Raw genomic sequence first — 57671 nt, 5'->3', positions numbered from 1 at the left:
GGTTCGATGACTTTTCCTCAGGTTTTTGGGAATTGGCTAGCGACCACGATGATGAAGTACATGCAAGGCGCCAAATTCTCTGATCTGGGTCCATTTCGGGCGATCGTTTGGTCCAAACTTCTGGATTTGAAGATGGTGGATCAAAATTTCGGTTGGACGATCGAGATGCAAATCAAAGCTCACAAGGCTGGCCTACGCTACATCGAAGTGCCGGTGAACTACCGCAAGCGAATTGGAGTATCCAAGGTCAGCGGAACAGTCAAAGGGGTCTTTGGGGCGGGGTATAAGATTATTTTTACGATATTTAAGTATTGGTGAAACAGTTGGCAGTCACAGTATTCAGTGTTCAGATGAGGACAGTAAAAGTGATTTGCAATTAATTAAAAATTAAAATCAGCCACATGGAATTTCCATTTTATAAAAGCCATAATCTCCAATTTCTAATAATTATTTTTCCAATTCTTTTCCTCCTTTCAGCCTGCTCTTCCTCCACCCGCGAAGGAATCAATGATGAGCAATTCGCCAAGTATTGGTACCAAGGAAAAGCAGAAATCAATGTATTTGACTTGCAGCAAAGTCGCTATGGAGAAGTGCGTCCGGGTAAGGCAGTCATGATCTTTGTCACGGAGGATTTTTCCAAAACCAAACAAGTCAAATTAGACAATCCCGAGGATCGACCTTCTGATGCGCAGAAAGTTATGAAACTGAACATGACCCGGGAATTTGTGACTGGAGTTTATCCTTACTACACCATGCTCTCCGTCTTCACACCAGTCTATGAGGAGGTTCATTCGCCAAAGATTACCAGCTCGGTGACTGAGTGGTGCGGGCAGGCTTTTACCCAACTCAATTACAAAAATGGTAACTATCACGGAAAGCAGTTTTCCTACTTCGAATCAGAAGGTGACTCTGATCTGAAGATCAATGGAGTAGCTGAAGATGAGGTTTTCAATCTGATTCGGCTAAATCCGGAATTGGTTCCGATGGGAAATCAACGAATGATTCCCAGCCTGATTTTCCAGCGATTTGCACACATCCCCTTAAAAGCGGAGCAAGCTACCATTTCCAAAAAATCTGCAGGCTCAAATCAAGCTGAAATTGAGGTAGTGTATGATGAAATAGGAAGGAAACTTACCGTCCGCTATCAGGAATTCTTCCCATATGAAATCCTGAGCTTCACCGAAACTTGGACCAAAGCCAACGGCGATCAGGAAGTCACCACTGCCACCAGATCCTCCATGCAACTGATGGATTATTGGAATAAAAATGAGTCCATTTTTGAACCTTTGAGAAAGGACCTGGGACTTTGAGACCCATGATGAACTATGCAGTGCAGGTGATACTTGCATTGCTCATGTTGGCCTTAACCTACTTTCTTGGAAATCTTGTTCCGAGAACTGACTTTCAAACTACCCTGGGTATTTTTGTCCTCCTCTTTGGACTGATGATGTTGATTTTTTCACTTTCAGAGGAAAAGACTCCTTGGTTTTTTATTTTCATCGCAGGCCTTTTGATTCGCTTTTCTTTGTTTCTGGCGATTCCACAATGGTCGGATGACTATGCCAGGTTCCTTTGGGATGGGGAATTGATTCGAATGCAGGAAAATCCTTATGCGGAAACTCCACGGCAATTTTTGGAAAATCATCCTCTTGAATCCACTGAGATCCTTAATCAACTCTTTCCATTGCTCAATTCACCGGATTATTATTCGGTCTATCCACCATTGAATCAGGCTGTGTTTTGGTTGGCTGCCCAGGCCTCCGTTGGATTGATCGCGAATGGAATTATCAGCCTTCGCTTGCTTTTGATTTTGGGTGAAATAGCGGTTTTTATGTTATTGATGAGGATTTTCAAGGCATTCCAAAAGCCGATAAAACTGCTTTGGCTGTATTGGCTAAATCCACTCGTGATTTTGGAAATCACAGGAAATCTCCATTTCGAAGGGCTTGTTTTGATGCTTTTGCTGGCCGCTGTTTTTGCTTTCCAAAAGGGTCAAGAACCACTTTCCGGTGGTTTTTGGGGTTTTGCTGTGGGGATGAAACTGCTTCCCATGATTATGATTCCGACTTGGTTCTTTTTCTCCAAAACCCGCCGAAACATTCTCTTTTGGGCTGGGGCAATACTGGCATTACTTATCAGTTTGGGTTGGTTTTTTGTCAGTGCCGCAGGATCGAATTTTATGCAAAGCCTAAGCTTGTATCAAGGTAAGTTTGAGTTTAATGCCTCGATTTATTACCTGCTTCGGGAAGTTGGTTTTTGGGTTAAGGGATACAATACGATTGCAACCCTGACCAAGATTCTATCGCTTGCGACGCTTGCGGCCATTGTCTATTTTTCTTGGAAAAAGAAACCTCAAAATCTTGCCGAACTCGTTGATTTGTGGGTTTTAGTTTACCTGATTTATTTGATTTTGCAGCCGGTGGTTCATCCTTGGTACCTGATTCCTGCTTTTGGTTTGAGTCTGTTGACCGACCGAAACACATTTCTGATTTGGACTTTTGCCGTGATTTTCTCTTATCAGGCCTATGGAAATCCTGGTTTCAAGGAAAATCCACTGTTTCTTTTTGTGGAATATGCACTGGTTTTTGCGGTGATAGTTCTGGACTATTTTCTCCCTAAATTAAAACTGCCCAAGCACTCATGAAAAAAGTGAATATTCTATTCTTATTTGGCTTATTGATTATCAGTATTTCCTGTGCTTCAAGTCCTGAGAAGGAAGCTAAAGTACTCTTGGAAAAGTCAATGGACGCTCATGGGGGCTCGGAGGCTTGGAAAGACTTGAAAAGTCTAAAATTCCGAAAATGGACGCGATTGCTAAACGAAGATGGGACCACCGAAAGCGAATTGGACCAATGGCATGAGTTTCGGTTTCAGCCTTATTTCGAAGGCAAAATCACTTGGACCAAGGACAGCATCACGCATGTTTCGATTTGGGATGGGGCAAAGATGAGCTATTTCATGGGCGAAAATGAAGTTAAAAATGAGGATTTTTTAGCCTCAAAACGGAAAGATTTCGATGCGGCTTTTTATGCAGTGGCTCAGCCTTGGAAGCTGCTAGATGCTGGGACAAAACTTTCCTATGAAGGTCAGAAGACCTTGGAAAACGGCAATCGTGTGGAAGTGATTCGAGTAGATTATGGCCCCGAAGCTGATATTTGGTGGTATTACTTTGATCCGGTATCTTTTGAAATGGTAGGAAACGAAGTTCAGCTGAAAGATCACCGGAGTTTGGTGTATAACCTGAATTTTGAAGCGATCCAAGGCTTCAAACTTCATGGTATACGGGAGAGCTGGAGAGTCAATGAAAATGGAGAAAAGCTGTTTCTAAGGGCGGAATACCGGTATTCAGATTATCAAATACTCAAGTAAATTTTAATTAATAACACTCTAAAACTTTACAGACAAGAAATACAATTGAAATAATTCTCGCTGCGCACGAAGAACTATGCTTCGCGAAGTATTTCATTTTTATTTTTCTCTCCGCTGGAGAGTTTATTTCCATAGTATTTCCAATTATTTCAAAAAATCCATGAAACAAATAAGTAATACCGTTTCCTTGCTAATAGTTATTTTGATGTGTTTTTCCTGCGATCAGCGAACTGAAGCGGAGAAGATAGTCGATGCCTCTATCGAAGCACATGGAGGAAAGACCTATGAATCCACCAAGATTGAATTTGACTTTCGTAATATTCATTACACGATTTTCAAGACGCCAACTGCCTACGAATACATTCGGGAGTTCAGCGATTCTACAGGTACGGTAAAAGATGTCCTGAATAATTCAGGTTTCGTCCGTACAGTTAACGGAGCCAAAATCGATACGCTAACCGAGGAGCGGGTAGGAGCCTTTTCCCGATCCATTAATTCGGTCGCTTATTTTGCTTTTTTGCCCTATGGCCTCAATGATGCTGCTGCAGTGAAAACCTATCTTGGAGAGACCGAAATAAAAGGTGAAAAGTATCACTTGATTAAAGTGACTTTCGTTCCCGAGGGTGGTGGAGAACACTATGAAGATGAATTTCTGTACTGGATCGGAGTGGAGGATTTCTATCTGGATTATATGGCATACGATTACCATACCGATGGAGGTGGAGTGAGAATGCGTGAAGTGAAGGATGTCATGGAAGTAGGGGGGATTCGATTTCAAAACTACCTGAACCTCAAGCCTGCCGATAAAAATACTCCGGTCGAAACGATGCAGGATCTCTACATTTCCGGTAAATTGGAATTGCTATCCGAGATCAACCTGGAGAATATCCGAGTCGTGCCACTATCAAAATAAATAACAGCCCAATCTCTGCCATGAAGCCCATGTTTACTAAGTACCTGTTCAGTTCTGTGGGCTTGATCGTTTTGAGCTTTTTGGTTTGGTTTTTTATTCCCGCAGAAAACTTAATTGTCGCAGCAGAAAAGTGGAAAGGAGTGTGCTGGGTAGGTAGCCGGCAACCGCTCACGGGAGGTGAAGTTCAAGCTTTGCTGTCTACAGGTGCAAATGCGCTTTCTCAGACACCATTTGGATGGCAAGGTGCAAAAGATGCTCCTGAAATCAGCTGGGATATGAGCAACGAACGGCGTTGGTGGGGGGAGACTCCAGCTGGGATTGAGGCTACTTACGACTCTACAGCCAGCAAGGGTATCATGAATATGATGAAGCCGCACCTCTGGGTAAGGGGTTCTTGGGTAGGGGAAATCGAAATGAAAAACGAGGAAGATTGGAAAACGTGGTTTGAAAACTACCAAGCATTCATCCTTGATTACGCGAAGCTTGCCGAAAAAATAAATATGCCCATGCTATGCGTAGGTACGGAATTGGAGAAGACCTCACAGCGGGATAAGGAGTGGAGAGCGATCATTGCAGAAGTCAGGAAGGTGTATTCAGGGAAAATTACCTATGCAGCCAATTTTACTGAATTTGACAAAGTGAAATTTTGGGATGCTTTGGATTATATCGGAGTTCAGGCCTATTTTCCGCTGGCAAAAGACCACAATCCAGATTTGGAAGAATTAAAAGAATCCTGGGAGAGCCATTTACCCAAAATCGAAAAGGTGGTCAGAAAGTATAAAAAGCCTGTAATGTTCACAGAAATCGGCTATTGCAATACTGTTGATGCTGCTGTAGAGCCGTGGGTTTGGCCAAACGAAAGAAAAGAAATTGAATTTTCAGAAGAAGTTCAAGCACTCTGCTACGAAGCATTTTTTCAGACTGCTTGGCAAAAAAGCTGGATGGCAGGGGTGTTTTTTTGGAAATGGTACCCTGAGCGTCACGAGCGGGAGCCCGACTTCACTCCTCAAGGCAAGCAGGCCGAGGAAGTCATGCGAGCCTATTTTTTAGGGGATTGAAAATCACATGCTTCTGTGACTTTTGTCATCTTCGGTTACGATGGATTGGGTTAGTTTTATCTCATCATTGAGATTATTTCTACACCTTTTAATCAAATAAATCATGCAAAAGAACATGGGAAGTACCGATAAGATCATCAGATTGCTCATTGCAGCGGTTTTGGTGGTGCTATATGTGACCAATATTCTGACAGGAACACTTGGTGTGGTTGGATTGGTCGTGGCAGTAATATTTACCCTGACAAGTTTGGTGAGTTTTTGCCCTATTTATGCGGTATTTGGAATCAATACTTGCAAGGTGAAAACCACTTAAAAAATTGGATTAGATAATTGATAGTGCTTTCAAATTAAGGGAAAGACCGGGGGTGATTGCTTCCGGTTTTTTTTATGCTTTATGAATTTCAGCACGGACTTCTTTCAATTTTTTGTTAAATAGCTAAATCAAACCCAAAAAATGCAGGAATCACTATGAACCGTAGAAGAGAATTTTTAAAGTCCACCGGATTGGTAGGTTTAGGCCTATTTGGTGCAGGAAGTGCGATTGGATCTGAATTTCAAACGTTACCCATAGAGGCAAAATACGGGGCTTCTCGCCTCCAGACGTTCAATATGTGTGGTTTTGCTGCGCCCAAAATAGAAACCGTCAGGGTAGGAATAGTGGGGCTGGGACAGCGGGGTCCCGGTGCTGTGGATCGGCTCAGCAAAATTGAAGGGGTGGAGATCAAAGCGCTCTGCGATTTGCTTCCGGAGCGTGCTGAAAAAGCCAAAAAATCTCTGGAAAGTACCCCACATAGCCCGGAGCTTTATTCAGGCAGTGCTTATGCTTGGAAAAAAATGTGTGAGCGTCCCGATTTGGATCTCATTTATATTGCTACACCTTGGGAATGGCATGTGCCGATGGCGGTTTTTGCAATGGAATCCGGAAAACATACTGCTGTGGAAGTCCCTGCAGCCAGAACGCTAGAGGAGTGCTGGCAGCTGGTAGAGACTTCCGAGCGGACCAAAAAGCATTGCATGCAACTGGAGAATTGCTGTTACGATTTCTTTGAAATGATGACCTTAAAAATGGCCCGTGAGGGTTTTTTTGGTGAAGTCTTGCATGTAGAAGGGGCGTATATCCACGATTTGCTTTGGTTGAATTTTGACAAGGACAAGGGCTATCAGGGAATGTGGCGGCTGGAAGAGAACTTCCGTAACGGGAATCTCTATCCTACCCATGGACTTGGACCCATTTGTCAAATCCTGAATGTAAACCGGGGAGATCAGATGGATTACCTAACCTCCGTTTCCTCCAATGACTTTCAGATGAAAGCCAAAGCGCAGGAACTAGCTCAGGAGGATCCTTTTTGGAATTCCTATGCGGCAAAAAATTACCGGGGAAACATGAATACAACCGTAGTAAAGACCAAAAAGGGAAAAACCATCATGATTCAGCATGATGTGACCTCTCCGAGACCCTATTCCAGACTTCATGTCGTGAGTGGTACAGAGGGCTACGCCCAAAAGTATCCGGATCAAAAAGTCTCGAAAGGACACAGCTGGATGAAAGAAGAGGAAATCAAAGAACTCCAGGCCAAATACACTCCCGAGATTGTTCAGAAAGTGGGAGAATTGGCCAAGCAGATCGGCGGGCACGGTGGAATGGACTTCATGATGGATTGGCGACTGATCGACTGTCTGAGAAATGGACTTCCTCTGGATCAGGATGTCTACGATGCGGCACTCTGGAGCTGCATCACGCCCTTGAGCGAGTGGTCTGTAGCCAATCGCTCCAATTCGATAGATGTGCCTGACTTTACGGGAGGCCATTGGAAAACCAATGCTCCGGTACCGATAACTTTGGCTGGTGGTGGGACTACCAAAGTCCGTGTTTAATAAAAATCAGAGAAATTAACTTTTGGGGTGATTGACAAAGTACATGTGCATCACCCCTTTGTTTTTCGCAGGTATTTCACCCCGATGTTCACACTCGAAGTGATCTGCTACTGCCCTGTAGTGGTCCTCAGAAATATTAATCCGTCCGGCTTCTGAGTTGCTTTCCATTCGTGATGCGATATTCACGGTATCTCCCCAGATGTCATAGACAAACTTTTTGGATCCTACTACTCCGGCAACTACTGGACCGGAGTGGATTCCGATGCGGATGACGAAAGGTGACTCGCCTTTATCTATTTTTTCAGAATTGTACCGGTCTACTACTTCCAGGATTTTAAGTCCGGCTAGGACTATCCGTATGGCGTGGTCGTCGGATGGAGTAGGGATTCCTCCTGCTGCCATATAAGCATCTCCGATGGTTTTGATCTTTTCCAGACCAAATTCATCCATGATATCATCCAGGGCAGAGAAAAACTCATGGAGGTTCTTCACCAGCGTATCAGGGGTCATCGCCTCAGCTATGGTGGTGAACCCTTTTATATCAATAAACATGACCGAAACATGTTCATAAGGTCTAGCAGCCGCCTTACCATTTTTGATCAATTCGGCTGCGATCTCTTTAGGAAGGATATTCAATAGCAGGTTATCACTTTTTTGCTTTTCCTCTTCGAGCTGACGAGTTCGCTCCTTGACCAGATTTTCGAGGTTTTCATAAAGCAGGGCGTTGTCAATAATGCCTCCAATTTGTCCAGCGATCAATCTCATCAGGCTAATTTGTCCTTTTTGAAAAGCATTGCTAGTCTGACTATGGGTCAGGTAGATCATACCTGATATCTTGGATTGGCTGATGAAAGGGATACAGAGGATCGACCGTAAGTTTTTCCGCTGCACGATTTCATCTGTGTCGTAAGGCTTTGTGGTGATGGCGTCGGCGATGAGAACTGGTTCTTCGGAAGCTTTGGCATAATTGACAATTCCTTGGCTTACTTCGGGATATTCTCCAAGTTTGGTTTTTGGAAAGTGGGTATGGAGGCTGTGATTTGCCAGCGTAGATACTTCTACTATCCATTCTCCTTTCCTATTGATGATAAAATGGCCTTCCTGAGCTCCGGAGTTTTCCATTGCATAGGTGAGAAGTTTTTCGAGTAGAGATTCCAGTTTAATTTCGCTGATCAGTGCGTCCATCGTTTTGATCAGGGTGAGCGTATCTATGGATGCAAGCTCCATAGAACTGGAGGTTTTCAGATTTGAAAGCATCACTGCTGTAGGTTGTTTTCCGGATTGGGTGATATCGTTGGTAATGAGCTGCTGGACTTTGCCGGGTGACTGCAGTATGCCAGAGATTTTAATCGCCTGATTTCTGAAGATTTCGCTTTTTGGGTTGCCTTTTTCTGAAAGCAGCGTGCTGTAGATTTCATTGATCAAAACCAAATATCGAGGCTGATTCAATTGATCAAATCCTTTGATGGCTTCTTCAAAAAGTGCTTCGTTGATTGTGCCGCTAACCTGGCTGTCAAGACTGGCCGAGAGAAACTGCCATACGGGTAAGCCAAATTCAGGATTGAGCGCCATTCCTTTTTTGAAGTGGGCAAGGGTTTCTTTAAGGATTTTCTTGAGTTGCTTATTTAGAGTATCCGGATTGTCTTTTTTGCTAAGGAGAACGGCGGCATTCAGTCCCCGGCAGAGCTCGAAATATTGCAGGGAAACATCGAATGGCTGATTTTTAGAATATTTCTTAACCAATTCAAAATTCTCAAAGGCGACTTGATTCTCGCCAAACCATAAGGTGGTGATTCCCTTGAATCCATGGTAGGTGTAGAGGAAAACATTGTTTTTCTCTTCATTGGCTTTGAGGAATTCAGGTTCGTTATTCTTTGTCAGCCGTTCCAGATTGGCGGGGTAAGTTTTGGCATCCGCCACCAAAACCTCCAAGCTGTTTTGGACTACCTTCAACAGTTCCTCGTGACTGTAGTAATTGTACTGGCGGAAGAACCTCAGCAGCTCCTCGGATTCTTTCAGAAGACTTTTGAAGTCTTTCCCCGTATGGAAATTGATCACCAATTTGAAAAACAAATTCCAGCAGGCATATTCCATGTTTCCGTAGGCAATCCCATTTTGGTAGCCTTCATCGGCTATGGGGATGGATTTTACGGTATTTTCTACAAAGTGAGCGACAAAGGCTACGTGAATGAACTTCACAGTGGTCGCAAATTTTTTCAGATCATCATTTTCGACAAGTTTTCTGCACTCCTGTACGATCTGGTAGCCATCAGCAGGGTTTTTCATTGCAGAAGCCCGGATGATCCCATAGCTGGCAATGCCCACAGGAGATTCCGGAGCCAGTCCATGCCTCAGGGTCAACTTGAGCATCTGAAAAATCAGAATGGGATAGGTCTCAATATTTGCGAAATAATATGCAGGAAATGCTGCAGAAATTAGCTTGATGAGGGCTTTGATCTTGGGATCTTTTGCACGGGGTAATGTGCTCAATCTGGCGATTTTTCTGGTGGGAAGTTTGAATTGCATTTTGATTGCTTCCCAAATAATACCCAAGACTGAAGCTTTGTCCGGTATCTTTATTCCTACTTCTCTTAAGGCTTTTTGGGTAATTCGGATGGCCTGATTGGGTTGATTGGCATAAGTAAGGGAGCGGACAATGACCTCATATATAGCCAATCGGTCTGTTTGATCCTTGGCCGTTTCAAAAGCCTGTTTTTCAAATTTTTGCTTTTCCTCTTCCCTTTCAGTCAAAAAAGAGTATTCGAGTAAATTCAATAAAATAGCAAATCGCTCCTCCTGCGAAAGTCGCTTCTCGAGTAATTCAAATCCTTTGATTGTCAAGTTAAAAGCACTGTCAAAAGCTGCCGATGAAGCAGATTTGTTACCAGCTTGGAGGAGCACATTCGCTGCTTTTTCTACTGAATCTGAGTCTTTGAGAAAGTGGTAACCCAAATCGAAATGCGTGCCGATCTCGATGGATTTCTTTTCCAGCTCATCTGGATCGAGTTTCTCCAGAAATATCTTTCCTACCTCAAAATGTCGTTTTCCTTTTTCCCTTTCATCCAAAAGTGAATAAACAGCCTGCTGAATCCGTGCATGGGCAAACTTAAACTGAAGGTCTCTTCCATTTTCAGAATAGTATTCGGGAAGGTATCTGTAGTCGTTGACTAGCGGAATAAGTGAACCTTCCTGAATCAATGGCCAGAGCATTCGATGGATGGAAGCTGGTGGATTGCCTGAGATCATTTCCAGCTGATTGATCGAAAATCCGAGACCAAAAACAGATGCGATCTTCACCAGAGAGAGGGCCTCTGCATCCAGGGTATTGATTTTTTCCAACAGGATATCCACGACCTCATCACTGAGATTAAGGGAATAGATGGTGTGTAGATTCCAAGTCCAGCGATTCCCTGAGTAATCAAAAGAGAGCAACTTTTGCCGATAGAGCAGTTCCAGCAGTTTGATGATGGCAAATGGATTTCCTTTCGTTTTGGATTGAACCAGAATCGCAAGTTCATTTACTTCCTCAGGAGTAGCTCGTAAGGTGTCGCAAAGCATGCTCACGATATCCTGCAAGTCCAACGGGACAAGATCCAAATGATAGGAAGTCCGATCGGTATCTTTGTGTTTGCGCTGATTTCCGACTTCAAGCGCGTTCATCAAAGTGTTACCCAGATTGCCGGACTGGTCTCGGTATGCGACGATGATGAGGATGTTTTTTAGGCTGTAATTGTTTAAAAGAGACCTGAGCAAGTCGACCGAGGCTTCATTCGCCCATTGGTAATCGTCAAGGAAAAGCACCACAGGAGAATCTTTGGTTGCGATGCTTTGTAGGAAAGCATTAATGGCAAATTGGAGTCGTTGCTGATTCTCGAGTCCTTTCAGTGGGAGCAATTCGGGTTGATCTTTGAGGATATACTCCAGTTTGGGGGCAAGGCTGAAAAGTATTCTACCTAAGCCATTGGTCTCTTTGATGATCCGTTCACTCCAAGACTTTTGGACATCAGGAGAGGAGATGAGTAGCCATTCTGCAAATTGACGAAATGCTTTTTCAAAAGCCAAATAGGGGGTCTGCCGATCCATCACATCAAAGGATCCACTGAGGAAAAACCCGGTATTGCCGCTTACTTTTCTGTACAATTCCTGGCAAAGGATACTTTTGCCTACTCCTCCCTGACCTGAGATGGTTAGCAGGACTTTATCTCCCTGAATGGCTTGTTCGTAAGCTTGTTCGAGGCTGTTGATTTCTGATGATCTGCCGTAGAGTTTTTGAGAAATCCTGAGTCGGGAGGGGATGTCTTGAAGCCCAGTTTTGAATCGACCAATGGGAGTATTGGAGCTCTTAAGATCCTGGATCAAAATCAGATCAGAAAGCAGCCCGGCTATGGATTGGTATCGATCTTCGGCGTTTTTGGCCAAAAGCTTCAGGACAATTTCGTCCATGGGCTTACCGATGGATTTTTTGAAATGGGAGGGTGGAAGTGGAGATATGGCAAGGTGGCAATGGATCAATCTAAGCAGGTCCTCCTCCACGAATGGCGGTCTGCCGCAGAGCATTTCGTAAAATGTGGCTCCCAAACCATAATAGTCGCTTCGGTAGTCGATTTTCCGATTCATTCGCCCGGTCTGCTCGGGAGAAATGTATTCTATTGTTCCCATGAGCTGAGGATTCTGCTCATAGTGTAGCTCGAAGTTTTCGATGGATGTGCCAAACTCGTAATCAATCAAGGTAACCTGGTTATTGATAAGGTCACAGATGAGATTTCTTGGGTTTACATCGTTGTGGAGGAGATTTTTTTGATGAAGGTTTTGCAGTTCATTCGCAATCTGAATGGCAAGTGGCAAGAACTCTTGTAACTCAAAGCCATTTTTTGGAATCAGATCTTTTAGACTTTTTCCTGGAATGAATTTCCGCATCATGACTAGTTTGCCCTGATGTAAAACTACCCCGGAGTCCATCTCTGTATGAAAGGACTGACTGGTGATGCTGATTTCGTTGAATAATCTGGCCTGATCTCCAGTCAAGTCTTCCTTGATGAGCAAATCCTCCCCATTTGAAGTTTTTCCTTGAAATAACCGGCTACGCCCGCTTTCATAGATCAACTCAAGGGACGCAATTTGGGGAGATTCAGAAAACATTCGGGTTTAATTGAAATGGGGATAAACATTTTGCTCAAAAAATTCTTCCAGGAATTTTCTGTCAACACCAAGTTCCAAATTTTTCAATACTTCTTGATAATCCTCTTTGGTAGAAATAATAAATTCTTGATCAGAAGAGTTTATTTCAGGAATCCAAGAGGTATGCAGGGTAAAGCCAAATTTGATTTTGGGATGAGTTAATTTGCAAATGGGACCTTTTGATATAGATCCTGCTTCAAAAATCCAAAATTCTGAACTGTATGCGGTAGGGGTGGTAGTCGAATTACCAACCTGTACCGGACTGACTAGGTACCCATCCAATTCCTCAGGAACAGAAGGAGTTGGTGTTTTTTTAGGGATAAAATGAACACCTCTCGGGAAGACATTTCTCTCAAACTGGAAGTATTCTTCCGGTAGCATGGTATCAATATTTAACCTAGTCATACCGAAGGGAAGTTCTTTCTCTGTCAGCTTTAGAATCAGGTCATCACTGATCTTTCGGTGTTCGTAATCTTTGTACAGATTGAATACAAACTTGGTTAAAAGATTTTTTACCGTTCCATCAGTCAAAAACCACATTTGCTTGATTTCCTTGACCGGCTCCAAAGCTGAGAGAATTCCCCGGTAACCGTAAAGCGAAATGGCCCAGGTATTCGGTCCTAAATTTTCTTCCTCGTAGTTCCCTGCATTCCAATAGACGCTGGATTGGTCTTCAAGAAGTTTGAGGTTTTCAGCATCGATTTTCCATTTTCCAATTCGGCTGACATCCATACTTCCTACTGCGAAAAGGCTGTAATAGTCCGGATCTACAGGATTGCCATCGAGTGCTCTTTTGTCAAAGGTACGCACCCACTCTGCGATACAGGTAGCAGCATTATGGATTCCGAGCAGAGTGATTACTCCGCCTGGATTTGCATAGTTGCAGCTGTAGTGGATGGTTTCCAGTGGAATAGGTTTGTCCAGTCGATAGGCAGTGGCATTACCTCCACCTGCTGTGAGTTCCTTTCGTTTGACTATGTAAGTGGTGGTGAAAGGTTCCATTCGAACAGTCGCCAGCCTTCTGATGAGGCGTTCGATGAGTTTGCTTTCCGGAAAGGGATTGTCAAAAAGCATATCCAGCGCAAACTTGAATGAGCAATCGGTCAGAATCAAGTAATCTTCAGTCAGCCCCATCTGGTGCATGCATTCATAAATGGCCAGCTTGCTGCCATCCTGATCACTTAGCGTCCATTGGGTGAGTGGGCCAGTACCAGTCCAAAGCAAAAGATTCAGGAAGACATCCCCTTTTGGTTCTTCTGGATCGTGTTTTTTGCCTTCTACATGATCATTGAGATTGTGGAAAAAGTGATTTACCTCGGACTTCACATGGTCTGTGCTTTTGTGGTCTACCAATCGATCTGCCAATTCTTCCAGTTTGGATTTAAACTTTTCCCTGTTGTGCTTTAGGTGATGGATCGATTGCTCCAGATAGGTATAAGATTTCTTGTTTTTGGAATAGTTGACTGTGAAAAGCTCCTGAGTGATGGGATCAAAAACCGGATGTGCTGAGGTCTGGATCAGGCCAAAAGGCCAGGGGACCATCGGTGGCTGAGCCGTCATCCATTCGCTTGCCCGACCGATTGGCGTCACCAATTCCAATGTTTTGGGATCTATGACATAAGGTCTGCCCACATCATAAGTAGCCAGCATGCTTCCATTTGTCTGATTTTTGAATCTGACCGGCTGGGTAGCCGTATTGAGCTGATTTCTTCCGCCGAGTACCATGCTCATTCGCGTGATTCCCATATTATGAAAGCCCATTAGGCCATGATGCTTTGTCCCTACTTTGGTCGCTTCATCCGCGTAATAGCATGGGGTCTTCATCAGTTTGGTTTTCACCTGAGGGCCGATCGGATTGTCAAAGTCAACCTGAATAATGAACCCGTCCCCATTCATAATCGGTGATCCAAATTCTGGGTTTGGTTTGCCGTCAGGCTTGAATTCAGGGAAAGGTAGGCCTCCCGAGTTGACTGAGCCGACGGGATATGAAACATGAAACCCGCCGAATAGGTCATTTGGCAAAGCCCCTTCGATGACTTGGAGCTGTCCTTCAAACTCTTCCCTGGAGGTTTTAAGCAGCGGTTCTTTTGAAACAGAATTTGTAGGATTTGATTTTGGCTTTTTCTTAAAAAAATTCAAAATCGCTTTAATGATCTTCATAAAATTCATTTTGGAAAAGAAGTTTTTAAGTTAAAAATCAAAATAATATACTGAATATTAGGTAAAAAAGCTGAATTATTACTAGATCAGGCAGAAAATAGTTTAAAGGTTTTACAGGAAAATTTTTGAGGATTTGTTAAAAAAATACAATTTTTTCAGACTTCTAATGATCTGAGGTGCTGGAATGAATTTAGGATATGGCTTAAGCGAAACTTCTCGAGGGAATCAAAAAATAAAACTAGTCCTTCAGAAGATGTTCCACCATTTCTCTCATTTTTTTGGAGTTTCCGATATACGGACTCAGATCTACCAAAGCTACTCGCCGAAAATCAATGGGATGACTTTCGCTTTGCAGGGAAATAAACCCAGATTTAAGTGAGGTCCCGTCTACTTTTACCGCAGGATTTACAGGGCTCACATTTCCTCCTCCGATCTGTGGTTGGAAATAGCTGAAAACAGTATCTATTCCGACAAGATGATGAACTTCCTCATCTCCCAACACAATGAAATTGGCCTGAACCCACTGATCGCCGTGGTAAGTCGCAGAGGCGGAGTTTATACAATGTGGAGTGAATAGCGTGTCTGCCAAGACCACATTGGTTCCCGGAGTACACAGATTGCAGGTACTTCGTGGGTCGGTTCCATTTCCGCCTAAAAACTGTGCTTCGATCGAAATCGGAAAGTCCTGGTCCTTTAGCATCGTCTTCGGATCTTGGGAATGAAGCATTGCTCCACTGTTTCTCAGAGCCCAACCTTCTCCACCAGGGCATTGCTCTCCCACAAATCGGTATTCTACTTGAAGCAGATAATAGGAAAAAGGTTGCTTGTAAAAAATATGACCGTATTGCTGATCAAATTGGGTGTATCCGTCATAGCGGACTTGCATCATACCATCATTGATCTGGAAAGTATTGCCAAAGTTCTCACCCAGTTCGTGAGTTCGGATTTTAACAGTCCAGTCGTCCAGATCTTTTCCGTTGAATAACTCCTGCCACTGGCCTTCTTTACCCGAAGGGAAGAATTTCCAAAGAATGATTACGCCAAATAGTGCAAGCAGCCTTAAAACGGTGATTAATTTCATTCTTCCTCTTTTTTCATCCTGAGCACTGCCCAAACCGGATAGTGATCGGATAATTTGATATGGGTCAGGACCTTATATTCCACTAATTCAAACTTGCGGGAATCGTACCAGATGTAGTCAATCCGAGCGCCTGTTTCTGGAGTGCCATAGGTATTTTGCAGATCTCCAGCCATCGCCCCAGCTTCTTTCCAATGTTCAGGGATTCGCTGATACTCGGGAGAATCTGGAGTAAAATTGAGGTCTCCTACCCATATCGCGGGTCGGTCTAGCGAATCTGCATAGGATAGAATAGAATCGAGTTGTGCGATTCGATTGGCTTCAAATTCATGGCAAAGGTGTGTTGAACCAAAGTAAAATTCTTCCAGTGTTTTGAGTTCGGCTCGGACCCAAGCCATGGCTCTTGGTTCTCCTCCAGCTGGATTGGGAAGGTTCAGGGTATGATATTTCGCTCCTTTTTTTACCAATAATCCCTCGCCGTAAGCACCGCTGTCATATTCCATTGCCCTTCCAAAGTATCCTTTGTACCCAGTTTCTCTTGTGAGATTGCGGATAAAATCAAATCGCTCTCCGTATAATGTTGCAGATCGACCGGTCATACTATCTACCTCTTGTAGCCCGATCACTTCAGGCTGAATTTGAATCAAGAGATTAGCCAATTCAGGGAAATTAGGTGTAGATGGCTTATCAGCACGCTCACCATGCAAGATGTTGTAAGTAAGAATTTTGATTTCCTGGGCTGGAAGGGGAATCGAAAGCACTAAACTTGCGATCCACACGAAGAAAAATTGCTTCATTCTCAAATGTATTAAAATGTATTTTACCCTCGCAGCCAAATTTGATAAACAGAGAAAGAAATTTTCCAAAATATTTATTCCCGGGTTTTTTGTTCCATTTAGCCATTATGCCGTTCCATAGGCATAAATGCATAGTGAATGAATTGAATAATTTTTGTTCATTACCAGTATTCCCAGTCAATACTAAGCCTGTCTTTCATCCTAAATAACTTTTGGTACATGAAGTTTCTTAAACTGTTTTCTGCAATCCTTTTAGGCTTGGTGATTTTGGTCCTGGTAGGGGTCTTTTGGGGTAAAAGTTGGATCAACTCCAACCTTGAATCAGTTATCAATACTGACCCCGATAGGAAATACAATTTCAATTTTGAAACGGTCGAGGTGAATCTTCTCTCTCAGGGAATTCTAATTCATGAGGTAAAAATCACACCCATCGGAAAACAGGAGGGAGTATATGTAGCAGGAGAGGTGCTCCTGGTGACACTCAATCAGGTCAATATGCTCAAGCTGATCTTTAATCAAACCTTGGAAATTCAGAATCTTTCCTTCGATCAGCCTGAATTTGAAATCTTCATTCCTGAGGAACCATCCAAAGAAGACCAGCCTGGAGATGCCCTACAGGGACTTTTTGGGGATATTTTATCCAGAGGCGAGATCAATAACTTCGAGCTCAAGGAAGCCAATGCACTGTTCATGGTGGGAGAGGATCAACTGGGGAGTTTGACCAATCTAACGATCCTGGCTACAGATCTCGCCACAGATTCACTCAAACTGAACTATCCTATTCCCTTTGAATTCCAAAGAATTCACATCGGGATTGATAGCATTGAGTATGTGTTGGGAAATGGGCAGCATTTCAAAGTACAGGGGATTGACTTTGACACAGATCTTCAGCAGCTTAAGATGTATTCGCTTTCATTGCTCTATCCCAATGGACTGAGGGAGGCTTCGAGGGAAAAGGAATTTCAGGTGGATTTGGTCGAATTTAGGCTGGATTCATTGATTTTGTCAGGAATAGAAGCACGGAGCAACCTGTATTCGGATTTGGATATTCGCGCTGAGAAATTGGATGTCATGGGGCTTTTCCTTGAAGATTTCAGGAATCAGAAACTCCCAAGACCTCCAGATGAAGTCAAGCCCCTATTTCAGGGATTATTGAGACAGGTTCATGTCCCTCTGAAATTGGACACACTCCAACTGACTGATTGTACCATCATCTATGGAGAATCTGTTCCCGGCAAAAATGAGTTTTGGCAATTTCAACTGGATGGACTCAATGGAAATTTGGTCCATATCACTACCATACCGGAATTTCAGGCGGTATATGGTCAGTTGGATGGGGATTTTATAGGCCAAATCAAAAATCAAGGTAAACTCAGCATTGACTTGAAAATTCCCTATGAAAAGGATGAATTTTTGATGGAAGTAGAGTTGACGTCATTTCCGCTAACGACCATTAATGAAATACTCAATCCAATCATGAACGGTGAAATCGTGAGTGGTAATTTAGCCAGATTAAATATTCAAATGCATGCTGATTCCATCAGGTCAAGGAATGAGTTTCGATTTGATTACGATGAACTTAAAATAGAACTGTATCAAAAAGGGACTGACAAGAAAAATAGATTGACCTCGACTCTGGCAAATATTGCGATGAATTCATCTAACCTTCCAAATGGAAAAAAGTACCTGACTGCTACCTATACTACCTCCAGAAATCGATATCGGGGTCCATTTAATCTGATTTGGGAAAGCACCAAAGAAGGGATCATGCAAATAGTACCCGGGGGAGTGGCAAGGGAAATCCTGAATAGTTCGGGCAATTAAGCTAAAAGCCGGATTTCCGGCTTTTAGCTTAATCAAACAACCTACCCAGATTGACAAAACCTTCCTTGAAGGACTGTAATGAGTCCGCTAAGATGTCTTTAATTTCTTCCCACTTATCTTCCGCATCATCTTCGATGGCATCGATTTTCGCCTCAAGTTCATCTTTTTTGGCTCGGATAGCTTCGATTTTCTCCTGAAACTCCGCTTTCAGCTCTGCTGAGATGCTGTCTTTTTTGTCATCCAACTCCTGGATTTTTGCTTGTGCATCAGCCAGTGCCTCCGATGCTTTTAGTTTTATTTCTTCTTTGTTCATGGTAAAAGTGAGTTTAAATGAATGATAAAAGTTACTATAAATCAGACGAATAATTGTCTTTGAAAGAGATAGAAATCAGAATTTTAACATAACCTTCCACTAAAAATAATATGCGATTGATCAGTCGGTTAGCTGTTTTTATCAAGGATTTTTAGGACTACTATCCTTGTGTCAAATCAACCCAAGGTTAGCAGTACTTGCACAGTTTTGAAATCCGGGAATGAGGAATTTTAAAGGAAAAAATCTACTTTAGTTAAATGGAAAATCAATCCACCGACAGACTTCAGCTGGCGGCAAAGTTTGTCAACAATACTGGAGCCCCGATTTTTTTGACAGGAAAAGCCGGTACAGGAAAAACGACTTTTTTGAGAGATCTGAGTAGGCTAACACACAAGCGCTTTGTCATCGTCGCGCCGACAGGTATTGCTGCGCTCAATGCCAAAGGAGTCACGATCCATTCTCAGTTTTTGCTTCCATTTGGTTCCTTTCTTCCTACTCGGGAGGCGGAAGGAAACTTTTCAGAGAATCATGGATTTTTCACTCAGCAGACTTTAGCGAGAAGGCATCCGCTGAATCAGTTCCGGAGAAATGTGCTCAAGGCGATCGATTTGCTGGTGATCGATGAAGTCAGCATGCTTCGTGCAGATATTTTGGATGCGATTGACTATCGGCTTCGCAGCGTGAAGCGGAATTACAAGGTTCCCTTTGGAGGAGTGCAGGTGTTGCTGATCGGGGATTTGTATCAGCTTCCGCCTATTGTCAAAGATCAGGAATGGACTGTCTTGAGTCAGTTTTATAAGTCGATGCACTTCTTCGAAGCCAAAGCACTGCAGAATTCGGGAATGATTTACCTTGAATTAGATAGGATTTTCAGGCAGCAGGATGATGTTTTTATCCGCATTCTCAATAATCTCCGAGACAATCGTGCCACGGCAGAGGATGTCCGAATTCTCAATCAGCATTTTAAAACCTCGGATCAAATTGCAGATCTGCCGCCTTGCATCACCCTGACTACCCATAATTACAAAGCAGATGAGCTTAACCTCCGAGAATTGCGAAACTTGGACACCGCGTCGTTCTTCTATGACGCGGATGTGGAGCGGGACTTTCCGGAGAATCTCTTTCCACTTCCCCAATCGATCGAACTGAAAGTGGGTGCCCGGGTGATGTTTATCAAAAACGATACCTCGGGTCTTTCGTCCTACTTCAATGGAAAACTAGCGACCGTGCTCCAACTGGATAAAGAGGGAATCAAAGTCGAAATGGACGATTCCCACGATGAATTTGTCCTCAAAAAAGAACTCTGGGAAAATAAAAAGTACCGCATCAATCCAGAGACCAAAGAACTGGAGGAGGAAGTGATCGGGACTTTTGCTCAATTTCCGATCAAGCTCGCATGGGCCGTGACGGTGCACAAAAGTCAGGGCTTGACCTTCGATCGGGCGATTATTGATGTAGGACAAGCCTTTGCACCTGGACAAGTATATGTCGCGCTTAGCCGATTGCGAAGTCTGGATGGTTTAGTCTTACGTACAAGGGTGCAGCCAGATGTAATCTATTCGGACCCTAAAGTGGTGGATTTTACCCAAGGAACTGGGCTACAGGAGAGTTTGACAGACCTGCTTTCAACTCACCAAAATCAGTATTTGAATCAATTGATTCAGGATACGTTTGAGTTTGACAGTTTGATCAATTCCCTCACTCAGTTTGATAAGGAACAGGAAAGCAGCATGGAGTTTGAAGACGAGTTGCTGCGAAAAGATCTCTCATTGATCTATGAAACTTTGATTTCTGAAGGGGAAAATACCCGAAAATTTAGGGCCCAACTTTTTGTATTGCTTCAGCAGGTGGATCATGCCAAACTTATGGACCGAGTGGAAAAAGGAACTGAATATTATTTAAAATTCCTGACAGGGATTCTGGAAAAGCTAATTCTTCATGAAGTGAAAGTTGAGGAATTTTCGAGGATCAAGTCTTATCAAAATGGACTGGAGGAACTTGAATTGGAGATGATTCGAAAATACCTGGGAATTGCCAAAAGCGGTCGGTTGATCCAAGCGATTCTCAAAGGAGAAATCACAGGTAGAATGCCGGACATCGAGCAGCAAGTAGCTTCGCTGAGAAAATCGATCATCGATTCGGTCCGAAAAGCACTTCCCGAAAAGGCCAAATCGAGCACGAAAACAGGAAGAAAAAAGACAAAAGAGAAAACCCCAAAAGTTCCCAAAGCAAGGAAAGAGGATTCAAAATCGATTAGCGTTAATTTATTTTTGGATGGAAAAAGTCCACAAGAAATCGCCGATGAGCGGGAATTTGCACTTTCTACCATCATGGGTCATTTGGCTCATGGTGTCAAATCCGGCGTATTAAAACTAGAGCAGCTCGTAGCAGAGGAAGACATCCGTGAAATCCAAAAGGCGGCAGGAAAGTATGATTCACTCAAGCCCTATTTTGACTATTTCGAAGGAAAATATGACTACGGTACCTTAAGACTCGTGCTTTTTTCAGGAAAAGAAGAGGAGTAATCCCAGAGTCAATCAATACATCGGCTGAGTCAGCACACTCATGATCGTCTTGATTCCTTCTTTGTAGTTGCCTAGTCTGAGGTTTTCATTTGGGCTGTGTTGGTTGTTATCCGCATTGACTGTGGGAATAGTGACAGCAAGAATGCCCAAGGCATCCACAAAAGGTGAAATAGGAATCGATCCGCCCGAGATCCGGATTTGAACAGGATCCTTTCCAAAAGCTCTAACCATACCTTTTCTCAACCAAACTCCAGCTTCAGAATCCATGGATGTCCGAAAGGCTTGGTAGGAGATTGATTTCTTCACTTTTACGATTTTGGGATACTTCATCCGCTCTTCGTCAGTAGGATCCGCTTCTACGATGTGGAATCCCTGCTCCCGAATATGATTCTCAATCAGGCCAAAAAGGCGGTTTGGATCAGATTCTGGCACCAATCGCATGTCAAGTTCTGCTACTGCAATCTCCGGTACGATCGTTCTGGCTTCCGGCCCGACCCAAGCTGAACGCATGCCTCGGATATTCAGGGAAGGATATTGGATGCTCTCTTGATAGCTAGTGCCGACTTGATCTGTTCTGGAAATTCCCAATCGCTTTTTGATGGCTACTTCGTCATCCGGAACTGCTGCAAGAATGGCCTTTTCTGAGTCAGTCAGTTTGATTCCATCATAAAATCCCGGAATTACTACTTTTCCATTTTCATCTTTCATGCTGGCCAAAAGCTGCGAAAGGAGCAGGGCGGGATTTGGGGCATAGTTGCCATAATGCCCGCTATGCTGCGGGAGTTTTGGGCCGTAAGTCGTCAAAAACAATTCAGAAATTCCTCGTGCTCCATAGCTAAGCGTAGGTTCATTGCTGGTGTGGCGAGGGCCATCCATGATGAGCATCAGGTCGGCTGCCAGTTTTTCTTTGTACTGAATCACCGCAGCTGGAAGTCTGGGTGAACCCTGTTCCTCTTCAAAATCAAGGATGATTTTAATTGAATAATCTGGAGAAATTCCAGCCTCATTCAAAGCATCCCATGCACTGATAAACATGGCTAAAGGGCCCTTATCATCAGAACTTGATCGAGCAAAAATTCTCCAATCTGCATTGTATTCATTCTTGAGCCGATCCATGGGGATAATTTCCCAATTCCCATCTGCTTTTTGTTCCTTGAGTACAGGAATGTAAGGATCCGGCTGAAACCATCGGCTTCGATCTACGGCTTGACCGTCCACATGAAAGTAGAATAGTGCTGTTTTCTTGGCATTTGGCTGCTTTTTTTCTACCAAAAGCAAAGGGATCCCCCCGGTCTCCAGTCGCTCCTGACTCCAACCTCTTGCTCCAAAGACGGCTTCACACCAGACAATATTCACTTCTATCTGATCAGGAAAAACCGCGTCATTGGGCATGGCGACGATTTCATTGAGCAGTTTCAAAGCGGGTTGCCATTGCTTGTCAGTCAGTGCTTCAAGCTGGGATTGGTTCGTCGTTTGAGCACGGAGAGCGAAAGAAAAAACAAGGCAGAATGCAAGAATGGGAAGTCGCATGGTTGGGTGGATTTCCGGAAAAATAGACAAAAGACCCTTCAGCTGCAATCGAATTTGAAATCAGATGGATTTCATGGCCGAAACTTCATCTGTAATCCCTGCAAAAAATTCCTCAAAATCTGATCCTTGCACTGTCGGTATTGGGGTTGGGTGGGTCGACGGAAAAATGCACTCAGTTCGTGCTTGCTCAGGCGGAAACTTTTCAAAGCGAAAACTTCCAGCATATCGTCATCCTTCATATCCAAAGCGATTTTCAGCTTTCTCAGGATCGCGTTGTTGTCCAAAGTTTTCTCTGCTACGGGAGTTGAATCTTCCTTAGGACCACGCTTCAGGATAATCAGGCCATTGAGAAATGCTGCCAAATCTTTATCATAGATCGCTTTGTATTGCTCGTCGTCGTCCTTTTTGAGCCAGTTGCTTACTTCCTCACGAGTGACTGTCAGTCCTCCTTTGCTGAAAATATCCATCATCACAAAGTCATTGAAATCGAAAGTGTAGCGGAGGGATCGAAGTACGTCGTTGTTGCTCATGGGGACAAAGATGCTTCAATTTAATGGCAGTGGCTCAAAAGGAAAGGAGAAATTTCCTCTTTGGAATAAAAACCTTGTCTCACAGGTGGCACAATTGTTCACAGATTTGCTTCGCTCAGGAAATTTTTCCCGCCGATTTTCGCTGAAAAAGTCTCAGAGTTTCCCAGATTATTTCCCATAGATAGCTATAGGAAAAGACACAGGTGTTCACAGATTACTTCAAAAGCTTTAGCTTTTCTCTGTGAACTCAGAAAGGATTAAAAAAGAAAAAGGCTATGCAGTTCTTTTTGTCTTCAGTAGAAGTCAAACTTCTCTCTTTATTTCTCTGTGGTAAAAAACCTTTGCGACACTTGGTGGACTTTGTGGTTAAAAATCTCAAAGCTTTAAATTTTCTCTAGTTCCCTATGTGGCTGCGGTGAATAAATGCGAACTTTGATTCGATTCAAATTCATAGCCCTTGTCCACCAAAGTCCTTTTCATCACACCACCTTTTACCCAGCTCAATACGCCCTATCCAGCGACAGCTTACATCAAGGGTTTTTTGAATACGCTTCAGGTTTCTTGCCAGCAAGCAGATTTGGGAATTGAGGTGATTTTGAAGCTTTTTTCCAAAAATGGCCTAAGCCAAGTCTTTGAAATTGCTTCAGAAAAATCTGAGGAACTTTCGGAGAATTCAGCCCGAATCCTGAGAATGAAATCTGCTTATTTGCAGACCATTGGGACGGTAATTGATTTTTTGCAAGACAAAAACCCCACTTTGGCTTACCATATTTCCGAGGGAAATTTCCTTCCCGAAGCCAGTCGTTTTGAGCAATTGGATGATTTGGAGTGGGCTTTTGGAACTTTGGGTGTTCGGGACAAAGCAAGATATCTCGCGACCTTGTATCTGGAAGATATTGGTGACCTGATCACCGAAGCAGTGGATCCACATTTTGGATTTAGCCGCTATGCGGAGCGGTTGGGGATTTCCGCTTTGACTTTTGACGAAATGGAGGAAGCTCTTAATCAACCGATGAGTTTGATCGATTCGATGCTGTTGGAGCTTCTAGAAGAAAAAATCCAAAACTGGAAGCCTGAGTCGGTGGCCTTCTCGGTACCTTTTCCCGGCAACCTCTATGGCGCGCTGAAATGCGGTCAATACCTTAAACAAAACCATCCTGAAATCAAAGTCTGGATGGGTGGAGGCTATCCCAATACGGAACTGCGTTCGCTAAAGGATCCGCGGGTTTTTGATTACATCGACTTCATTACGTTGGACGATGGGGAAGCCCCGATTCAGCTTTTGCTGGATTATTTGCATGGAAAAAGGCCTTTGAATGAGCTGAAGCGAACTTTTGTTCGTGTCGATGGCCAAGTTAAGTTTTTGAATAATTCCGCAGTGAAAGATCTTCCACAGCGGGAAGTCGGTACGCCGGATTACAGTGATTTGAAGTTGCGGGATTATCTCTCGGTCATCGAGGTGGCGAATCCCATGCATCGACTCTGGAGTGATGGCCGCTGGAATAAGTTGACGCTTGCCCATGGTTGCTATTGGGGCAAATGCACGTTTTGTGATATTTCGCTAGATTATATCGGTCGCTACGAACCGATCAATGCTGCAATTCTCTGCGATCGAATCGAGGAAATCATGGGGCAGACGGGCACCAATGGATTTCACTTTGTTGACGAAGCTGCGCCTCCAGCATTGATGCGGGACTTGGCAATTGAGATTTTGAGACGGGGATTGGTGGTGGTTTGGTGGACGAATATCCGTTTTGAAAGCAGCTTCACGGCAGACCTTTGTCGCTTGCTTCGGGCCTCAGGTTGCATTGCGGTTTCAGGTGGTCTGGAGGTAGCTTCTGACCGACTTTTGGCCCTAATCAAAAAAGGCGTCACAGTTGCTCAAGTCGCTCAGGTAACGAACCATTTTACGCAGTCAGGAATCATGGTTCATGCCTATCTGATGTACGGCTACCCAACTCAGACTGCGCAAGAGACGATTGATTCCATGGAGATGGTGCGACAGTTGTTTGAGATTGGCGTGTTGCAATCAGGTTTTTGGCATCGATTTGCGATGACTGCGCATAGTCCGGTGGGTTTGGATCCTAAAGCTTTTGGAGTAAAGCGAACAGACTTGGGAGAAGGGACTTTTGCAAATAATGAACTCGACTTTGACGATCCTGTCGGAGTGGAACATGCGCTTTTCTCCGAAGGGCTTCGCAAATCGCTCTTCAATTACATGCATGGAGTGGGATTTGATATTCCGCTCCGAGATTGGTTTGACATCAAAGTTCCGCCAACCTCAATTCCCAAAAAATACATCGAGCGGCAGATTCAAGGCGAACCTGCTTTAGCATATCGGGATCAAAATCGGATCATTTGGATCGGTTCGCCACCTGAATTGATGGAAACTGATGAGGGAATCTGTGAATTGATTTTTTCAGGGAAAAAAGAAGACTTTGCCATCGAACTCCCAATCGAGTTGGGGGAATGGGTGTGTTGGCTTTTGGAAAAAGTCAGCTATGAGAAAGACCTAAATACGCTAAAGCCGATTCGGGAACAGTACGAGCAGGAATTGGGGGATTTTCAGGAAATGTTGGACTCCGAAGTTTGGGAGATTCTCCGTGAGCATGGGTTGTTGGTTTTTTAGGGAGATAGACCTTAGGCAGTGCCTTAGATTTCACTCAGCACGGCGACTTAAATCGGCGGAGATTTCTGAAAATTCAAATCCATTGCCCTCTTTGACTACGTTGATTAATTCTTTAATCAAACAATTCGCTATTCCCAGAGTATCCATTGGGACGCGAAGAAAAAAAAATCCTTTGATCTCCAGTCCCCTATTTATGCATTCCATTATCCGTTTCCTAATTCTCATTCTTAGCCTATCGACAGTTGGTTGTGCATTCAAATCCGTTCAACGCAGCAAGGATATTTCCTACATGCAGGCGAATTCAGCAATGAATCTTCCGGAAAAGCAGCTGAATATTTTTGCCCCTAAAAAGGCTGAGAAATTGCCCGTTTTGATTTTTATCCATGGAGGAAGTTGGAACAGCGGTCGAAAGGAGATCTATAACTTCATGGGCAACCGATTGGCTAGGCGAGGGGTGGTGACCGTGATCATCGACTATCCTTTGGCACCAGAATACCAACTGCCAGAAATGGAAAAAGCCACGTTGCTTTCTGTAAAATGGGTTCAGGAAAATATCGCCAACTACGGGGGCGATCCCGCTGAAATTTACATTTCAGGACATTCTGCTGGTGGTCACTTGGCAGCGCTGTCGGTGGTGAAAGATGATTCCTGGAAAGAAATCGGCGTGGATAACCCACTGAAAGGCGCCATACTGAATGATCCTGCTGGCTTGGATTGGTATTGGTTTTTGACCGAGCGCAAGGAGAAATACGATGCAGAGGACAACTACGACGCCTTCACCGATAGCCCTGTGGTTTGGAAGGAATTTTCTCCCATTTATTTCTTGGATGGAAAAGAGATCCCTATGCTGCTGATGGAGGGAGAAAAAACCTATCCGGGAATCCGCCTGACTGTTGATCGATTTCGAAAGGAAGCAGAAGCTAATAATACCGATCTGACTTATTCCTTTTATAAAAAGAAAAAACACATTCCGATGATTACTCAATTTTTTTGGACTTGGAGCAAAGGGTATAAGGATGTGTTGGGGTTTATTGAGAAAAGATAATTTGATTATCCATAATTTTACCAATAACCAAAATTGACGGACACCGAGCGGAGTCGAGGTGAAACTTAATAAAATTTGACTCTTCGCAGAATTGCCTATATCGATAAAAGGGTAACAATGGAAATCAATAAAAGCTGGTACCTCCTTGAAAATGACGCTGATTTTGAATTAGCAAGAGAGCGTTATGAAGCCCTAAAGAATTCAGTGAAAGGTTCTAAAGAACATAAGGAAAAAATGCTTTTGGTGCATTTGATGTCAGAATATGAAAACAAATTATGGGACTTACCTGAGGTTGATCCTATCGAACTAATCTAAATCCGAATGGATGACTTTGGGTACAATGCAGCGACTTTGGCTAAGGAATATGGAGACAAAGGAACGGTCAGTAAGGTTCTCAATTATAAACAGTCCCTTTCACTTTCAATGATTAGAAAATTCAGCCAGCTTCTCAAAATACCCGCTGAATGGCTAATTAAAGAATATCCATTAAAGAATGCGATGTGATCATTGGCTCTAGGCCAACTAAAATCGAATCACCCTTCCATCTTCCATCTCGATCGTGCGGTCGGTTCCAGCTGCAAACTCCGGATCATGCGTCACGATCAACATCGTCTGCCCAAATTCTTTGGCCAGTTCCTTGAACTTATTGAAAACGATATCAGAGTTTTTCTTATCCAGGTTGCCAGTGGGTTCGTCACCCATGATCAGCAGCGGATCATTGATCAACGCTCGGGCGATAGCTACTCGTTGTTTTTGCCCACCTGAGAGTTGATTGGCTTTTTTCTTCGCATGATCCTGCATATCAAAGATTCGCAACTTTTCCAACGCTCTGTGTTCAAGCTCTTCACGGGAATATTTTCCAAGCTTGAGCCCTGGAATCATCACATTTTCCAAAACCGAAAACTCATTGAGTAAGTAGTGGAACTGAAAGACAAAGCCGATTTTCTCATTTCTAAGTTGGGAAAGAAAGCTGGATGATTTGCCGGAAATTTTCTCCCCATCCATGAAAAGTTCACCTGAATAGTCGGTATCCATGGTCGACAGGATGTAGAGCAGCGTGGATTTGCCACAGCCGGACTTTCCTATCACAGATACAAATTCGCCTCGATTGATACTGAAACTCACCTCCTTCAGCACTTGTGTTTTGGTAGGATTGTAGAAAAACTTGTCAATGTTTTTCGACTCGAGTACGATTTGGTCAGTTTCTCTCATTTTCCTCGAATGATTTCTACCGGATCAATTCCACTTGCTTTTCGAGCAGGAAAAAATCCCGCTAAATACGTGGTGATCAAACTAAATGTGCCACCAATCAAATAGTACTTAGGATTGAAATCGACCGGAAAAGTTTTGATTGTTGGCAAAGCTGCCGTTTCAAATGGAATTCGTTCGATTCCCAATCCCGCTAAAAACCCAAAAAGCAATCCTAAAGCCCCACCCACTAAACCAATAGTAAGTGCAATAGCGATGAAAATCCTGTTGACATCCTGACTGCTAAATCCAATTGCCTTGAGAATAGCGATGGTATCGAGCTTCTCGAAAATCATCATGTTTAAGATGTTATAAATTCCGAAACCTGAGACTACGAGCAAAGTGATTCCCACAGCATAGCTGATCATAGATCGAATGGATGTTCCTGTTTCAAACTGGGCATTGACAGTCTGAATATCATCTGCGTCGATCCCAAAAATTTGCCCAAATTCACGAGCAAGCGAAGGTGCTGAGTTCAAGTCTTTCAACTTCACCTGGATGTCGGTGATGTAAGCGGCGGGTTCGCCGAGCATCTTTTGGACTGTGGAGATCGATGCAAAGCTATTGACGTTATCAAAGTCCCCAAGTCCGGATTGATAGTAGCCCACTACTTTAAGTTGGACTCTGTTACCCTGAGCAGTGGTCACTTGTACCACATCACCGATATCGGCTAGCATTCGATCTGCTGCCCCTTTTCCCAGAATAATGGTATTGGTCTGATTGAGATCTGCATAATTTCCGGTGGTCACATAGTCGGTAAATGCAAAAAGCTCGGCCTCCTTTTCGACATCAATTCCACTGACTATACCTGTAAGATCGATCGTTCCCACATTGAAAAAAACCTGAGCGGAGATCTTTGGACTTACACCCAAAACTCTAGAATCCTCCTCCAAGGTTTTAATGATTGCTTCGCTATTGTGAATGGACAATCGGCTGGTGCTGGGTTTGATCGACCGGATGATATTCAGCGAGTTTTCAAATTGACTGCTTTGGTCGATGGGTTGGTTTGGGTTGGGGCGGATTTCATTATAAAAACGGATGTGTGGCGTACGATTCAGAACCAATCCATCGAGCATGGTATTGAGTCCGTTCATAAATCCAAGCAAAGCCACAAACATGGTGATGCTGAACATGACCCCTGTGGCAGCAATCAGTGTTTGCTTCATGCGCGCAACCATCAGGGCTTTGGAGATTTCAAAAATCAGGGACCACTTCATTACTTTCCAGGAAGGATTAGAGGTGTATTTTCATCTATTCCTTCCAGAATTTCAGCAAATTGGTAAGTCTTAATTCCAACTTTCACTGGAATCGTATCTCCCGCCTCTGTGATTACTCGGTCATCCTGCCAGAGGTAATTTCTCGGGATAACGAGTGTCTCGGCTTTCATTTGGGTCACAATATTGGCTTCCAAAGTAAGATTAGGATAGAGTTTTGGTGGAGCTTTTGTGAAAATGGCCTCAATCGTGAAACTCTTACTTTGGGAATTCATGATCGGATAGATTCGGGTTACTTTGGCTTCGAAAACCTGATCTTTGTAACTGTCCAACATCACCATGACCAGTTGGTCTAGCGCTACTTTAGAGATATCATACTCATCAACCTGAAGTTCCAGGATAAATTCATCTGCACTTCCGATCACCGCAAGGGGAGTTTGTGGGCTGACCATTTCCCCTTTTTCCTTGAGGATGGCATAGACCACACCGTCTATTTTACTGGTCAGCATGTATTCATCGAGAAGAGATTCGCTGATGGCGAGGTTTTTTGAGGAGCTTTTGGCATTGAATTCAATCTCCCGTTTCAGATCCTGATATTTCAGAAGTGCAGATTCATAGGCGGCTTTTGAATTCTGAAAGATCAATTCACGCTGCTCCAGATCGACTGCCGTACCGATTCCTTTGTTCCAAAGGTTTTTTTGTCGGACAAGTAGGATGGAGTCATTTTGTTTTTTGCTTTTGGATAATTCTATGCTGAGTTCGAGATCACGGATTCGGCCTTGATTTGCCTGAAGGTCAGCGAAATTCCGCGAGAGTTGCGCATTTTCGGTACTCAGTTTTTCCCGCTCACTGAATATTTTCAAAACCGGAGTTCCTGCCTTTATGGTGTCTCCTTCTTTGACGAAGATTTCTTCAATCGGTCCACTGCCGAGGGTGAATGCTTCATATTGGTTTTTTGCCTTGACTAATCCTGAGGCATAAACGGATTCGGTCAGGGATTTTTTCTCAGGGAAAAGCACATTTTCTTCCGATTTTCCGCAGGAAAATACTGCCAAGGAAAGGAAAAGAAGGAATGAGAAATTTCCAGTTACAGAATGAAATGGACCAATTTTTCGCATGGAGATGACAACCTTGAAGTCTTTCAAAGTAAACAAATTGTAGCGTAGTTATAGGTGAGCAAAGTCAGTTGAAAGGAGTTTATTTTCAGTTCCGAATTTCAATCAACTGCCTGGTAGATCATTTGTCGGAACTTATTTTCGTAATACGAACTGAACGGTGCAACCTGAGTCATGAAAATGGCGACCATGTCTTCTTTTGGATCGATAAAGAAGTACGTACAATAAGCACCACTCCAATAGAAAGTGCCTTCAGAGCCCAAGCTTTTGGTATCAGCCAAATCATCGACTACGGCAAATCCAAAACCGAAGCCTTTACCTGGATCTTGGAAGAGATCTTTGGTTTGGTTCATGGACATGAGTTCAACGGTTTTGGAACTGAGGTATCTTTTCCCATCCAATTCACCTCCATTTAGCATCATTCGTGCAAAGAGGGAATAATCCTGAGCAGTCGAAAATAGCGCATTTGCACCGGCAAAGACAGTATTTCCCGAAGTTGGGGTTTGTCTGGGAGCCTTGACCAATTTACCTGCATCGTCATAGGTATGCAGGATGGTCATTCGCTTTGCTTGCTCATCGGTCAGATTGTAGCCCGTATCCTTCATTCCCAGCGGACCCAAAAGCCGTTCCTGAAGGAATTCAGCAGCAGTTTGTCCTGAAAAGACCTCGACTAATCTTGCCAAAATATCCGGTGAAGCAGAGTAGTACCACTGCTCGCCAGGCTGTCCATATAGGGGAAGTTTTGCATAGGCTGCTACCCTTGCAGCAATATCCTTATGCTGGGCATAATAAAGGCCCTGAATGACCTCTTCATCGACTTTGGTGCTTCCCAATCCATGTGAAAATCCAGCCGTATGACTCATCAGTTGGGCGATGGTAATCGGTGTTTTGACAGGTTCCAAACCTCCCGCTGATCCCAGTTTTGGGTCTTTGGCAACCATCGCGTCTTTGAATTCGGGGAGATACTTGTGAAGCGGATCGTTTAGGAAAAAGTGGCCTTCTTCATACAACATCATGAAAGCCGTGGTGATGATCGGCTTGGTCATGGATTGGATGAAATAGATTTGATCAGTGCTTGCTGGGGTTTTTTCCAAAAAATCATTGTAACCCAAAGCGGATTCGTAGACTTTTTCGCCGTTTTTATAGACTAAAGTGACAACTCCCGGTAATCGGCCCGCATCAATTTCCTTTTGGAAAAAGGCGTCATATCGGTCAAGGCGTTCTTTGGAGAGTGTTGATTGTGCTAATCCTGAAAAAACCAAGACTAGTGAGAGGAGGATGGTGTAAAGAGTTTTTTGGAACATCGTTTTTTAGGTTTAAAAAAAGACTCGAAATGTAATCTCGAGTCTCAAAAGGGTTAGTTTTTAAGAAATCAATTCGCTGACCAATAAATCTTCATCTAATTCTTCCCAATGGATTCCTTCTCCATTTCCGATGAATCGCCAATTCTCCAACTGCTCTTTGGTAGCTTCTCGCAGCCTAGGGAACCACTCGATCGGAATTCCAATTTCACGACCATCTTCCATGAAGAGTGTCATTTTTCCATTAGCAAATGAAAGATTGATGGCTTGGTTCGATTTAAGTTTAGTTAAAGTACTCATCCCAGCTAGCGTTTATTAATTCTAAATTTAATTGGATCAAAATACGAATTTCTCGCAGTTCATTAGCTGAAAACTTTTTTGATACCACCAATTCGATTGGGTGTAAATTGAATTTGGCTGTCTTGCCGGATTTTTCAATATGAACTTGCTTGGGCTAATGATCATTGCTGTAAAAGAAAAATCAAAACCCATTTTGCTTGAATATGGTCGGCATAATTATAAATTTTCTGATTATCCGCAATTATGCCAGTTGAATCAAATGGCCTCGACTTCGCTCGGCCTCCGGGTTCAGATTTATCAAATGCGGGGAGGAAAATGCGGCGAAGCCGCATTTTCCTCCCCGCCCAACCTTACTATATAGGACGGTCACCGAGCGAAGTCGAGGTGAACAATAGAAAATTTGACTACTGGCTAAAAAGCGGATATTCATATTAAATTTAATCAAAAACTTATTTGATTCATGTCTCACCTTGAAACTTCCTACACCACGCACGACGGCCTGAAACTTTACCTCCAAGCTTGGATGCCTGACAATCCAAAAGCAGGATTACTTCTTGTTCACGGCTTGGGAGAGCATAGTGGTCGATATGCACATATTGTCGACAAGCTGAATAAGTTGGGTGTGGCGGTTTTTACTTTTGATGGCAGAGGTCATGGGAAATCACCTGAAGGAAAACCGACGGCCTACTTTGATTCCTATGAAGATTATTTGAAGGACATCGATGCACTTTTTGGAAAAGTCAAAGGCTATCTACCTGGCAAACCTGCTTTTCTCTACGGTCACAGCATGGGTGGAGGGCTTGTGACGGCCTATGTCTTGAAGTATAAACCCCAAGCCGCTGGGGTAATCATAAGTTCACCAGCAATCAAAGAGGCAGAAGGTACATCCCCGATTTTGATAGCCATTTCAGGGTTGGTAAATCGGTTTTTTCCAAAAATGAAGGTACTGAAGCTGGACATATCCGCGGTATCCCGAATTCCGGAGGAGGTTTCAAAGTATAAAAATGATCCTTTGAATTATCAGGAAAATATTCCTGCGCGGACGGGGTATGAGCTGTATCAGATGATGCAGTTTATCCAAAGTCAGGCGGAGAATTTTGAACTTCCATTTCTCCTGATTCATGGAGATGCGGATCGACTTACCAATCCCAATGGTTCTGAATTGCTGGCTCAAAAGGCAAAATCAGCGGATAAGACATTAAGGATTTTTCCCGGTGGCTATCATGAACTGATCAATGACTCGGATAGGGAAGAAGTGATGAAAGTGATTGTGGATTGGGTGGAAAAGCGGATTTGAATCATTTACTTACCCTATTCTATTTCTTTCTATTCTTTCTTTGGCTTCGATTAATAGTTGGTGAAGCTTCTTTTCCAACTCCTTTTTTGGTGGCATTTCTGTCCAATATTCCGCAACCATTATCCCGTCTTTATGCATTTCCAGCAGTTCAACTTGCTCTTTGTTTGTTTCGGCACAAAGAATTAAGCCGATAGGTTCTTTTTCACCTTCCTGTTTCTCATGTTTATTGAGCCACTTGAGATAAAGATCCATTTGACCTTTAAACCCAGCTTCAAACTTCCCGATCTTTAATTCAATAGCCACCAATCGCTTTAGAATTCTATTGTAAAACAACAGGTCAAGATAAAAGTCCTCCCCATCAATAATCATCCTCTTCTGCCTTTCCATAAAGGCAAATCCTTTTCCTAATTCCAATATAAAAGATTCCAATTCTTGGAGAATCGCTTTTTCCAGATCATTTTCGAGATAGGTATTTTTTAGTCCAAGAAAATCCAACAAATAAGGATCTTTGAATGTGTTTTGGAGAGATTGATCAATCTGAGTTTGTTGGATATTAGCAATTTTAGACCGCTCAAATGCTTTGCGAGAGATTTGATATCTAAGATCTCTTACGCTCAATTGCCCATTTATAACTAATTGAGAATAATAGATTTTAGCTTCTGATCCTTTTAAGGGTATTAATATTAAAAAATGACTCCAACTCAATTGTCGTGACAGTGTAACGACAATTTCAAAATCCGAAAATTGGTCAACAAATTGAATCATTCGACGGACATTTTTCTCCGTAAAATTTCGGCCATAATTGGCTTCCAGTTGGGCTGAAATGTTTGCAACGATTTGTTTGCCGTATTCAGCTCGTTCATTGTTTAAAATTTCATCGCTTATCCGTTTGCCTACCTTCCAAAACAATAGTGTTAAAGCGCTATTGGCAACAACGGCTATTTGATTTCGACTCTGTTCGATCAAAGAGGATAAATCCTGAAAGAGATGGGATTCGGACTTGATTGGATTATTTGTAGTCATCATTCCTTTCTTTAAATGATTTAGTTATCAAAATATTCTAAACATTTTGGCAAACTTGGAGCTAACTCATTCTAAATTATTTGTTCATAATATTTCCTCTATCAGCTCCTTCAAATCCAATTGCCGCGTATACATCGTCAATTCGCCGTTTTCATCCTTCGGCCAGAGTTCCTTTGGCCGATCCCAGTACAATTCCACCCCGTTTTCATCAGGATCATCCAAATAGATCGCTTCCGAAACTCCATGGTCTGCAGCTCCAGTCAGTGGATACTTAGCTTCAGCAAGTCTTTTGAAAATCACAGCCAAATCTCTTCTCGTGGGGAAAAGGATGGCCGTGTGAAAAAGTCCGGCGGTATTTTTAGGTGCTGGTTTCCCGCCTTTGCTCTGCCAGGTATTCAGCCCGATATGGTGATGGTAGCCGCCAGCTGAGATGAAAGCTGCCTCTTTGCCATACTTCATCACGAGCTCAAATCCCAACAAGCCGCAGTAGAAGTCAAGCGATTGTTGTAGGTCAGTTACTTTGAGGTGTATGTGTCCGATTCTGGTGGCAGCAGGTATAGTGTATGGTTCCATATTCTTATTTCTTCATTATTCGACGTTAATCACCTACCTACCGCCGGCAGTTTTGATATTCCAGAGAGTTGCGAGAGGGAAGACACTCCCACAAGCGATTTTCAAATCTTCATCATTCATTATTCGACATTCGGAGTTCGATTTTTTTTGTTAGAAAACTTGATATTAGACCTACACCTTCAAGGTTTTCAAAACCTCAAAGTTGCTTTGCGCCTCGTAAATCGTATTTCATAACTCGTACTTCAATCTACCATCTCGGCCGTATCCCCGGCGCAGTTGGGAAACTCAGGCTCTTGTAGTATTCCAGATCACCTTCAGGTTGTTCGATTACCGCTGGAAAAGGTCGCTTCGCAAAAGTCTGAAAATACAGCAAACAGGAATTTCTCCACCATTCGGCTTCCTGAACTTGAATTGCAAGTAATTGCCGTACATGGTCAAATCGCTGCGGGTCGATAGCCGATTCCAAAGATGCCCAAGTCTCCTGCATTTTTCTGGCTGATTTCACCCCCTGATCGTAGTGCAGGCCGATTTCCTCCCAAAGGGTTTTTCCTGACTTGAGTTCAAAATCCCATGGTAGATGATGAAACCAAAGCAAATACTTCTCTGGAATCAGTTTGGGATCAGACCACTGGTTTACGATCTCGGGAGCATATTGGCCCAAAGCATCACTTCCACTTGCTGTTCGATCAAAACCGATTCCCAAACTGTCCGCCTGATGATAGTACAGCGCCGTCCAATCTGGTCTTCCTCCTGTCACCCAAGGACCCGGACCATAGTGATGGTCCCAACCCATGATATGATGCAGTCCTAGTGGCATCATGTAGTTCACCGCTGCTTCATGTGATCCGAGCATGATTTCACTGATTTTGGTAACCGTTTCAGGCTTCTGACCAAAGGTCAATTTCGTCCATTCGTCTGCAATTTGTGCAGAGGTCAAGGTGTGGTCCCATGCCTGTCGGCCAAAGGCATACCAATTTGCCTGCCCAAAGAGATGTCCTGTCCAGTTGCGGTCGGTGCCGATGTTAGAGACGCCAGCCATCAGCGTGAGCTTTTGTTTAGAGTCACTTCCGTCTATGATTCCGGCCACGGTGGAGGCGGGGGTAGGGCGGTAGGTTTTGCTGCGCAAAACTTCCTCCCACATCGGAGCCAAAAAAACTAGCTGCGTTGCCTGACCGAGATATTCCTGAGTGATCTGAAATTCGATCCCGAGGTTGGTGTTTTTCACCGCTCCAAAAAGCGGATGGAAAGGTTCCCTTGGCATAAAGTCGATTGCTCCGTTTTTCACTTGTATGATTACATTATCTCGAAACTTGCCGTCCAGTGGCTCAAATTCCAGATTGGCCTGCTTATGCCGATCTTGGTCGACTTCATGTGAATAAACGAAAGCTCTCCAAACCAAAACTCCCCCATGCGGCGCAAGGGCATCGGCAAGCATATTTGCTCCTTCGGCATGCGTTCTTTTGTACTCATGGGGACCAGGCTGCCCTTCAGAATTCGCTTTCACCAGAAATCCCCCAAAATCCGGGATAAAGGAATACATCTCCTCAGTTTTCTTTTTCCAGAAGTTGATTACTTCAGGATCGAGTGGATCGGCGGTCTTGAGTTTACCGATTTCCATCGGTGCGGAGAATCGGGCAGTAAGGAAAACCTTGATCCCATAGGGCCTGAAAATATCCGCCAAGACCTTCGCTTTTTTCATAAAATCCGTAGTCAGGATTCTTGCATTCGCATTGACATTGGTGAGCGAAACGGCGTTGATTCCGATGGATGCATTGGCTCTTGCATAGTCGGTGTAGCGGGGATCGATGTAGCTCGGAAGCTTATGCCAGTCCCAGATCGAAAAGCCCGCATAGCCTCGCTCCACGGTCCGATCCAAGTTGTCCCAATGATTTAGCATTCGAAGTTTAACTTTTGGACTTTCAGCTTTTTGAATTCTTGGATCGAAAGTGCCTGTTTGGATGCGTTTAAGCCAGCTGAAAACGCCATAAAGCACGCCAACTGGTTGATTGCCTACGATGGTGAAGTAGGTTTTTCCCTGAAAATCGATCGGTCCCATCCAAAATCCATCTTCGCCCAAGGCCTTGATTTCGGCTTGTTGCTGGAGCCCAAAAACCTGCGAAAGTTGCTCTCGAGTCCCAAGCCAAACCTGAGTCTGTCCGAGTCGTTCCTGAGAAAAAACCGGAGCTTTGCCGAGCATTTTTTGTCCGGCGATCTCAAGCTCTTTCCGGATGACATCGTAGGTCGGGCTTTCGCCAAAAAAGAAAAAACCGGAGAAAAGCGGTTCCAATTGAGCTTTCATTTGGGGGTCTTCTACCATGTCATAATCCAGCCAAAGTTCATAGCCGTCTTTGGCAACTGACGAAAAAGAAAGGGTAAGGAAGAATACGAGAGAAAGTAGTCTTTTCATTGGGAATTGGATTTCAAATTGGAATTTGTCTATAAATACACCGAATTCCAATCAGATTTGTTTCTATGGTTCGCTTTGGAATCAGGGAAGGTTTTCTGACAATATTCGTCAAGTCTAATTTTTCTCGACGGGAAAAACAGTCCACTTTCCTATCTTGGAGGCTCGACTTTTTACCATGGACAAGAAACTCTTCATCATCTACAAATCTTCCGCCGGCTCGGGTAAGACCTACACCCTCACGCTGGAATATCTCAAGTTGGCCTTGGCAAATCCGGGAGCTTTCAGGCAAATTCTCGCTGTGACTTTCACAAATAAAGCTACTGCTGAGATGAAGGAGCGAATCTTAAAGGAACTCGGTCGGCTGAGGACTTCCGTAAATCCTTCGGAAAAAATGGATGAAGAGCTGATGAAAGCACTCCAAGTCGATGAAGCAGGTTTGAAGCACAAAGCTTCACAAACTTTGACCGCCATTCTACATGATTATGGGCACTTTGCGGTCAGTACGATTGATAGCTTTTTCCAGAAAGTAGTACGCGCATTCGCTCGTGAGATGGATCTCAATGCCAAATTCGAGGTCGAACTTGATCAACAAGCAGTCCTCGATCGAGTGGTAGATCGGGTGGTCATGCTGGTAATGGAAGATGAGTTTCTGCACAAATGGCTGGTGGATTATGCCTCCGAACAGATCCAAAATGGTAAATCTTGGGATATCCGTGGCAACATTCGTGAACTGGGCGGGCAGATTTTCCAGGAGGACTTCAAGCGCTATTCGTCTGAGATCAGGGAATTTCTCAAGGAAAAAGAAAATATTTCCAAGCTTCAGGTTTTTGCGCGAGAAAGAAGGGCGGAGTTGATGAAGATTGCCGGAGCAATCAACCTGAAAGCAAATGAAATCAGAGCTGGGTTAGGTTTGGAGTGGAGTGATTACAACCGAGGGTTTCCTGCAAAATTTGATAAGCTTGGCAAAAAAGAATCACCAATCTCCGATTTTACAGAGGCTCAACTTGCGAAAGCAAATAGTCCGGAAGGCTGGGCAACCAAAACAAGTTCTAAAAAGGATCTCATCGAACAATCATTCTATGCAGGTTTAGGAGAGCTTTTGGCCAAAATCGAGCCTCTGACTTACCAATGGAATACCATCGAAGCAATTTCCAAAAACATCTACGTTTTCGGGATTTTCAGGAATTTGTTGGACGAACTTTCGGTCATCAAGGATGAGGAGAATATCCTGCTGATTTCCGATGCAAATGAATTCCTAAAGGAAATCACCAAAGAAAATGACGCTCCATTTATCTATGAAAAAGTCGGGAATCAGTATCGAAATTATTTGATCGATGAATTTCAGGATACTTCAGGCTTTCAATGGGCAAGTTTCAAACCGCTTCTGGAGAACTCGCTCTCACAGGGCAATACCAATCTGCTGGTCGGTGATGTCAAGCAATCCATTTACCGCTGGAGAGGAGGGGAGATGAAACTTCTGCTGGAGCAGGTGGAGGCAGAGACAGGGGTTTTTGGTATCGATCTCAAGAATTTGGCCACCAATTACCGCAGCCTTCCCAATATCATCGAATTCAATAATGCCTTGTTTAAGCAGCTTCCTGGCTCGTTTGAATCCTACTTAAGAGAAAATTACCAAGTAGAGGATCCTTCTATTCTATCCCGAGCCTATCATGATGTTCACCAAAATATTTCACCTAAAAAGGCTAAATCCGCATTTCAGGGAAAAGTGAAACTCGAGTTTTTGACCTCCAATAAAGACGATGAAGAAGGAAACTTCACGGATCAGGTGCTATCCAAACTGCCAGATATGGTCAGACAACTTCAAGACCAAGGCTACAGTCTGCGGGATATCGCTTTTTTGGTCAGAAGTAAAAATGAAGGTGAAGCCATCGCAGATGTCCTGATGCAGGAAACTGCCACCAACACCGATCCGAATTACCGCTTTGATGTGCTATCGGACGAGTCCATGTACCTCACCAAATCGGCCTCAGTGAAGGCTTTGGTAGCTGGGCTTCGGTATTTGCAGTATCCGGACGATCAAGTTCAATTCAAGACGATGTGGTATTACTGGTCGGTTTTGCAGGATCGACCGGTCGATCACCTGCTTTTTTCACTGGACCAGATTCCTGATTATCTGAAAGAAAGGCTAGATGTCTTCAAGGAAAAGGAAATGCTGATGCTTCAACTTCCGCTCATGGAAGCGCTCGAAGAATTGATTGTGGTGCTTAATCTGATGGAAACTGGACTTGAAAAAGCGTATATCTCGGGTTTCAAGGAAGCGGTTTATGACTTTACTGCAAACAATCGCTCTGACTTGGCTGGTTTTCTGGAGTGGTGGGAGGAGAATCAAACCAAACGAACGGTGAAAATCCCCGAAGGCCACGACGCGATGCGGATTCTGACGATTCACAAGTCCAAAGGATTGCAGTTTAAAGTCGTCCTGATGCCTTTTTTGAAATGGACTATTTTTGATACGACGAAGAGAAATGTGGTTTGGTCGCCTTTTGAGGATGCAGACCAAAACCTTTCGGCAATCATTCCACTGACGCTGGGAGCAAATCTCGCCCAGTCGGCCTTTCAGTCCATCTATTCCGAAGAGGCGATATTGGCCTATTTGGATAGTTTGAATATGATTTATGTTGCACTTACCCGTGCTGAGGATGTGTTTTGGGGATTGGTTCCTTATCGGCAAAAGATCAATTCTCAGAATGCGATGGAAGTCCATCTTCAGCAAATCCTCGAAAATGGAGCTGAATCGTTGGAGGGATTGAGTTTAGCTGCCCATTTTGATGCTGAAACCAAAGTCTTTGATTTGGGGGACTGGCCTGAGGAAAAACCAGAAAAACCAGCGCTATTGCCTGTTCCGACCTTGCGTTGGTCCTATCAGAATTGGACTGAACTGCTTAAGGTGAAGAAGTATGCGGTAGATTTTTCGCCCGAGGGCTTGGAGCAGCGGAAAAAACGAAACTTTGGTTTGCTCGTCCATGAGATTTTGGAGAAATCGATCAATCTGGAAGCCGCCAAATCCATTTTACAATCTTTCTATTTCGAAGGAAGACTCAGCCAATCTGAAAAAGCGGAGGTAGAAAAGCAATTGATCGACTTGTTTTCTAATCCTGTGTTCAGTGACTGGTTTGAGGGTGAAGGGATTTTACTTGCAGAGCAGGGGATTTTACTTCCCGGGGGAAAGCAAAAACGGCCAGACCGGATTATCCTTCGTGAAAAGGAAGCTATCCTTGTGGATTTCAAAACAGGGGAGGAGCAGGAAAAATATGGCTTGCAGGTTCGTGACTACATGGACCTGGTTCAGAAGCTCACCCAAAAGCCCGTGAAAGGCTTTTTGTGCTATTTGGAATCTGGAAAAATCGAAAGAGTCAATGCATAGTTTTTTAAGAAATACTGCCCGGGAAATCCTCGCGGAACACCGGAATCTGCAAGACCTGAGTATAGTCCTGCCCAACAGGAGAGCTGGACTTTTCTTTACTCAACATCTGGGGACATTGATCTCCGAACCTACCTGGATGCCGGAGGTGAAGACAATTGAGGATATTTTTTACCACTATGCCGGACAGCGACCAGCGGATGAACTGACCTTAATTTTCGAATTGTATCGCGTTTATCAGGATTTAAATCCGGCTCCAGAGGATTTCGATAAGTTTTTCTTTTGGGGAGAAATGATCCTCAAGGACTTCAATGACCTGGATCAATTCATGGCCGATGCTAAGAAATTATATCACCAGTTGGCTGAATTCAAAGAGTTTGAGTCAGATCAAAGTTTTCTGACCGAAAGTCAGGTGGAATTGATTCAGCAATTTTGGAACTCATTTGTGCGGCAGGATCGAATGCATCAGGAGAAATTTCTGAAATTCTGGGAATTGCTCCATCCACTTTACCAAGCTTTTCAGGCTTCGCTCAATGTTTCAGGGCTAGCGTATTCCGGCAAGCTTTATCGGCAAGTAGCCGAATCGCTAGATCAGCTTTCCAAACCCGAAAAACATACCATTTTCATCGGTTTCAATGCTTTTACTGGAACGGAAGAGAAACTGATCAAGCATTTCATCACGCAATTTGGAGCAAAAATCTACTGGGATCTGGATGCCTATTACTTAAATGACAAGAATCAGGAAGCGGGGCTTTTCTTCAGGGAATACCAACGAGACAAGGTTTTCGGACCCACTTTTCCGGAAGTCATTCCATCATTGATCCAAACTAAAAAGGCTCAAATCCAAACCTACGCCACGCCCCTGAAAACCAATCAGGCGAATCTGGTTGGGACGATTCTTGAGACGATTCCAAAGGAAAACTGGGAAGAGACGGTGGTGATCCTTCCGGACGAGCAAATGCTTTTCCCAGTCCTTCATTCTCTTCCCGATCAGGTGGACAAGGTAAACGTGACCATGGGCTATCCTGTAAAAAACGCTCCGGTATATGCCTTTCTCGAAGCGGTGCTGGAAATGCAGCGATTTATCAAGGTGGAGGAGGGGAAAGTCCTTTTCTACCATCAAGCTATCAAAAACCTACTTTCTTCGATTTACATAAAATCTTCTAATGCAGACTTTTGTAAAAGTTTGCTGGCTGAGATTCAGGAGAAAAATCAGATCTATATTTCGGAGGAAAACCTGCATCAAGGCGGAGCATTTTTTGTTCTGATCTTCCAAAAACTGGAAAGTGAGCAGCTTTTTACCTATCTGGCTGTGTTGATGGAGGAGTTGGCTGAGCGATTGAAAGATGAACCTTTGCAGCGGAGTTATCTTTATCAATGCTTCAAGCAGCTGACACGACTTCGTGAGATCTTTGACAAGCAGGATTCCCTGACTGTCAATCGGGAGTTCTTCATTCGGCTTTTCCGTCAGGTTTTCAGAGAAGTGAAGTTGCCATTTGAAGGCGAACCGCTTCAGGGCTTACAGATCATGGGTGTGCTGGAGTCGAGGAATCTTGACTTCCGGAGAGTCATCATCTGCAATATGAATGAGGCTAGTTTCCCACCCTCTGCTGGGTTGAATTCCATGATTCCTTTCAACATTCGACGCGCTTTTGGCTTGCCTGTACAGGAGCAAAACGACGCGATCTATGCCTATACATTTTACCGACTGCTTCATAGCGCAGAGGAAGTTCACATGATCTACACCACAGCTTCTGATCAGGGAAAATCCGGAGAGAAAAGCCGCTACATCCAGCAGATGATGGTGGAAATGGATTTGGAGATGAAAGAAGAGGTGATTTTTGTGCCCATTGACCAAAAGTCTCCAGGTGAGATCACGATTCAAAAAGTGCCTGAGATTCTTCAACTCTTAGAAAAATACACCATTGGGCAAGATGGGACATCGCAGACAACTTTTTCTCCTTCTGCACTGAATGTGTATCTGGATTGTCGTCTTAAGTTTTACCTAAAATACATCGCTTTAATCGAGGAAAAGAAAGAAGTCACCGAGGAAATCGATGCGGGAGTATTTGGGAATTTGGCTCACTACAGCATGGAAAACCTGTATTTGGGTTTTATTGAGCGGAAGAGGCGTGCGGTACTAGTACCCGAAGATTTCAAAGAATTGAAGACCAACTGGATATTTCCTGCGATTGAGAAAGCCATTCGAACCAATTACCATTTAGAGGATGCTGCAGAGACGAAGCTGAATGGTCAGTTGGCTATCGCTCGGGATGTTTTGCAGAAATACATCAGACGAGTCTTGGAAATAGATGAAGAATCCGCTCCATTTCGATTGATTTCATTGGAGAAAGGCAAGGAGTACCGCGCCAAACTTGGCATCCAAACGAGCCTCGGGCATCGGGAAATCGCTTTGAAAGGAATCATTGACCGCGTAGATGAATTGAATGGCGTGGTCCGACTCATCGATTACAAGTCTGGCGGGGACAAAAAGGATTTTCCGGATATTCCTTCCTTATTTAACCGGGACGATACCAATCGAAATAAAGCCGGCATGCAGACGATGTTTTACGGTTTGATCTATCAGGCGACGCATCCTCAGAGCTCCGCACCGCTAAAACCAGCGATTTTTAACCTGAAGGAGATCTTTTCGGATGATTTCAATCCCTATCTGCAATTCAAAGAGCCGTATAAGCTGGGCATTGAGCTGAATGATTATCGTGACCATGCTCAAGAGTATGAGTTAGGTCTAAGGAAACTTCTAGAAGAAATGTACAATCCCGAGGTTCCTTTTTCACAAGCAGAAGATCTAAAAAAATGCGCTTATTGCCCGTATTTGGAGATGTGCGGAAGGTAGTGTTCAGTAGGCAAGGAAGTGTCACCCTGAGCGGAGTTTTCTAACTTGTAAACGGTGAGCAGTAAATGCAATCACAACTTATCGCACACTACTTACCAATTACAGATTTCATAAAAGTGCGACTGACCACTGAAAATTGAATATCGGCTTCGACTCCGCTCAGCCGGACTCAATCCACTGCTACTAACCAGTGCAACCTGACCACTTCGACTGAAAACTGATCACTAAGACTAAAAACTCTTCTTTGTCACCTTGGGATAGATCTCAGGCAGCATCATCAGTGCCGCGGAACCGTACCATTCCTTCAGGTCCATTTTTAGCACTCCGGCCTTGATGGCGGGATCTGTTTCGGTTAGCGCTTTGGCCTCTTCAATGGTTTGCACGTCGAAGATATAAATCCCTCGCAATTCGTCATTGCCAAAAAATGGCCCAGCCACGATCAGTTTGCCCATTTCAGCCATTCTTGAAATATTAGCCATATGTCCGGCTTGAATGTCCGCCCGCTCAGTTTCACCATATTCACTGACTCGGTCTCCACGCAAGAGAAAAGCCATCACATACTTGCGCATACCATAGTCATCAGCCCCAAGTTTAGTGGCCAAGCTTTCGTCGTATTGTTCCTGAGAAAATGACGAAAAAGCGAATGTGAATAATAGCGCAAGTGTGAATAGTGAGATCTTCATATGTTTTGGGTTTTAGTCGATAATTAGGGCCACCGTGTCAGACTTTGTTCTGACTTTAAGCCAATCCCGAAGTTTGTTTATTTCTGTACGTTGGGCACTGGGCTGAAATGAGGCATAGGCTGAGATGAGTGTATCTGTCTGATTTTTGTCCAGATCAGTGAAAATCGACCTGCCCAAACTGAACTTCTTGAGGTTTGGATGATTGATTTTGGCTTCTAGGGCCACCTCTTGGCTTAGGGTACGAATTTGGGCGTCTTCCGAAAGTTCACTTTCCAAGAGCGCTATTTTCTGATCTTTATCTCGGATCAGACCTTCATTTCGCTCATAGAGATCTTTGAGAATATCATTTCTGAGGACATTGATATCGGTGCCATTGCTGCCGTTTTGATGGATGATTAATTCTGTCTCGGTAAGTCCCAGGGCTGCAATTTTATTTTTCAAGATCCCGATTTCTTCTTCTTTGATCATTTCGCCGATGAGACTGACGGTGATGGACTTTTTGTCTGAAGAATAATCATATTCGGAGGTCAATATCTGGGTTTTCGGGAACTGCATTTCCAAAGCCACAAATTTCCTAGCCTGCTCATTCCAGAATGTTTTTTTCACAATCCCATAGGCAAGGTAGATACTTGGAATCAATGTCAAAAGTGTAAATACCGTGATGTAGGTCTGAACTCTTTTTTCTTTTGCCCGGTCCAAAAAGTGCTTTTTGGGATACCCCATGAATCGCACAATCAGGTAGGTGGAAAGGCTGATAAACACAGAATTGATGAAGAAAAGATAGAAGGCTCCAAAAAAATAGAGGAGATTTCCAGTAGCCAAACCGTAACCAGCAGTACACAATGGAGGCATGAGCGCTGTGGCAATGGCTACTCCTGGGATCGCGTTACTTTTCTCTTTTCTGGATCCAGCTATGATTCCGGCTAAGCCTCCAAACAGGGCAATCAAAACATCCCAAACCGTGGGCTCTGTCCGGGCGAGTAATTCTGATTCTGCTCCATAGATAGGGGTAATGGAAAAATAAATGGTGGAGGTGAGGATCGAAATAAATACCGCGACCAGGAGATTTCTTACCGACCTTTTGAGCAATTCAAAATCATTGATTCCTGCTGCCAACCCGATCCCCATGATTGGTCCCATGAGAGGGGAGATCAGCATCGCGCCGATGATCACAGCGGTAGAATTGACATTCAATCCCACCGAAGCCACAAAGATTGCAAAGATCAAAATCCATAGGTTGGCTCCTTTGAACTCTACATTTTTGGAGATGTATTCGATGGTTTCGAGTTCATCTTCCTTGCCTTCTTCGAGGTCAAATCGCTCCCGGAGATAGATCAACATTCGGATCAATCCATTGCGTTTGCGGATTGATTTTTTCGGGTTTTCCGTGATTTCTGGCATGGTACAAAATTAGCCTTTTTTCCTGTAGACAATATCTATCGACGGCCTGCTTCGGTAAAATCTCCAGCAGCAGTATTGTTTTTTCCTTATTCCCAATTTAAGAAAAAAGCGCTTCGAGACTTTAGATAATCAGCTGAATTAAAAATTGAGAAAAAAATATTCAACCTACTGATTTATATACTAATTATAGTACTTTTAGATGTCTTGTAATTTGCCCTATCTAAATAAATTAGAGTTATCTAAAAAATCCAAAAAACTTAATTTTCCATTTGTACTGAGAATCGGAAAAACAGAAATCAATTCACCCAATGATCTCCGCAAGTCTATTTTTTCGTTTCTTTACCGACACAATAGCGCTGTTTCTTCTATTTTAAAATTCATTTTTCCTTCATGACGACCGCTTCCAGAAAAAAGATTTTAGTCTTGGACGATGATAAAATCCAGCACCTGCTTTTCCGAAAAAGAATCGCGCTGCTGAACTTTGATATCGACCTGATTTTTTTTGAAGATGTCAATTCTGCTTTGGTTTTTATCCAATCAAATTCGCCTGATATCGTGATATCAGATATTAACCTAAGCTTTTCCGACGGCTGGCAATTTTTAGATCAGTTGGAGGAATTGAACTTTCAGGGAAAGTTTTTCCTTCTATCAGGATCAATCCATCCAGGAGACCGAGCCCGTGCCCTTGAGGATGCAAGGATTTCTGGATTTTTTGAAAAGCCATTATTGGAACCTGATTTGCATTATATCCTTGGTACCTAGGCTTAATTTCCCAATGGCTTTTAATAAAATTACTTATTTTCGAAAATCAGAATATTACTATGGCTGAAGAATCGGATGACCGAAAGCCGTTGCTTTCGAAAAAATTAGATAAATTTTTTATTGGCTTGAATGACGCTTGGATTTTCGTCAAACGATTTTTTCAAGAGGTTTTTTTGCCCCCTTATGAGTTTAAGGAAGTGGTGCATCAGTGCTACCGAATCGGTGTAGAATCCTTGCCCTTGATATCACTTACTGGCTTTATTGTCGGTATTGTATTTACCAATCAATCGAGGCCCTCACTCTCCGAGTTTGGAGCTGCATCCTGGCTCCCATCGCTGATTTCTATCGCTGTAGTGCGGGCAATGGGTCCTTTGGTGACAGCCTTGATCGCTGCCGGTAAGGTGGGTTCGAGTATTGGAGCTGAGATAGGCTCCATGAAGGTGACGGAGCAGATCGATGCTATGGAGGTCTCAGCCACGAATCCTTTCAAATTCTTGGTTGTCACCCGAGTATTGGCCACCACTTTGATGATTCCTTTATTGGTGATGTATACTGATTTTGTGGCTTTGATGGGTTCGTTTCTTAGCGTAAATAAGAATGAGCTAGTCAGTATGTCGACATTCTTTGTACAGGTTTTTGAGTCGATCACCTTCTTGGATGTGACTTCCTCCATCTTCAAATCCATTCTATTTGGATTTACCATCGGGATAGTGGGTTGCTACAAGGGCTACAATTCATCCAAAGGTACCGAAGGGGTGGGTCGGGCTGCCAATGCAGCAGTCGTGATGGCGATGTTTTTGATCTTTATCGAAGAACTGCTCGTACTTCAAATCGTCAATGCAATCCGAGGAGCTTAAGTTATGAATCTACAGGAAAAAGTAGTCGAAATAAGAGGGTTAAAGAAAGCATTTGGTGATCTCGAGGTGCTGAAAGGAGTAGATCTGGACTTGTACCGGGAAGAAAACCTCGTCGTTTTGGGGAAATCTGGTACAGGTAAGTCCGTTTTGATCAAGATCATGGTGGGACTATTGACCCAAGATTCAGGAAGTATGTCTGTTTTTGGAAAAGAGGTAGCCAACTTGAACAAAAGGAAACTGAATGAACTTCGTCTGAAAATCGGGTTTTCCTTTCAGAATTCCGCCTTGTACGACAGTATGACTGTCAGAGAAAACTTGGAGTTTCCTTTGGTGCGAAATGAAAAAAACCTGACCAAAAAGGAAATCAACCTGAGGATAGAAGAGCTATTGGATGCTGTCGGGCTTCCTCAGACGATCAACCAGATGCCATCCGAACTATCGGGTGGGCAAAAGAAACGAATCGGCGTGGCACGTACTCTGATCCTGAATCCAGCCATCATGCTCTATGATGAACCGACTGCAGGATTGGATCCGATCACCTGTGGGGATATTAATAACCTGATTTTGGAAGTAAGGGAGCGGTACAAGACCTCTTCCATCGTGATAACCCATGATTTGACATGCGCCAAGCAGACAGGTGATCGCATGGCAGTCTTATTGGATGGGCAATTCGGCGCGGTGGGCACATTTGATGAAGTATTTCCAAATGCTGATGACGAGCGCATCAAATCATTCTACGATTATAATTTTATAAACTCATGAGAGGAGAAAATAAACGATCAGTCCTGGTAGGCATTTTTGTGTTTCTGGGAATAGCAATCTTGGTTACCGGCGTTTTGACGCTGGGAGGCCAGCAAAAGAAATTTGTGAAATCCATCCATCTGAAGACCGTCTTTGACGATATCGGTGGATTGCAGACTGGCAATAACATCTGGTTTTCCGGGGTGAAAATCGGGACGGTTCGCAAGATCAACTTCTATGGCGAGTCCCAAGTAGAAATCGAAATGAACGTGGAAAAATCAGTAGCTGATTTTATCCGTAAAAATTCCAAAGCAACCATCAGTTCGGATGGTTTGATTGGGAATAAGATCATCGTCATTTATGGTGGAAGTACAGATTCTCCGGCAGTGGAAGATGGGGATCGACTGGAGTCTGTCATGCCGCTCGATACCGATCAGATGATGGAGACGCTGCAGGTAAACAATGAAAACCTAGTGGGGATCACCGAAAACCTAAAGGTGCTGACTAGCAAAATTGCCGAGGGAGAGGGAATAGTGGGAGCGGTGATGACCGATTCTACACTTGCCCAAAACTTCAAAGATATTCTAGTTAATTTGGATCGGGCGTCCTCAAATAGCCTGCGGATCATCAACGAACTGAATTCCTTTACGGCTAAACTGAACAAGGAGGGAAATCTATTCAATGACTTGGTGACAGATACCACCATGGTGACTGACTTGAAAGCAAGCATGGAAAGCCTCAGAGCTACTGCTGCAAACTCTCAGGAAATGACCCAAAAACTGAGTGAAATCACCGATAAGCTGAACTCTACAGACAATTCTATGGGTATGCTGCTCAATGACCCTGAGTTTGCAAAATCGCTTAAGAGCACCTTGGAAAATACTGATTCGGCGACATACAATCTCAACAAAGGGATGGAGGCATTGGAATATACCTGGCCATTCAATAAGGGCTTTAAGCGAAAAGCGAAAGCAGAAGAGAAAGCCGCAGGAGGAAACTAAAGCATGAAACCGATCAGAAATGGTCGGTTTTTTTGTTTCTGCTACTCCTTTCGTTTTGGACTCCCAAAATGAAAATGAACATAAAACCATTGGCTTATGGGTTTTCCCAGGAGATCTAAGGCTGGAGTAAAGCCTTCTTTCCAACTTTGAATGGCCTTAACGTACCTTTTAACAAATCGCTCTTCACATCCCAAAGGATTGGCCTATTCGATTTGGCATACTTCTCCGGATTCATCAATCAAAATCGCGATCCAAATACTCTGGGAGTAGATAGGAAATTCACTAGGATAAAACTTGACTTTGGGGCTAATGAATGCTGTAAAGACCTTTTTTGTTTCGATAGGATTAGGGAGAAAGTCATTGTATAGAGATTCTCGAGGTTCTGAATATCCCTTTCGAAAAATGAGGTATTTGCTTTCTCCTCGATACATGACCTGTCCTACTTGTTCATTTTCATGATAGTAGGTGCTGAGGTATTTTGTATTAGCTAAGTTTATCGTTGTTTTTTCAATCAGTTTCCCGTCTTGAGCATATTTTTCAATCGAATATTCCATGTACTGCGGGTCCTTTGGATGCGTACGATCGATTCGAACTAGCTTATTTTCCAAAGTGAAAATCCGTTCGATCTTCACCGAATCAGCGGTATAGGAAACAAGTTTGTTGTAGAAATAATGAGCAGAGTCAGTTGGGTTGATCTCAAAAAAATGCTTATTTAAAGGAATAGGGGCATTAGTTTGTCCAAATAAGGGTGAAAGGGAAAGAAAAAGCGAAAGAACTAGTACAAAACGAAAGGAAATCATTTTGAAACTCAAGGTTTAGGAATTTTTACTTAGAATTTTGGACCTCACTCTCCCGATGCCCGTTGGTGATTTTTTCATTTGCTTCCTTTTTTTCTTCAGGAGAGGCTTTTTCTGATGCTGTGTTTTTCGATTGGGTCAATGTGGCTTTCAGCTCGATTGGGAAGTGATCCGATCCAATAGGCGGAAGAACATGAATCTTGGATAGCCCAAAGTGCTTACTCAAAAACACATGGTCCAGCGGCCACCTAAAGTAAGGATACTTTGCATGAAAAGTATTGTAAAACCCTCTTCCTCTTCGTGGATCGGCCATTTCTGAGATTTTTAGAAAGAGTGAAGTCGTGTAGCTCCAAGCCACGTCATTGAGGTCTCCAATCACTAAAGATGGTAGGGGATTTTCTTTTGATTTCTTTCCTACAATTAAAATCTCTGCATCCCGCTCGGTTGATTTGAGACTTTCTCCGGGTACAGGTGGAGTGGGGTGAATGGCATAGATGGTAATCTGTTTTCCATTGCGGAGCTCTATATCGAGTTCTAAGGAAGGTATATCTTCGCTGATCAGATAGTTGATCTCTTGCCTCAGGATGGATAGTTTGGAATATAGCACCAACCCATACGTATTATCCAAAGGCAAAAGAATCCGATGAGGATAGATGCTGTGAAGTGATGTTAAGGCATCAGCCCAGGATTGGTCAGTTTCGACGAGGAAAACCAAATCTGGGTCCTCACTCTGGATTAACTGAAGGGCTTTGCTGTAATTTTTGTTGTATTGGTAGACATTGCCTACGATTAAGTGAATCCCATTTTGACTATCGTATGGGATCATTTGGATCATTTTTTTCCCAAAAGGAGAATAGGGCCAAACCAAAAATAATAAGTAGCCCAAACTAACAGCTATGCCGAATGCCCACCACCAAAATTCCTTCTCTCCCCTTGCAAAAATTATCCATAGGACAAATAATGCAGCAAGTATGGTTAATTTTTGAAAACGCGGATAATCAAACACCCGAATCCACCAATGGTCCCATTTGATCAATGGAATCCATGTGAAAATGAAAAACAGAATAATTAAAATCTTAAGAAAAAGGAGTATCACAAAAATTGAGAAAGTTGAAATTCAAATGAAATGTTTTTTGGACATCAATCAAAGTCAAATATTTTTTAGACTGTCCAATCAAAGGATATTCCCTTTCCTTGGTTTGTTAGGGATAAAACTTTTTACCCTTAATTCTTCAAAGTCTACGAAGTCAGCTTGTGGGGTATATTAACCCTTTGTTAAAAAAAAGAGATTGAAAATTAAACTCCCTTCAACAGCGTTTGGGTCATAGACACGATTTAAATCTTATTTTTGTCCTTCAACCCTATTAACCAATAGTCCATGAAAGCTATCAATCCAACGACAACTCCAGCTTGGTCCAGACTACTCGAGCTCGTCGAAAAACATAAAGACCACACCATTGCCTCGCATTTTGAGTTCCCGGGGAGATTTGAGGAATTCAGTGTTCACTTTGAGGATATTCTGGTTGATTTTTCCAAAAACCGGATCTCTGACGGCATTTTGCTGGCGTTGATGGATTTGGCTCGGGAAACTGGAATACAGGACTCCATCGAGGCGATGTTTTCCGGTGAAGCTATCAATCAGACGGAGAATAGAGCCGTATTGCATACCGCATTACGAAATAGAAAAGGTCATCCGATCTATGTCGATGGAAAAGACGTCATGCCTGACATCAATGCCGTTTTGGCGCAAATGAAAGCTTTTTCCGATCAGATCCATGGAGGCACATGGCTGGGCTATACAGGAAAGCCAATTAAATCTTTGGTAAATATCGGCATCGGCGGGTCCGATTTGGGGCCCGTGATGGTGACAGAAGCGCTGAAACCATTCCAAAATCCCGAGCTAGAGATTCACTTTGTGTCCAACGTAGACGGAACGCATATCTCCGAAACACTCAAAAAGGTCGATCCGGAGACCACGCTTTTCTTTATCGCTTCCAAAACGTTTACCACTCAAGAGACGATGACAAATGCACATACTGCAAGGTCGTGGTTTTTGGAAAAAGCGAAGGACGAAGCAGCAGTTGCCAAGCACTTTGTCGCCCTATCAACCAATGCCAAGGCAGTGGCGGCTTTTGGAATCGATCCAGCCAATATGTTTGAGTTTTGGGACTGGGTAGGAGGAAGGTATTCCCTTTGGTCGGCCATAGGATTGCCGATTGCCTGTGTGATTGGATTTGGGAATTTTGAGAAATTGCTCGCAGGGGCCCATTCTATGGATGAACACTTCCGTCATACCGCTTTTGAGCGGAATATTCCTATGGTCTTAGCTATGATTGGGATTTGGAATACCAATTTTCTTGGAGCTACTTCAGAGGCGATTTTGCCTTACGATCAATACATGCATCGCTTTGCGGCCTATTTTCAGCAGGGAAATATGGAAAGCAATGGCAAATATGTCACACGTAGTGGCCAAAAGGTAACGTACTCCACAGGGCCGATCATCTGGGGCGAACCCGGCACCAATGGACAGCACGCGTTTTATCAATTGATTCACCAGGGGACGCACCTGATTCCCTGTGATTTTATTGCTCCCGCTATTTCCCATAACCCTATCGGTGACCATCATCAAAAGCTCCTGTCCAATTTCTTTGCGCAGACCGAAGCTCTGATGAAAGGAAAATCACTGGAAGAAGTGACTGCTGAGATGAAAAAAGCTGGAAAATCGGATGAAGAAATCGAGAAGATTGCCCCTCACCGCGTCTTTGAAGGCAACCGACCTACCAATTCTATTTTGGTGAAGGAAATCAACCCCTATACCCTAGGTCAGCTGATCGCGATGTATGAGCATAAGATCTTTGTACAGGGTGCTGTCTGGAATATTTTCAGCTTTGACCAGTGGGGAGTGGAACTAGGAAAAGTCCTCGCAAACGGCATCCTACCGGAACTTCAGGGAGACGAGGAAGTGACTTCCCATGACAGCTCGACCAATGGTCTAATCAATGCCTACAAGCAGATGAGAAAGGCTTAAGGCGTAAAAATTCCAGCCAAATCCACCTTAAATACTTTCGGGGGAACAGTCAGTCCGCTAAAACTGATTCGTTCCCCCGAAACCGTTAATTCCATTTTTGAATCAATGACAATGCCTTCAGTTTGCCCAAGGCCTGCAGGACTTCCCAGAAAAAATTGATTGCCAACCCCAGAAAAAACGGATGCGGAAACTGAGGAAAAAGTCCAGATAAAGGATCTCGAATTTACCCCTCGGTCTTCATAGCCAAGCAAGACCACATTTTTCCCATCAGGACTGATATCCGCACCTGTGATCAATCCTTTCGAATCAAAACTTTGCTCCAAGACAGCGACTTGTGTACCTGCAGTGGTGGAAAGGCTGTATCGTTTGGTTTGCTGATCTCCCCGATTTTTGGAGAAAAGGTGGAGTTTGTTTTCCCAAAAAATCATCGCTTCGCAGTCAAAATTATGGTTGGGATTTGCTCCGGAAAAATCGCTTTGGTCTGAGTAGCTAAACCGAATCTCTTCTGCAGTGACTTCATTTTGTGTCAAAAGTGCAGGTATCGGGATTTTAAGAATTTTCAGGTCAGTCCTATTCCCCAGATTATTTCCAAAATCTCCAATAAACAAATGCGTCGAACTTGCGGCTAGGTCTTCCCAATCCACATTGGGAAGACCGCTGACTTTTATGGTTCGGATCAACTCTCCGCTCGCTGGATTGATTTCCTGGATTTCTGCTGAATTTCCTCCATCATTGATTGAAAACAGCCTTCCTTGGATCAGTTGAAGACCCGAGGTCTCGTCCATGTTTGATCCCAAATCATGGATCGAATAGGGGAAAAGAACCTCCGGATAGCCATTTCCGCTAAGATTAAATCGCCTTACGGAAAGGGCGAAATCCACAAATTGAAAGGAATCTGGTGAGCTGACCGATGCATCCAGAAATTGAAAATGCTGGTGAATAAAACTTTTTGCTGATTCCACCAATCGAAAGGAATTTCCATTTTCCAGAGAAATAATGGATTTTAAGGTGGTGCCGTTTTTAGCGTAAGCGAAATAAAAATCAGAGGTGGAAAAGTAGGTTCCTAGCTGGGGTTCTATGATTTCTGGAGCCTTGGAAAGCACTGACTTCGAAATAGTGAGTAAACCGAAATCGGAACTCGCTTGGATCGAAATCACCTCTGCTGCTTCGTCTACGATTATTTGACCTGAAGCGGTGATGGGTAGCGTTTCCGATACGTCCTGAGCCGTAGAAATGCCACTGTATTCATAGGTTCCAAAAGGTAGTTCAATGGTGTTGGATTGACTTAGCTCATTGGGGTTGAGCGTGAGGTTGAAGCTTTCCCCTCCGGATTTGGTAAAGGTTAGCTGTAGTTGATCGGTAAATACGTGTTCCCACTGAAAAGTAGCATTCGACCTGCCGTTTGGTTTGGTGGCGTCTTGAAGCTCTATTCCTGTGATCGTGACCCTTCCGACATTTCCCGCTGGTTGTTCTTTTTCCCCACAGGAAAAAATCAAAAATAAACCGAGCAAAAAAATGGATCCTTTGGAGTTCATCTGACTTGAATAATTAACAAAAAACGCCAGCAATTGCTTGAAATCCAAGGATGGAATCAACTAATGGAAAATTCAGTATTTAAATAATAGTCTAGGAAAAACTCAACCAGGAAAGATAACCAGATCAGAAAACAAATTCATGCCACACCCTGTTTCCCCCTAAAATGCTGATATCATGAAAGAATTACTGGAGGAAATCAAAATAAATGGAAATGAAAAGCATCAAGCTCCTTCTGAACTTGAGCAGGAAGAAAGACTGCTGATCAAAGACGCAATTTTTGTACGACACGAAGGCAGTCTAGTCAAAGTAAAATATGATGATATTCTCTGGCTCAAAGGCGATGGGAATTATACCACACTTGTGGCTAGAAATTCAGTTTTTTCGGTGAGAAATATCCTGAAAGACTTTGAAATGGCGCTTCCTTCTGAAAAATTCATACGAATCCACAAGAGCTATATCGTCCAAGTGTCTGAAATCAACGCCATAAATACACGTGAGATCAAAGTGGCTACAGATCTGGTTCCAGTAGGAAGGACCTATTACCATGACCTGGTCAACGGCATCCAAAAACTAGGCAATCACCCGGATTAAATCCAAAGCAAACTGCTGTCCCCGTAACTCAAGAATCGATAGTCATTTTCTAACGCTTCCTGATAAATTTCCCTCCACTTCTCTCCCAAAATCGTCGCAATCAGCAAAATCAAAGTCGATCCAGGCTGATGGAAATTGGTAATCAAGCCTTGGATCATCCGGTATCTATACCCGGGAAAGATGAAAATTTCGGTACTTCCCAGAATAGTATCCACTCGATCTCTATCCATCAAATCCAAGATAGCTTGGAGTGAATCAGACTTTGAAGGTACATTTTTTCGGTTTTCGTAGGCAAAAAGTTTTTCGATCCGGAATTCTTCTCCTTTACCTTCTAATAGCTTAACCCCATACCAAAAGAGACTTTCCAGCGTCCTGACCGAGGTGGTGCCCACAGCCACGGTATTCCCTTTTTGTGCCAAAAGCTTTTCGATCGTTTCTCTTGTGATTTGAATCTGCTCGCTGTGCATTGGATGCTCGAGGATATTCTCGGCTTTAATCGGCTGAAAAGTTCCCGCACTGACATGCAGTGTCACTTGTGCTTCCTGGATTCCCTTTTTCCGAAGCTTTTCGAAAATTTCATCTGTAAAGTGTAGTCCGGCAGTCGGTGCTGCCACTGCACCCTCTTTTTTGGAATAGACAGTCTGATAGCGGGATTTGTCTGATTCAGTCGGTTTTCGGTTGAGATAGGGAGGAAGCGGGACTTCTCCACTTGCCTCCACTAGATCGACAAAAGCAACTTCCGAATCATTCCAAGAAAACCTCACCGCCTTATTTTCCCGATCGACAAGTTCTGCGGATAAGAGGATTTCTTTCCCGTTTACCCAGATTTGACCTTTGAGGAGTTCACCATCTTTCCATTTTTTGGCGTTGCCAATCATGGTTTCCCAAGTGACAGGGTGCTTTGCCAGCATGATCTCTGGGATTACAGTCGTGGGAGCAATTGGCTGCAATAGGAAAATCTCGATCCTCGCGCCAGTTTCCCGCTGGAAAATCAATCGTGCCGGAATTACCTTGGTGTCATTGTAGACCAAAAGTGTATCTGCAGCGAGTACCTCGGGAAGATTGTAGAAGTGTAGATGTTCTACCCGATCGTTTCTTACGTGCAAAAGCTTAGAAGAATCCCGCTTTTCTAAGGGAAATTTGGCGATGCGCTCTTCGGGGAGTGTATATTCGTAATCTTTCAGGTCGATCTTCGGAATCTCCATTTCTAATTAATTTTCGGCTGCAAATATAGGTTTCAGTCAGCCATTTCCCTTTGTTTTTGGTTAGTAATCCATGGTAAACACAGTTCAACTTCAGTTTTCATACCGTAAGCGTACACTCATTTTCAGATTTGATGCCGGTACTTCCCGGGGAGTCCTGAAGACCAGAGATGTCTATTGGATCAAAGCTCTGGACCCAAAAAATCCCAACATCATGGGCTGGGGAGAAGCAGCCCCACTCGTCCAGCTTAGCCCGGATTACCGAGAAGATTTTGAAGTGATTTTGGGGAATTTGCTGGAAAAGTTATCGCTGGAATCTTGGGACCTTGATCCAAAGTCAGTGCTTTTGAAATTGAAAGAAATACTTCCATTTGAGCTGCCTTCGATTCGATTTGGGTTGGAGACAGCCATTTTGGACTGGATAAATGGAGGTAAAAAACGAATTTTAGCCAATGGCTTCTTTGATAAGCAAAAGCCGATTCCCATCAATGGATTGATTTGGATGGGGGATCGGGATTTTATGCTGGAGCAGATCGATCAGAAGTTGAAGGACGGATTCAGTTGTATCAAAATGAAGATTGGAGCGATTGATTTTGAGCAAGAAACAGCGCTTCTAGGCTATATCCGCGCTAAGTTTTCTCCTGAGCAAATCATTCTGCGTGTCGATGCAAACGGAGCTTTTTCTCCAACCGAAGCACTGGCAAAACTTGAAAAATTGGCTGAATTTGATATTCAAAGTATCGAACAGCCCATTCCTGCAGGTAATTGGGCAGCAATGCGGACGCTATGCCAAGTCACTCCTTTGGATATCGCGCTGGACGAAGAATTGATCGCTGTGCGAAATAAAGAGGAGCTGCTCGATGAGATTCGGCCACAGCATATCATATTGAAACCAACTTTAGTTGGAGGAATCTTCGAAACCCAAGAGTGGATCAAGCTGGCCGAAGAACGGGGAATCGGTTGGTGGATGACCTCCGCCTTGGAAAGCAATATCGGCCTCAATGCGATTTCCCAATTGGCCTCTACGTTTGACTCCAACATTCCTCAAGGTCTAGGCACCGGAAAATTATACCACAATAATCTCGAATCGCCGCTGAAAATCCAGTCAGGATTCATTCGGTACCATCCTGAAATTGGCTGGCAAAATCCCTCCTAATCCTCCAGTCTGAAAAGATACACAGGCTTGTTTACTTCTGCTTTCCAAGGCGTTGGAGTCAGTTTTCCAGTAAATTGATCCCGCTCGAAAACCACAATGTCATTGCTGGCTTGGTGTGCAGCAAAAAGATATTTTCCATCGGAGCTGAGATTGAAGTTTCTAGGCATGAGTCCTCCAGATGGAATATTTTGTACCAAAACGTACTCTCCTGAAGGCCTTCTTCCAAATACGGAGATGGTATTGGCATCACCCCGATTGGACACATAGACCTGCTTGCCATCCGGAGAAAGTCGGATCTCAGCAGCACCCACATTTCCGGTGAATCCCTCCTCGAGCAAGGAGATTTCTTGTTTGAGCTCCAATTCGCCATTTTGG

General features: G+C 43.6%; 47 protein-coding genes (2 of these 47 running past the window's edge). 24 read left to right on the top strand and 23 right to left on the bottom strand.

Annotation, left to right across the window (positions count from 1 at the left end):
- From DK188_RS08650 to DK188_RS08615, 8 genes are all read left to right on the top strand, one after another.
- Positions 1-318, top strand: the 3' portion of a protein-coding gene (locus DK188_RS08650; RefSeq protein ID WP_111670418.1) for a glycosyltransferase family 2 protein. It extends 375 nt beyond the left edge of the window; 318 of the gene's 693 nt are visible here — the last part of the coding sequence; its start codon lies off the left edge, out of view; its stop codon occupies positions 316-318.
- An 83-nt stretch (positions 319-401) separates the two neighbouring features.
- Positions 402-1310, top strand: coding sequence for a hypothetical protein (locus DK188_RS08645; protein WP_111670417.1), 909 nt, complete (start codon positions 402-404; stop codon positions 1308-1310).
- Positions 1311-1315: 5 nt separating this feature from the next.
- Positions 1316-2644 carry a glycosyltransferase 87 family protein gene (locus DK188_RS08640; protein ID WP_111670416.1) on the top strand — a complete coding sequence of 443 codons (1329 nt, stop codon included), beginning with the start codon at positions 1316-1318 and terminating at the stop codon, positions 2642-2644.
- The gene (locus DK188_RS08635) at positions 2641-3369 is read left to right on the top strand and encodes a DUF6503 family protein (protein ID WP_111670415.1); all 729 of its coding nucleotides are present in this window, start codon (positions 2641-2643) and stop codon (positions 3367-3369) included. Before DK188_RS08640 ends, DK188_RS08635 begins: the two co-directional genes overlap by 4 nt.
- Before the next feature lie 160 nt (positions 3370-3529).
- Positions 3530-4282 carry a DUF6503 family protein gene (locus DK188_RS08630; RefSeq protein ID WP_232825697.1) on the top strand — a complete coding sequence of 251 codons (753 nt, stop codon included), beginning with the start codon at positions 3530-3532 and terminating at the stop codon, positions 4280-4282.
- Between the two features lie 29 nt (positions 4283-4311).
- Complete coding sequence (locus DK188_RS08625) at positions 4312-5340, top strand: glycoside hydrolase family 113 (protein ID WP_232825696.1); 1029 nt, start codon at positions 4312-4314, stop codon at positions 5338-5340.
- A 103-nt stretch (positions 5341-5443) separates the two neighbouring features.
- Positions 5444-5653, top strand: a complete 210-nt coding sequence (locus tag DK188_RS08620) for a YgaP family membrane protein (RefSeq protein WP_111670413.1) — start codon at positions 5444-5446, stop codon at positions 5651-5653.
- A 155-nt stretch (positions 5654-5808) separates the two neighbouring features.
- Entirely contained in the window at positions 5809-7215 is a 1407-nt protein-coding gene (locus DK188_RS08615; protein WP_111670412.1) for a Gfo/Idh/MocA family protein, read from the top strand.
- Between the two features lie 15 nt (positions 7216-7230).
- On the opposite strand, the gene DK188_RS08610 is transcribed toward DK188_RS08615, so the two are convergent.
- The 4 genes from DK188_RS08610 to DK188_RS08595 form a co-directional block, all read right to left on the bottom strand.
- Positions 7231-12354, bottom strand: coding sequence for an adenylate/guanylate cyclase domain-containing protein (locus DK188_RS08610; protein WP_111670411.1), 5124 nt, complete (start codon positions 12352-12354; stop codon positions 7231-7233).
- Between the two features lie 6 nt (positions 12355-12360).
- On the bottom strand, positions 12361-14553 hold the full coding sequence (locus DK188_RS08605) for a carotenoid oxygenase family protein (protein ID WP_198672989.1): 2193 nt from the start codon (positions 14551-14553) through the stop codon (positions 12361-12363).
- A gap of 238 nt (positions 14554-14791) precedes the next feature.
- Positions 14792-15634 (bottom strand): 3-keto-disaccharide hydrolase, encoded by an 843-nt coding sequence (locus DK188_RS08600; RefSeq protein ID WP_111670409.1) that lies wholly within the window; start codon positions 15632-15634, stop codon positions 14792-14794.
- Positions 15631-16428 carry an endonuclease/exonuclease/phosphatase family protein gene (locus tag DK188_RS08595; RefSeq protein WP_111670408.1) on the bottom strand — a complete coding sequence of 266 codons (798 nt, stop codon included), beginning with the start codon at positions 16426-16428 and terminating at the stop codon, positions 15631-15633. The genes DK188_RS08600 and DK188_RS08595 overlap by 4 nt, the downstream gene beginning before the upstream one ends.
- A 219-nt stretch (positions 16429-16647) precedes the next feature.
- On the opposite strand from DK188_RS08595, the gene DK188_RS08590 reads away from it, so the two are divergent.
- Complete coding sequence (locus tag DK188_RS08590; RefSeq protein ID WP_111670407.1) at positions 16648-18252, top strand: DUF748 domain-containing protein; 1605 nt, start codon at positions 16648-16650, stop codon at positions 18250-18252.
- Positions 18253-18280: 28 nt separating this feature from the next.
- Here DK188_RS08590 and DK188_RS08585 read toward each other — a convergent pair whose 3' ends face one another.
- Positions 18281-18565, bottom strand: coding sequence for a sll1863 family stress response protein (locus tag DK188_RS08585; RefSeq protein ID WP_111670406.1), 285 nt, complete (start codon positions 18563-18565; stop codon positions 18281-18283).
- Positions 18566-18822: 257 nt separating this feature from the next.
- Here DK188_RS08585 and DK188_RS08580 point away from each other — a divergent pair, with 257 nt between their 5' ends.
- A complete protein-coding gene (locus tag DK188_RS08580) occupies positions 18823-21090 on the top strand; it encodes a helix-turn-helix domain-containing protein (protein ID WP_111670405.1) in 2268 nt (755 codons plus the stop codon).
- 12 nt (positions 21091-21102) lie between these two features.
- On the opposite strand, the gene DK188_RS08575 is transcribed toward DK188_RS08580, so the two are convergent.
- Entirely contained in the window at positions 21103-22620 is a 1518-nt protein-coding gene (locus DK188_RS08575; protein WP_111670404.1) for a M20/M25/M40 family metallo-hydrolase, read from the bottom strand.
- Positions 22621-22691: 71 nt separating this feature from the next.
- A complete protein-coding gene (locus DK188_RS08570; protein ID WP_111670403.1) occupies positions 22692-23150 on the bottom strand; it encodes a YehS family protein in 459 nt (152 codons plus the stop codon).
- 457 nt (positions 23151-23607) lie between these two features.
- Between DK188_RS08570 and DK188_RS08565 the strand changes: the two genes are divergently transcribed.
- The 4 genes from DK188_RS08565 (at position 23608) to DK188_RS21695 (ending at position 27328) form a co-directional block, all read left to right on the top strand.
- On the top strand, positions 23608-25779 hold the full coding sequence (locus tag DK188_RS08565) for a B12-binding domain-containing radical SAM protein (protein ID WP_111670402.1): 2172 nt from the start codon (positions 23608-23610) through the stop codon (positions 25777-25779).
- A 193-nt stretch (positions 25780-25972) separates the two neighbouring features.
- Positions 25973-26824 (top strand): alpha/beta hydrolase, encoded by an 852-nt coding sequence (locus DK188_RS08560; protein WP_111670401.1) that lies wholly within the window; start codon positions 25973-25975, stop codon positions 26822-26824.
- Between the two features lie 117 nt (positions 26825-26941).
- Positions 26942-27139 (top strand): hypothetical protein, encoded by a 198-nt coding sequence (locus tag DK188_RS21700; RefSeq protein WP_232825695.1) that lies wholly within the window; start codon positions 26942-26944, stop codon positions 27137-27139.
- A gap of 6 nt (positions 27140-27145) precedes the next feature.
- Positions 27146-27328 (top strand): hypothetical protein, encoded by a 183-nt coding sequence (locus DK188_RS21695; protein WP_232825694.1) that lies wholly within the window; start codon positions 27146-27148, stop codon positions 27326-27328.
- An 18-nt stretch (positions 27329-27346) separates the two neighbouring features.
- On the opposite strand, the gene DK188_RS08550 is transcribed toward DK188_RS21695, so the two are convergent.
- The 6 genes from DK188_RS08550 to DK188_RS21835 form a co-directional block, all read right to left on the bottom strand.
- Complete coding sequence (locus DK188_RS08550) at positions 27347-28036, bottom strand: ABC transporter ATP-binding protein (protein ID WP_111670400.1); 690 nt, start codon at positions 28034-28036, stop codon at positions 27347-27349.
- Positions 28033-29289: an ABC transporter permease gene (locus DK188_RS08545; protein ID WP_111670399.1), complete on the bottom strand. Its 1257-nt coding sequence runs from the start codon at positions 29287-29289 to the stop codon at positions 28033-28035. The genes DK188_RS08550 and DK188_RS08545 overlap by 4 nt, the downstream gene beginning before the upstream one ends.
- Positions 29289-30431 (bottom strand): efflux RND transporter periplasmic adaptor subunit, encoded by a 1143-nt coding sequence (locus tag DK188_RS08540; RefSeq protein WP_232825693.1) that lies wholly within the window; start codon positions 30429-30431, stop codon positions 29289-29291. Before DK188_RS08540 ends, DK188_RS08545 begins: the two co-directional genes overlap by 1 nt.
- 71 nt (positions 30432-30502) lie before the next feature.
- Complete coding sequence (locus tag DK188_RS08535) at positions 30503-31705, bottom strand: serine hydrolase domain-containing protein (RefSeq protein WP_111670398.1); 1203 nt, start codon at positions 31703-31705, stop codon at positions 30503-30505.
- Positions 31706-31765: 60 nt separating this feature from the next.
- Positions 31766-32002: a DUF2442 domain-containing protein gene (locus tag DK188_RS08530; protein ID WP_111670397.1), complete on the bottom strand. Its 237-nt coding sequence runs from the start codon at positions 32000-32002 to the stop codon at positions 31766-31768.
- Entirely contained in the window at positions 31986-32141 is a 156-nt protein-coding gene (locus DK188_RS21835) for a DUF4160 domain-containing protein (RefSeq protein WP_111670396.1), read from the bottom strand. Before DK188_RS21835 ends, DK188_RS08530 begins: the two co-directional genes overlap by 17 nt.
- A gap of 321 nt (positions 32142-32462) precedes the next feature.
- Between DK188_RS21835 and DK188_RS08515 the strand changes: the two genes are divergently transcribed.
- Positions 32463-33299 carry an alpha/beta hydrolase gene (locus tag DK188_RS08515; RefSeq protein ID WP_111670394.1) on the top strand — a complete coding sequence of 279 codons (837 nt, stop codon included), beginning with the start codon at positions 32463-32465 and terminating at the stop codon, positions 33297-33299.
- Positions 33300-33308: 9 nt separating this feature from the next.
- Here DK188_RS08515 and DK188_RS08510 read toward each other — a convergent pair whose 3' ends face one another.
- The 3 genes from DK188_RS08510 to DK188_RS08500 all read right to left on the bottom strand — a co-directional run bounded on the left by DK188_RS08510 (position 33309) and on the right by DK188_RS08500 (position 37302).
- Positions 33309-34325 carry a PDDEXK nuclease domain-containing protein gene (locus DK188_RS08510; RefSeq protein ID WP_111670393.1) on the bottom strand — a complete coding sequence of 339 codons (1017 nt, stop codon included), beginning with the start codon at positions 34323-34325 and terminating at the stop codon, positions 33309-33311.
- Positions 34326-34406: 81 nt separating this feature from the next.
- Positions 34407-34895, bottom strand: a complete 489-nt coding sequence (locus tag DK188_RS08505) for a VOC family protein (protein ID WP_111670392.1) — start codon at positions 34893-34895, stop codon at positions 34407-34409.
- Positions 34896-35142: 247 nt separating this feature from the next.
- Entirely contained in the window at positions 35143-37302 is a 2160-nt protein-coding gene (locus DK188_RS08500) for an alpha-glucuronidase family glycosyl hydrolase (protein ID WP_111670391.1), read from the bottom strand.
- A gap of 175 nt (positions 37303-37477) precedes the next feature.
- Here DK188_RS08500 and DK188_RS08495 point away from each other — a divergent pair, with 175 nt between their 5' ends.
- Both DK188_RS08495 and DK188_RS08490 read left to right on the top strand, forming a co-directional pair.
- Positions 37478-40687 carry a UvrD-helicase domain-containing protein gene (locus DK188_RS08495; RefSeq protein WP_111670613.1) on the top strand — a complete coding sequence of 1070 codons (3210 nt, stop codon included), beginning with the start codon at positions 37478-37480 and terminating at the stop codon, positions 40685-40687.
- Positions 40680-43541, top strand: a complete 2862-nt coding sequence (locus tag DK188_RS08490) for a PD-(D/E)XK nuclease family protein (RefSeq protein ID WP_111670390.1) — start codon at positions 40680-40682, stop codon at positions 43539-43541. Before DK188_RS08495 ends, DK188_RS08490 begins: the two co-directional genes overlap by 8 nt.
- 230 nt (positions 43542-43771) lie before the next feature.
- Here the strand turns inward: DK188_RS08490 and DK188_RS08485 are convergent, their stop codons facing one another.
- Both DK188_RS08485 and DK188_RS08480 read right to left on the bottom strand, forming a co-directional pair.
- Complete coding sequence (locus DK188_RS08485; protein WP_111670389.1) at positions 43772-44224, bottom strand: YciI family protein; 453 nt, start codon at positions 44222-44224, stop codon at positions 43772-43774.
- Between the two features lie 12 nt (positions 44225-44236).
- Positions 44237-45625: a TIGR00341 family protein gene (locus tag DK188_RS08480; RefSeq protein WP_111670388.1), complete on the bottom strand. Its 1389-nt coding sequence runs from the start codon at positions 45623-45625 to the stop codon at positions 44237-44239.
- A 390-nt stretch (positions 45626-46015) separates the two neighbouring features.
- On the opposite strand from DK188_RS08480, the gene DK188_RS08470 reads away from it, so the two are divergent.
- The 4 genes from DK188_RS08470 to DK188_RS08455 are packed head-to-tail and all read left to right on the top strand — an operon-like array spanning position 46016 to position 48986.
- The gene (locus tag DK188_RS08470) at positions 46016-46387 is read left to right on the top strand and encodes a response regulator (RefSeq protein WP_111670386.1); all 372 of its coding nucleotides are present in this window, start codon (positions 46016-46018) and stop codon (positions 46385-46387) included.
- Positions 46388-46446: 59 nt separating this feature from the next.
- Complete coding sequence (locus tag DK188_RS08465; RefSeq protein ID WP_111670385.1) at positions 46447-47244, top strand: MlaE family ABC transporter permease; 798 nt, start codon at positions 46447-46449, stop codon at positions 47242-47244.
- A gap of 3 nt (positions 47245-47247) precedes the next feature.
- Positions 47248-48006, top strand: coding sequence for an ABC transporter ATP-binding protein (locus tag DK188_RS08460; protein ID WP_111670384.1), 759 nt, complete (start codon positions 47248-47250; stop codon positions 48004-48006).
- A complete protein-coding gene (locus DK188_RS08455) occupies positions 48003-48986 on the top strand; it encodes an MlaD family protein (protein WP_111670383.1) in 984 nt (327 codons plus the stop codon). The genes DK188_RS08460 and DK188_RS08455 overlap by 4 nt, the downstream gene beginning before the upstream one ends.
- 203 nt (positions 48987-49189) lie before the next feature.
- Here the strand turns inward: DK188_RS08455 and DK188_RS08450 are convergent, their stop codons facing one another.
- On the bottom strand, positions 49190-49786 hold the full coding sequence (locus DK188_RS08450; RefSeq protein WP_111670382.1) for a hypothetical protein: 597 nt from the start codon (positions 49784-49786) through the stop codon (positions 49190-49192).
- A gap of 25 nt (positions 49787-49811) precedes the next feature.
- Positions 49812-50609, bottom strand: coding sequence for an endonuclease/exonuclease/phosphatase family protein (locus DK188_RS08445; RefSeq protein ID WP_232825692.1), 798 nt, complete (start codon positions 50607-50609; stop codon positions 49812-49814).
- Between the two features lie 552 nt (positions 50610-51161).
- Here DK188_RS08445 and pgi point away from each other — a divergent pair.
- Positions 51162-52811: a glucose-6-phosphate isomerase gene (gene pgi / locus DK188_RS08440; protein WP_111670381.1), complete on the top strand. Its 1650-nt coding sequence runs from the start codon at positions 51162-51164 to the stop codon at positions 52809-52811.
- Here the strand turns inward: pgi and DK188_RS08435 are convergent.
- Positions 52808-54346: a hypothetical protein gene (locus DK188_RS08435; protein WP_157963200.1), complete on the bottom strand. Its 1539-nt coding sequence runs from the start codon at positions 54344-54346 to the stop codon at positions 52808-52810. The two genes, pgi and DK188_RS08435, sit on opposite strands and share 4 nt — an antisense overlap.
- 175 nt (positions 54347-54521) lie before the next feature.
- On the opposite strand from DK188_RS08435, the gene DK188_RS08430 reads away from it, so the two are divergent.
- The gene (locus tag DK188_RS08430; protein ID WP_111670379.1) at positions 54522-54938 is read left to right on the top strand and encodes a LytR/AlgR family response regulator transcription factor; all 417 of its coding nucleotides are present in this window, start codon (positions 54522-54524) and stop codon (positions 54936-54938) included.
- Here the strand turns inward: DK188_RS08430 and DK188_RS08425 are convergent.
- Complete coding sequence (locus tag DK188_RS08425; protein WP_111670378.1) at positions 54935-56143, bottom strand: S-adenosylmethionine:tRNA ribosyltransferase-isomerase; 1209 nt, start codon at positions 56141-56143, stop codon at positions 54935-54937. The two genes, DK188_RS08430 and DK188_RS08425, sit on opposite strands and share 4 nt — an antisense overlap.
- Before the next feature lie 70 nt (positions 56144-56213).
- Between DK188_RS08425 and DK188_RS08420 the strand changes: the two genes are divergently transcribed.
- The gene (locus DK188_RS08420; protein ID WP_111670377.1) at positions 56214-57296 is read left to right on the top strand and encodes an o-succinylbenzoate synthase; all 1083 of its coding nucleotides are present in this window, start codon (positions 56214-56216) and stop codon (positions 57294-57296) included.
- On the opposite strand, the gene DK188_RS08415 is transcribed toward DK188_RS08420, so the two are convergent.
- Positions 57293-57671 carry the 3' end of a lactonase family protein gene (locus DK188_RS08415; RefSeq protein WP_111670376.1) on the bottom strand. 770 nt of this gene lie beyond the right edge of the window, so the window shows 379 of its 1149 coding nt (coding positions 771-1149); the start codon falls outside the window, past its right edge; its stop codon occupies positions 57293-57295. The genes DK188_RS08420 and DK188_RS08415 overlap by 4 nt on opposite strands.

The organism is Algoriphagus litoralis (assembly GCF_003259255.1).
Classification (GTDB): Bacteria; Bacteroidota; Bacteroidia; order Cytophagales; family Cyclobacteriaceae; genus Algoriphagus; species Algoriphagus litoralis.
Note: the sequence above shows the minus strand (reverse complement) of the source record. Positions and strands in the feature narration are given on the sequence as shown.

What these genes read in the sequence shown, in the direction of transcription:
- DK188_RS08645 (WP_111670417.1), top strand. Translation starts at nt 402, where the DNA reads ATGGAATTTCCATTTTATAAAAGCCATAATCTCCAATTTCTAATAATT.
- DK188_RS08640 (WP_111670416.1), top strand. Translation starts at nt 1,316, where the DNA reads ATGATGAACTATGCAGTGCAGGTGATACTTGCATTGCTCATGTTGGCC.
- DK188_RS08635 (WP_111670415.1), top strand. Translation starts at nt 2,641, where the DNA reads ATGAAAAAAGTGAATATTCTATTCTTATTTGGCTTATTGATTATCAGT.
- DK188_RS08630 (WP_232825697.1), top strand. Translation starts at nt 3,530, where the DNA reads ATGAAACAAATAAGTAATACCGTTTCCTTGCTAATAGTTATTTTGATG.
- DK188_RS08625 (WP_232825696.1), top strand. Translation starts at nt 4,312, where the DNA reads ATGTTTACTAAGTACCTGTTCAGTTCTGTGGGCTTGATCGTTTTGAGC.
- DK188_RS08620 (WP_111670413.1), top strand. Translation starts at nt 5,444, where the DNA reads ATGCAAAAGAACATGGGAAGTACCGATAAGATCATCAGATTGCTCATT.
- DK188_RS08615 (WP_111670412.1), top strand. Translation starts at nt 5,809, where the DNA reads ATGAACCGTAGAAGAGAATTTTTAAAGTCCACCGGATTGGTAGGTTTA.
- DK188_RS08610 (WP_111670411.1), bottom strand. Translation starts at nt 12,354, where the DNA reads ATGTTTTCTGAATCTCCCCAAATTGCGTCCCTTGAGTTGATCTATGAA.
- DK188_RS08605 (WP_198672989.1), bottom strand. Translation starts at nt 14,553, where the DNA reads ATGAAGATCATTAAAGCGATTTTGAATTTTTTTAAGAAAAAGCCAAAA.
- DK188_RS08600 (WP_111670409.1), bottom strand. Translation starts at nt 15,634, where the DNA reads ATGAAATTAATCACCGTTTTAAGGCTGCTTGCACTATTTGGCGTAATC.
- DK188_RS08595 (WP_111670408.1), bottom strand. Translation starts at nt 16,428, where the DNA reads ATGAAGCAATTTTTCTTCGTGTGGATCGCAAGTTTAGTGCTTTCGATT.
- DK188_RS08590 (WP_111670407.1), top strand. Translation starts at nt 16,648, where the DNA reads ATGAAGTTTCTTAAACTGTTTTCTGCAATCCTTTTAGGCTTGGTGATT.
- DK188_RS08585 (WP_111670406.1), bottom strand. Translation starts at nt 18,565, where the DNA reads ATGAACAAAGAAGAAATAAAACTAAAAGCATCGGAGGCACTGGCTGAT.
- DK188_RS08580 (WP_111670405.1), top strand. Translation starts at nt 18,823, where the DNA reads ATGGAAAATCAATCCACCGACAGACTTCAGCTGGCGGCAAAGTTTGTC.
- DK188_RS08575 (WP_111670404.1), bottom strand. Translation starts at nt 22,620, where the DNA reads ATGCGACTTCCCATTCTTGCATTCTGCCTTGTTTTTTCTTTCGCTCTC.
- DK188_RS08570 (WP_111670403.1), bottom strand. Translation starts at nt 23,150, where the DNA reads ATGAGCAACAACGACGTACTTCGATCCCTCCGCTACACTTTCGATTTC.
- DK188_RS08560 (WP_111670401.1), top strand. Translation starts at nt 25,973, where the DNA reads ATGCATTCCATTATCCGTTTCCTAATTCTCATTCTTAGCCTATCGACA.
- DK188_RS21700 (WP_232825695.1), top strand. Translation starts at nt 26,942, where the DNA reads ATGGAAATCAATAAAAGCTGGTACCTCCTTGAAAATGACGCTGATTTT.
- DK188_RS21695 (WP_232825694.1), top strand. Translation starts at nt 27,146, where the DNA reads ATGGATGACTTTGGGTACAATGCAGCGACTTTGGCTAAGGAATATGGA.
- DK188_RS08550 (WP_111670400.1), bottom strand. Translation starts at nt 28,036, where the DNA reads ATGAGAGAAACTGACCAAATCGTACTCGAGTCGAAAAACATTGACAAG.
- DK188_RS08545 (WP_111670399.1), bottom strand. Translation starts at nt 29,289, where the DNA reads ATGAAGTGGTCCCTGATTTTTGAAATCTCCAAAGCCCTGATGGTTGCG.
- DK188_RS08535 (WP_111670398.1), bottom strand. Translation starts at nt 31,705, where the DNA reads ATGTTCCAAAAAACTCTTTACACCATCCTCCTCTCACTAGTCTTGGTT.
- DK188_RS08530 (WP_111670397.1), bottom strand. Translation starts at nt 32,002, where the DNA reads ATGAGTACTTTAACTAAACTTAAATCGAACCAAGCCATCAATCTTTCA.
- DK188_RS08515 (WP_111670394.1), top strand. Translation starts at nt 32,463, where the DNA reads ATGTCTCACCTTGAAACTTCCTACACCACGCACGACGGCCTGAAACTT.
- DK188_RS08510 (WP_111670393.1), bottom strand. Translation starts at nt 34,325, where the DNA reads ATGATGACTACAAATAATCCAATCAAGTCCGAATCCCATCTCTTTCAG.
- DK188_RS08505 (WP_111670392.1), bottom strand. Translation starts at nt 34,895, where the DNA reads ATGGAACCATACACTATACCTGCTGCCACCAGAATCGGACACATACAC.
- DK188_RS08500 (WP_111670391.1), bottom strand. Translation starts at nt 37,302, where the DNA reads ATGAAAAGACTACTTTCTCTCGTATTCTTCCTTACCCTTTCTTTTTCG.
- DK188_RS08495 (WP_111670613.1), top strand. Translation starts at nt 37,478, where the DNA reads ATGGACAAGAAACTCTTCATCATCTACAAATCTTCCGCCGGCTCGGGT.
- DK188_RS08490 (WP_111670390.1), top strand. Translation starts at nt 40,680, where the DNA reads ATGCATAGTTTTTTAAGAAATACTGCCCGGGAAATCCTCGCGGAACAC.
- DK188_RS08485 (WP_111670389.1), bottom strand. Translation starts at nt 44,224, where the DNA reads ATGAAGATCTCACTATTCACACTTGCGCTATTATTCACATTCGCTTTT.
- DK188_RS08480 (WP_111670388.1), bottom strand. Translation starts at nt 45,625, where the DNA reads ATGCCAGAAATCACGGAAAACCCGAAAAAATCAATCCGCAAACGCAAT.
- DK188_RS08470 (WP_111670386.1), top strand. Translation starts at nt 46,016, where the DNA reads ATGACGACCGCTTCCAGAAAAAAGATTTTAGTCTTGGACGATGATAAA.
- DK188_RS08465 (WP_111670385.1), top strand. Translation starts at nt 46,447, where the DNA reads ATGGCTGAAGAATCGGATGACCGAAAGCCGTTGCTTTCGAAAAAATTA.
- DK188_RS08460 (WP_111670384.1), top strand. Translation starts at nt 47,248, where the DNA reads ATGAATCTACAGGAAAAAGTAGTCGAAATAAGAGGGTTAAAGAAAGCA.
- DK188_RS08455 (WP_111670383.1), top strand. Translation starts at nt 48,003, where the DNA reads ATGAGAGGAGAAAATAAACGATCAGTCCTGGTAGGCATTTTTGTGTTT.
- DK188_RS08450 (WP_111670382.1), bottom strand. Translation starts at nt 49,786, where the DNA reads ATGATTTCCTTTCGTTTTGTACTAGTTCTTTCGCTTTTTCTTTCCCTT.
- DK188_RS08445 (WP_232825692.1), bottom strand. Translation starts at nt 50,609, where the DNA reads ATGATCCCATACGATAGTCAAAATGGGATTCACTTAATCGTAGGCAAT.
- pgi (WP_111670381.1), top strand. Translation starts at nt 51,162, where the DNA reads ATGAAAGCTATCAATCCAACGACAACTCCAGCTTGGTCCAGACTACTC.
- DK188_RS08435 (WP_157963200.1), bottom strand. Translation starts at nt 54,346, where the DNA reads ATGAACTCCAAAGGATCCATTTTTTTGCTCGGTTTATTTTTGATTTTT.
- DK188_RS08430 (WP_111670379.1), top strand. Translation starts at nt 54,522, where the DNA reads ATGAAAGAATTACTGGAGGAAATCAAAATAAATGGAAATGAAAAGCAT.
- DK188_RS08425 (WP_111670378.1), bottom strand. Translation starts at nt 56,143, where the DNA reads ATGGAGATTCCGAAGATCGACCTGAAAGATTACGAATATACACTCCCC.
- DK188_RS08420 (WP_111670377.1), top strand. Translation starts at nt 56,214, where the DNA reads ATGGTAAACACAGTTCAACTTCAGTTTTCATACCGTAAGCGTACACTC.